This window comes from Syntrophales bacterium (assembly GCA_023229765.1).
Lineage (GTDB): Bacteria > Desulfobacterota > Syntrophia > Syntrophales > UBA5619 > DYTH01.
Window position 1 is genome coordinate 1 of the sequence record JALNYO010000002.1, and the last position, 57671, is coordinate 57671.

General features: G+C 53.3%; 46 protein-coding genes (1 of these 46 running past the window's edge). 21 read left to right on the forward strand and 25 right to left on the reverse strand.

Features of this window, described 5'->3' with window-relative positions; genetic code table 11:
• Positions 1-31: 31 nt before the first annotated feature.
• Positions 32-2170 carry a PAS domain S-box protein gene (locus M0P74_01995; protein ID MCK9362363.1) on the reverse strand — a complete coding sequence of 713 codons (2139 nt, stop codon included), beginning with the start codon at positions 2168-2170 and terminating at the stop codon, positions 32-34.
• Positions 2171-2760: 590 nt separating this feature from the next.
• Between M0P74_01995 and M0P74_02000 the strand changes: the two genes are divergently transcribed.
• The gene (locus tag M0P74_02000; GenBank protein MCK9362364.1) at positions 2761-4875 is read left to right on the forward strand and encodes a S41 family peptidase; all 2115 of its coding nucleotides are present in this window, start codon (positions 2761-2763) and stop codon (positions 4873-4875) included.
• A 103-nt stretch (positions 4876-4978) separates the two neighbouring features.
• Here the strand turns inward: M0P74_02000 and M0P74_02005 are convergent, their stop codons facing one another.
• The 10 genes from M0P74_02005 to M0P74_02050 all read right to left on the reverse strand — a co-directional run bounded on the left by M0P74_02005 (position 4979) and on the right by M0P74_02050 (position 17004).
• Complete coding sequence (locus M0P74_02005) at positions 4979-5137, reverse strand: IS3 family transposase (GenBank protein MCK9362365.1); 159 nt, start codon at positions 5135-5137, stop codon at positions 4979-4981.
• A 498-nt stretch (positions 5138-5635) separates the two neighbouring features.
• Entirely contained in the window at positions 5636-5899 is a 264-nt protein-coding gene (locus tag M0P74_02010; protein ID MCK9362366.1) for a hypothetical protein, read from the reverse strand.
• 4 nt (positions 5900-5903) lie between these two features.
• Complete coding sequence (locus M0P74_02015) at positions 5904-7055, reverse strand: pyridoxal phosphate-dependent aminotransferase (protein MCK9362367.1); 1152 nt, start codon at positions 7053-7055, stop codon at positions 5904-5906.
• Positions 7056-7216: 161 nt separating this feature from the next.
• Positions 7217-8173, reverse strand: a complete 957-nt coding sequence (locus M0P74_02020) for an ArsA family ATPase (GenBank protein ID MCK9362368.1) — start codon at positions 8171-8173, stop codon at positions 7217-7219.
• 25 nt (positions 8174-8198) lie between these two features.
• Positions 8199-9320: an ABC transporter permease gene (locus M0P74_02025; protein ID MCK9362369.1), complete on the reverse strand. Its 1122-nt coding sequence runs from the start codon at positions 9318-9320 to the stop codon at positions 8199-8201.
• A 2-nt stretch (positions 9321-9322) separates the two neighbouring features.
• Positions 9323-10456, reverse strand: coding sequence for an ABC transporter permease (locus M0P74_02030; protein ID MCK9362370.1), 1134 nt, complete (start codon positions 10454-10456; stop codon positions 9323-9325).
• Positions 10457-10723: 267 nt separating this feature from the next.
• On the reverse strand, positions 10724-11491 hold the full coding sequence (locus M0P74_02035) for an ABC transporter ATP-binding protein (GenBank protein ID MCK9362371.1): 768 nt from the start codon (positions 11489-11491) through the stop codon (positions 10724-10726).
• Complete coding sequence (locus tag M0P74_02040) at positions 11488-12291, reverse strand: ATP-binding cassette domain-containing protein (protein MCK9362372.1); 804 nt, start codon at positions 12289-12291, stop codon at positions 11488-11490. Before M0P74_02040 ends, M0P74_02035 begins: the two co-directional genes overlap by 4 nt.
• Entirely contained in the window at positions 12275-13399 is a 1125-nt protein-coding gene (locus M0P74_02045) for an efflux RND transporter periplasmic adaptor subunit (protein ID MCK9362373.1), read from the reverse strand. The genes M0P74_02040 and M0P74_02045 overlap by 17 nt, the downstream gene beginning before the upstream one ends.
• Before the next feature lie 410 nt (positions 13400-13809).
• Entirely contained in the window at positions 13810-17004 is a 3195-nt protein-coding gene (locus M0P74_02050) for a sigma 54-interacting transcriptional regulator (protein ID MCK9362374.1), read from the reverse strand.
• Positions 17005-17304: 300 nt separating this feature from the next.
• Between M0P74_02050 and M0P74_02055 the strand changes: the two genes are divergently transcribed.
• The 9 genes from M0P74_02055 to M0P74_02095 all read left to right on the forward strand — a co-directional run bounded on the left by M0P74_02055 (position 17305) and on the right by M0P74_02095 (position 27583).
• Positions 17305-18321, forward strand: coding sequence for a D-2-hydroxyacid dehydrogenase (locus tag M0P74_02055; protein MCK9362375.1), 1017 nt, complete (start codon positions 17305-17307; stop codon positions 18319-18321).
• A gap of 87 nt (positions 18322-18408) precedes the next feature.
• Positions 18409-21084, forward strand: coding sequence for a molybdopterin-dependent oxidoreductase (locus M0P74_02060; protein MCK9362376.1), 2676 nt, complete (start codon positions 18409-18411; stop codon positions 21082-21084).
• A gap of 19 nt (positions 21085-21103) precedes the next feature.
• A complete protein-coding gene (locus M0P74_02065; protein MCK9362377.1) occupies positions 21104-21739 on the forward strand; it encodes a 4Fe-4S dicluster domain-containing protein in 636 nt (211 codons plus the stop codon).
• A 121-nt stretch (positions 21740-21860) separates the two neighbouring features.
• Positions 21861-22766 carry a polysulfide reductase NrfD gene (gene nrfD, locus M0P74_02070; protein ID MCK9362378.1) on the forward strand — a complete coding sequence of 302 codons (906 nt, stop codon included), beginning with the start codon at positions 21861-21863 and terminating at the stop codon, positions 22764-22766.
• A 114-nt stretch (positions 22767-22880) separates the two neighbouring features.
• Positions 22881-24074: a M24 family metallopeptidase gene (locus tag M0P74_02075; protein ID MCK9362379.1), complete on the forward strand. Its 1194-nt coding sequence runs from the start codon at positions 22881-22883 to the stop codon at positions 24072-24074.
• Between the two features lie 183 nt (positions 24075-24257).
• Positions 24258-25244 carry a tripartite tricarboxylate transporter substrate binding protein gene (locus M0P74_02080; GenBank protein ID MCK9362380.1) on the forward strand — a complete coding sequence of 329 codons (987 nt, stop codon included), beginning with the start codon at positions 24258-24260 and terminating at the stop codon, positions 25242-25244.
• Complete coding sequence (locus M0P74_02085) at positions 25241-25693, forward strand: tripartite tricarboxylate transporter TctB family protein (GenBank protein ID MCK9362381.1); 453 nt, start codon at positions 25241-25243, stop codon at positions 25691-25693. Before M0P74_02080 ends, M0P74_02085 begins: the two co-directional genes overlap by 4 nt.
• 11 nt (positions 25694-25704) lie before the next feature.
• Positions 25705-27216 carry a tripartite tricarboxylate transporter permease gene (locus M0P74_02090; GenBank protein MCK9362382.1) on the forward strand — a complete coding sequence of 504 codons (1512 nt, stop codon included), beginning with the start codon at positions 25705-25707 and terminating at the stop codon, positions 27214-27216.
• Positions 27217-27424: 208 nt separating this feature from the next.
• The gene (locus tag M0P74_02095) at positions 27425-27583 is read left to right on the forward strand and encodes a hypothetical protein (protein ID MCK9362383.1); all 159 of its coding nucleotides are present in this window, start codon (positions 27425-27427) and stop codon (positions 27581-27583) included.
• A gap of 169 nt (positions 27584-27752) precedes the next feature.
• Here M0P74_02095 and M0P74_02100 read toward each other — a convergent pair whose 3' ends face one another.
• A complete protein-coding gene (locus M0P74_02100; GenBank protein ID MCK9362384.1) occupies positions 27753-28028 on the reverse strand; it encodes a hypothetical protein in 276 nt (91 codons plus the stop codon).
• A 119-nt stretch (positions 28029-28147) separates the two neighbouring features.
• Positions 28148-29062 (reverse strand): cation diffusion facilitator family transporter, encoded by a 915-nt coding sequence (locus tag M0P74_02105; GenBank protein ID MCK9362385.1) that lies wholly within the window; start codon positions 29060-29062, stop codon positions 28148-28150.
• A gap of 611 nt (positions 29063-29673) precedes the next feature.
• On the opposite strand from M0P74_02105, the gene M0P74_02110 reads away from it, so the two are divergent.
• The 7 genes from M0P74_02110 to M0P74_02140 all read left to right on the forward strand — a co-directional run bounded on the left by M0P74_02110 (position 29674) and on the right by M0P74_02140 (position 36464).
• Entirely contained in the window at positions 29674-29931 is a 258-nt protein-coding gene (locus M0P74_02110; GenBank protein MCK9362386.1) for a hypothetical protein, read from the forward strand.
• Positions 29909-30199, forward strand: a complete 291-nt coding sequence (locus tag M0P74_02115) for a type II toxin-antitoxin system HicA family toxin (GenBank protein ID MCK9362387.1) — start codon at positions 29909-29911, stop codon at positions 30197-30199. The genes M0P74_02110 and M0P74_02115 overlap by 23 nt, the downstream gene beginning before the upstream one ends.
• Positions 30196-30525 carry a type II toxin-antitoxin system HicB family antitoxin gene (locus M0P74_02120; protein MCK9362388.1) on the forward strand — a complete coding sequence of 110 codons (330 nt, stop codon included), beginning with the start codon at positions 30196-30198 and terminating at the stop codon, positions 30523-30525. Before M0P74_02115 ends, M0P74_02120 begins: the two co-directional genes overlap by 4 nt.
• A 326-nt stretch (positions 30526-30851) precedes the next feature.
• A complete protein-coding gene (ileS, locus tag M0P74_02125; protein ID MCK9362389.1) occupies positions 30852-33641 on the forward strand; it encodes an isoleucine--tRNA ligase in 2790 nt (929 codons plus the stop codon).
• A 261-nt stretch (positions 33642-33902) separates the two neighbouring features.
• Positions 33903-34397, forward strand: coding sequence for a signal peptidase II (gene lspA, locus M0P74_02130; protein ID MCK9362390.1), 495 nt, complete (start codon positions 33903-33905; stop codon positions 34395-34397).
• 15 nt (positions 34398-34412) lie between these two features.
• Positions 34413-35786, forward strand: coding sequence for a TrkH family potassium uptake protein (locus M0P74_02135; GenBank protein ID MCK9362391.1), 1374 nt, complete (start codon positions 34413-34415; stop codon positions 35784-35786).
• A 27-nt stretch (positions 35787-35813) separates the two neighbouring features.
• Entirely contained in the window at positions 35814-36464 is a 651-nt protein-coding gene (locus tag M0P74_02140; protein MCK9362392.1) for a TrkA family potassium uptake protein, read from the forward strand.
• 116 nt (positions 36465-36580) lie between these two features.
• On the opposite strand, the gene M0P74_02145 is transcribed toward M0P74_02140, so the two are convergent.
• The 5 genes from M0P74_02145 to M0P74_02165 all read right to left on the reverse strand — a co-directional run bounded on the left by M0P74_02145 (position 36581) and on the right by M0P74_02165 (position 45150).
• Positions 36581-38212, reverse strand: a complete 1632-nt coding sequence (locus M0P74_02145) for a methyl-accepting chemotaxis protein (GenBank protein MCK9362393.1) — start codon at positions 38210-38212, stop codon at positions 36581-36583.
• Positions 38213-38408: 196 nt separating this feature from the next.
• Complete coding sequence (locus M0P74_02150) at positions 38409-40022, reverse strand: methyl-accepting chemotaxis protein (protein ID MCK9362394.1); 1614 nt, start codon at positions 40020-40022, stop codon at positions 38409-38411.
• Between the two features lie 193 nt (positions 40023-40215).
• Positions 40216-41832 carry a D-aminoacylase gene (locus M0P74_02155; GenBank protein MCK9362395.1) on the reverse strand — a complete coding sequence of 539 codons (1617 nt, stop codon included), beginning with the start codon at positions 41830-41832 and terminating at the stop codon, positions 40216-40218.
• A 195-nt stretch (positions 41833-42027) separates the two neighbouring features.
• Positions 42028-43035 carry a hypothetical protein gene (locus M0P74_02160; protein MCK9362396.1) on the reverse strand — a complete coding sequence of 336 codons (1008 nt, stop codon included), beginning with the start codon at positions 43033-43035 and terminating at the stop codon, positions 42028-42030.
• A gap of 36 nt (positions 43036-43071) precedes the next feature.
• Positions 43072-45150, reverse strand: a complete 2079-nt coding sequence (locus M0P74_02165; GenBank protein MCK9362397.1) for an acetate--CoA ligase family protein — start codon at positions 45148-45150, stop codon at positions 43072-43074.
• A 372-nt stretch (positions 45151-45522) separates the two neighbouring features.
• Between M0P74_02165 and M0P74_02170 the strand changes: the two genes are divergently transcribed.
• From M0P74_02170 to M0P74_02185, 4 genes are all read left to right on the forward strand, one after another.
• Positions 45523-46026, forward strand: a complete 504-nt coding sequence (locus tag M0P74_02170; protein MCK9362398.1) for a glycine/betaine/sarcosine/D-proline family reductase selenoprotein B — start codon at positions 45523-45525, stop codon at positions 46024-46026.
• Between the two features lie 18 nt (positions 46027-46044).
• Positions 46045-46401: a hypothetical protein gene (locus tag M0P74_02175; protein ID MCK9362399.1), complete on the forward strand. Its 357-nt coding sequence runs from the start codon at positions 46045-46047 to the stop codon at positions 46399-46401.
• 14 nt (positions 46402-46415) lie between these two features.
• Positions 46416-47855 carry an AAA family ATPase gene (locus M0P74_02180; protein MCK9362400.1) on the forward strand — a complete coding sequence of 480 codons (1440 nt, stop codon included), beginning with the start codon at positions 46416-46418 and terminating at the stop codon, positions 47853-47855.
• 288 nt (positions 47856-48143) lie between these two features.
• Positions 48144-49361 carry an MFS transporter gene (locus tag M0P74_02185; GenBank protein ID MCK9362401.1) on the forward strand — a complete coding sequence of 406 codons (1218 nt, stop codon included), beginning with the start codon at positions 48144-48146 and terminating at the stop codon, positions 49359-49361.
• 11 nt (positions 49362-49372) lie between these two features.
• Here M0P74_02185 and M0P74_02190 read toward each other — a convergent pair whose 3' ends face one another.
• The 7 genes from M0P74_02190 to M0P74_02220 all read right to left on the reverse strand — a co-directional run.
• Positions 49373-50677 (reverse strand): glycerate kinase, encoded by a 1305-nt coding sequence (locus tag M0P74_02190; protein ID MCK9362402.1) that lies wholly within the window; start codon positions 50675-50677, stop codon positions 49373-49375.
• A gap of 66 nt (positions 50678-50743) precedes the next feature.
• Positions 50744-51001, reverse strand: a complete 258-nt coding sequence (locus M0P74_02195) for a hypothetical protein (protein ID MCK9362403.1) — start codon at positions 50999-51001, stop codon at positions 50744-50746.
• Between the two features lie 2 nt (positions 51002-51003).
• Positions 51004-52452: a 4-hydroxyphenylacetate 3-hydroxylase family protein gene (locus M0P74_02200; protein ID MCK9362404.1), complete on the reverse strand. Its 1449-nt coding sequence runs from the start codon at positions 52450-52452 to the stop codon at positions 51004-51006.
• A gap of 215 nt (positions 52453-52667) precedes the next feature.
• Positions 52668-53654 carry an inorganic phosphate transporter gene (locus tag M0P74_02205; protein ID MCK9362405.1) on the reverse strand — a complete coding sequence of 329 codons (987 nt, stop codon included), beginning with the start codon at positions 53652-53654 and terminating at the stop codon, positions 52668-52670.
• Between the two features lie 2 nt (positions 53655-53656).
• Positions 53657-54286, reverse strand: coding sequence for a DUF47 family protein (locus M0P74_02210; GenBank protein MCK9362406.1), 630 nt, complete (start codon positions 54284-54286; stop codon positions 53657-53659).
• A gap of 123 nt (positions 54287-54409) precedes the next feature.
• Positions 54410-56143, reverse strand: a complete 1734-nt coding sequence (gene ade / locus M0P74_02215; protein ID MCK9362407.1) for an adenine deaminase — start codon at positions 56141-56143, stop codon at positions 54410-54412.
• 24 nt (positions 56144-56167) lie between these two features.
• Positions 56168-57671 carry the 3' portion of a DEAD/DEAH box helicase gene (locus M0P74_02220; protein ID MCK9362408.1) on the reverse strand. 191 nt of this gene lie beyond the right edge of the window, so the window shows 1504 of its 1695 coding nt (coding positions 192-1695); the start codon falls outside the window, past its right edge; the stop codon is at positions 56168-56170.

The window sequence follows — 57671 nt, forward strand, 5'->3', positions numbered from 1 at the left end:
CGCCCATTCTTCAATCAGCAGACGATCCTTCTCAGAGCACTGTGGAATGTGATAACCTTTGGGCATATTTTTTACCTCCTGCCCAAAAGTATATCATGTAACTATTAATTATGCAAGTAAGCACTAGCGTACGGAATTCCTCTTCACTCTTCCGCAGCGCCTCCTCCGCCTTCTTGGTCTCGGTGATGTCAGTATTGAAGCCATACCAGGTTATGCTGCCATCAGCCAACTTCTCGGGTGTTGATTTTCCTAATATCCACCTGATTGATTGACCCGGAATTTGTACTCTATATTCCAATGCCCAGATCGTCAGATGTTTGGCTGAGTATTCAATGGAGCCAACAACTTTATCTAAATCCTCGGGCAATATTACTCTGGCAATTGGAGAAAAATCCTCGCGTATATCTTCTGGTGAACATCCAAAAATATCTTTGACAGCTTCTGTGGTGAACGGCACGCAGAATGTTCCGTCAGGCCTCTTCGTAAACTGATACATCATTCCGGGCGCCCAGGAAGTAAGTTTCTTTAATTGGATGTCACGTTCCCGCAGCTTCTCCTCCATCTTCTTGCGCTCGGTGATGTCCTCCGAAATCCCAAGGAGAAACTCGGGTTCTCCTTTCTCGTCCAGGAGCGGCACCTTTTTTGTGTGCATGGTGCGCTCTCCCTTGGTGCGGGTCTGCAGCGATTCTTCCGGGATATCCAAAACCTCCTTTCCGTTTAGAACATCCCGATCCTTCTTCGTAAAGTGGTCGGCCTGTTCCTTTGGAAAGAAATCGTAATCGCTCTTCCCCAGCAGGTCGTCCCTGGAATAACCCAACAGATCCTCTCCCGCCCGGTTGAACCGGATGAACCGGAGATCTCTGGCATCCTTGAGGAAGATCATATTCGGAATATTCTCGATGATCGAATCAAGAAAGATGTTCGTTTGCTTCAACTTTTTCTCGGCCACCCTGCGGTCAGTAATGTCGCAGACCACACTTACGACACCGGTCCGGCGGCCTAAGTCATCGAGAATTTCTGTTACCGTATTCTCGGTGGGAAAGACGCTTCCGTCTTTTCGTCTCATTTGAAATTCGGTACGAAACACTCCATTTGCGTCCAGAGCAGGAAAGAGTTCCTGACCAAAAAGGTCGTACGATAATTTATCCACATGCAAGACATCGGTGCTGCAACCAATCAAGTCTTTCTCTCCAAAGCCGAAGATAACCTCTGTCGCGTGGTTGCAAGCAATGATCTTCCGGGTGTGTGGATCTACTATAAAAATGGCTTCGTCCATGCTGGCAAATGTTTTATCCAGTAATGTCTTGGCCTTGTTAAGTGCTTCTTCTGCCCGCCTGCGCTCGGTGATGTCATGGGATACAGAGATTATGCCCACAGGCTTCTTTGCCTCATCCCGCATAAAGGACAGATGGTTCTCCATAAAAACGATGGAGCCGTCTTTTTTATATTGTTCCAGCTCCACGATGCGGATTCTGTCGGGATCTGCCGTACCACTGGCTTCCAATTTCATCTCTTCTTCAAAAACCTTGGCGCTGATCTGCAAGGATTCAGGCGTCATGACCTGTTCTAAGGTCTGCGCCACGGCCTCTTCTGCCGTGTATCCCCGCATACGCATGATGGAAGGGCTGACATAGGTAAAACGCAGGTTCATATCCATGACCGTTATAACATCCGCCATGTTATCCAACACCCAACGGTACCTCTCTTCGCTCTTCCTGAGGGCCTCCTCCGCTCGCCTTTGGGCCGTTACGTCTAACAATATTCCGTGTGCACCCTTAAACACGCCGTCTTCGATGACGGGCCTGGTTTTCGTTTGCGCCCATCTGAGTTCTCCTGATTTATTGAGGACTCTATAATCAGATGGTTTTTCTGTCCCTTTGCTGAGTTCGGAAAACCATTCCGTCATAAGATTAAGGTCATCTTTGTATGCAAGATCGATAAAGCTCTTTCCGACAATTTCAGTCGAGTCAAATCCCAGCATATCCCGGACAGCCGGACTGATATAAAGGACCATACCCTGACTGTCCAATTCATAGATGACATCCCTAAGGTTTTCTACAAGACTCCGGTATTTCTCTGGGCTTTCTGATTCTTTCAGCGCGGCATTTTGCAGGCGCAATTCCGTCAGTTCATCAACGAGCTGCTTCTTGGTCTTATTATCATCTTTCATAATGTCACCCATACCTATGCCTCAACCCGAATTGATAAGAATTGGCTTTGCCGTGAGATGAACAGTAAAAGCAAACTTTATGCCAATCACCGAATGAAATCATGATCATGGAATAAGCATTTAAAAGCAATCGATTAGGCGAATCAGGGGTACGACAGAAAAACATGAAATGATCCGCTTATCCTCAATATTTGATGGAACCTCATCATATTGAGGGATACCTTGAAGGGAGGCGGGGAGTCTACTTTGTGTTCTTTTGTCTCTGGCCGGACTATCCAGAGCTTATTGAATGCTGTTTGAAATAAAGCCTTAACGTCAAAAACATCGGACGGTCACTTACAGGAAGTTAAGCCAACCCTCGATCATCCGCCCAATAATGCCACCTGTGATCCGGGATTCATTGATATGCCCAGATACCGAAAATCTCAACTTGTATTTGCAATATTCACCTCCAACCGCATGCAATTTTCCTTTTCCCTTGACAGAATCCCTCCGTCCTTCTATCGTCACAGCCACGTGATTTCTCAACAAGAGCAATTAAAGATAGACAGCCGTACCCCGGTGCGGCGGGAAGAACAAAGAGCATGAGCATGTGCGATAGAAGAGTCGAAAACATCACCGGAGTCCCCCGGGGGGATAATCCCCGTAGCCGCAGAGCGGCGTTCGGCAGCAAGGATTGGTTCTTATTCAGGAGGCTGCTGCTTCTGATCCTGCTTCTGATCCTGCTGTTGCCCGTTTCCTCAATGGCCGAAAGCCTTACCTGCAGACGACTGCCCATGCTGATGGAAGGGTTCCTGGCCAATCACTACGCAATGAAGAACCTGACAGGGGAGATCAGCGCTCACGCCGTTGACCAGATGATCAAGGGGCTCGATCCCTCCAAGACGCTGTTGTACGAGTCTGATGTTGAAAGGCTTAAGCCGGTTCTGCAAAGCATGTTTGCAAGCATACAATCGGGCAACTGCCTTGCGCTGCAGCAGGTGCACGATGTGCTGGTTGAGCGGGTGCGGGAGAACGAGGCAATTGTCAAAAAGATTCTGGGGCCGGACTACCGACTCGACGAGACCGTTGAGCTGAACATCAACGTTAACAAGCGCCTCTATGTGAAGACGACGGCGGAAAGGCTGGGGCTCCTGAGAAAGGTCGTGCAATTTCAGATCGAAAACGCCCTGCTGGCAGGCGTTGACTTGGCGGAGGCCAGGAAGCAGCAGATTCACCGCTACGAGCTGCAGACGATGCGGGTCGTCGAACACAATCCCGAGAAACTCATTACGAACCTCGCTGAAGCCTTTGCCCGAGCCCTCGATCCGCACACGAGCTACCTGTCCCCCGAAAACTTAGCAGACCTCCAGATTCAGATTCAGCTTTCCCTGGAAGGGATCGGAGCCCTCCTCAGCAGCGACAACGGATTTACCGTCATTGAGGAGTTGATTCCCGGGGGAGGGGCCGAGCACTCGGGCCTACTTAAACCGAAGGACAAAATCATCGCCGTGGCCCAAAGAGGGGAAAAGCCCGTTGGTGTCATCGACATGGACCTGCGCGAAGTTATCAAGATGATTCGCGGCAAGAAAGGCACGCAGGTCACGCTGACCATCCTGCGGCAGGCGGAAAAGACGGACCGCTTCGACGCTACAATCACGCGCGACAAGATCGACATCAAGGAGCAGGAGGCCAGGATTACCTACGAGACACGGACAGTGGACGGCAGACCATACCGCTTCGGCGTGATCGATCTTCCTTCCTTCTACGGCGATGAAAAGGAAAATAAGTCCTGTTACGAGGACGTGAAGAACCTTCTCGTGGAGGCTATGCGGCAGCGTGTCGATGGAATCGTGCTGGACCTGTCACGAAACTCGGGGGGCCTGCTCAGGGAGGCGGTGCGCCTTGCCGGTCTTTTTATTGGCAAGGGCGGAATCGTGGCGACCCAAGACAGTCGCGAGCAAGTGACTATTCTTGCCACTGGTTCGTCCGCATCAAGAACGAAAGTCGACAAGCGCATCGTGATTACGCTCCCGGCAGAAGATCACCGCGCAGTCTACACAGGCCCCCTAGTTGTCCTGACGAGCCGCTTGAGCGCATCGGCCAGCGAGATCGTGGCGGGCGCTCTCAAAGACTACCATCGCGCTGTGATCGTCGGGTCGGACCATACCTTCGGCAAGGGGTCCGTGCAGGAACTGACATCCCTGCCCTGGGATCTGGGTGGCATGAAAGTCACCACGAGGCTGTACTTTCTGCCCGGCGGCCAGTCTACGCAGAAGGTGGGCGTAGAAGCGGATGTCCAGCTACCGATGTGGTTCATTCTCGAAGATATTGGTGAAAAGGAACTGGATTATCCGCTTCCGGTCCAGGCGATCACACCCTTCCTTGCCGTGCCGGGAAATGCTGCGCCACTCTGGAAACCTCTAGTGCAACCCATACTTGCGGAGCTGGCAGCAAGGTCCAAGGCCCGGGTCGCCAAAGACGCGAAGTTCACCGAAATCATCAAGAACAACAAAGAGGCCGCCGGCAAGAAGGGCGTTGTCCGGCTTGCCGACTTGCGCAAGGAGATGGAGAAGGACGTCGGCGGCAAGAAAAAGGAGACGCCTGCCGAGCTTAAGAAGGAAGCCCGGGATCAGTATGCTCCCTTCGTGAACGAGAGCATCAACGTTCTACTTGATATGGTGACGCTGGGGTCATCCCTGCGCATTTCAAACCACATTCAATGATCTGGTCCGATCAGCCGCCCTACACCTTTGTATTTGAAGTGTTCTGCGCTCGCAACAAAAGTAGATCCAAGGAGGAAGTACGCTTTAGTCGGATGAACCTTATTTAAATATCTACACAATAAAGCGTCTCAATAACCATCCGCCGCCTCAGACGGCGCATCCTGTCATGACCCACTTTATAGCCTTTGGCCCACAGTCCGTTGCGAATCTTCCGGCTTCCGTAGAACGGATATTCCAGATGGATCTCGTCGATCTTCCGCATAAGTTCCATCTCCTTAGGGCTAAGCGGCGCTGGAGTGTAGCAGACGAAATATCTGTTAGATCCAGAAGATTGCAATGTTTTGTCACCGGAAATTTCTCCTCCTTAGATGGCAATATCATTTGCTCACCTTTACCACCCACCGGCCGCTCTTGGCTGGGCCAATTCGATCGATGACGCCATTGCTCTTTAGTTTTGCCAGATTCTTTTCGATTTTTCTCTGTGAAATACCGACCTGCGATGCCAGTTGTTTTGCCGATATTTGAGGATTGTTCTTTAATAAATTCAAAAGAGGTAATTGCAAAACGCCCCATTCTTGTCATTCCCGATAGAGACATTATGAACATTAAGCTTCGCTTTCGGGAATGACAAATGGTTTTGCAATTGCCTCAATGGCATAAATTAAAGCTTTCCTCCGGGCCCAGAATTTTGCCGGCGTGCCAGTGGTTCGTTCGCCGGGGGAGAATCTTGAAAATGTCTAAAACCGAAAAGGCCATAATATTAATCGGCCGGAACCTTCATCCAGATCCGGTAGAGTTTCTCTTCGCCCTCCTCGAAACACCTGTAACCAGTGGGGTCTGCCTCTTCGACCAGCACCTCTCCCAGTTCCCGGCACTGTTCCAGCCAGTTCCGGAAATGGGTGCCGCCCCCCAGATAGACCATTCGCCATTTTACCCCGCGCTCGTCCACCCGTTCCTGAAGAAGCTTTTCCTCAGCCCTAATTTCCTTAACGGTTTTCAGGTTTATCTGATTTTTTGCGTGCATATTTTTAAGACTGCTCCCGCAGGTATTTCTGGAGCCGGTCCATTCCTGCGCGGATGTTCTCCAGAGAGTTCGCGTAGGAGAAGCGCAAATAACCCTCGCAGTTTTCACCGAAATCGATTCCGGGGGCGACACCGACGTGGGCCCGCTTCAAGATATCAAAGGCCATCTTGTAGGAGTCATTGGAATATTTCTTTATGTTTCCGAGAATATAGAAGGCGCCGGTCGGCGCCACATTTATCCCGAGCCCCATCTCGGAGAGTCTGTCGGTTATGTATTTTCGCCGTTGATCGTATATTTCCCGCATCCGGCTTACCTCCTGCCCTGCCTCGCGCAAGGCGGCAACCCCGGCCCATTGGACAAAGGCGTTGGCGGAGATGAAGAGATTCTGGATGATTTTCTGCATTGGCCGCACATAAGCCGGCGGGACAATCAGATAGCCGAGCCGCCACCCGGTCATCGCGTAGGCCTTCGAGAAGCCGTTCAAAACGAACGCATTATCGGTAAATTCCAGGATGCTGCGCTCCTTGCCCTCATAAACGAGACCGTGATAGATCTCATCAGAGATTACCGGAATGCCGAGGGCGGCGATCTCGGTCATCCGTTTTTCGCAGAGGATGTTGCCCGTCGGATTGGAAGGGGAGTTGATCATTATCAGGCGGGTTTTGTCTGTCATTTTTCCCCGGATCGCGTCGGCTGACAGTTGAAAGCCGTCTTCTTCGTAAACCGGCACATTGACGGGCGAGCCGCCGAAGAAACTGATCATGTTCGGATAGCAGGGATAATGCGGGTCAGAGATGATGACCTCGTTTCCCTTTTCCAGGAGGGCCGAGAAAAGCACCATCATTGCCGGCGAGGTGCCGGAGGCGACCAGCACCTGGTCGGGTGAAATGGCAACCCCGTATCTTTCCAGGTAATGTTCGCAGATAGCCTCTCTGAGTTCAAGCAGCCCCAGGCTATGGGTGTAGTGGGTCTGCCCGTCGCGCATCGCGCGCATCCCCGCCTCTTTTATGCAGTCCGGCGTGTCGAAATCGGGTTCGCCGACTTCGAGATGAATGATGTCCGTCCCGTTTCTCTCCAGCTTCTGCGCTTCCTCAAGCACATCCATAACGATGAACGGAGGGATGTCCTGTGCCCTTTTTGCGATTGTGCTTAACATAGCCTCTAAACCCCCGATCTTTCTTGTAAAGTTTGTTCTCTGACTGTCTCAGTATAGAAGAGGAAGCCAATTGCAAAACCCCCAATTCTGTCATTCCCGCGACTCTTCTGAGCGGGAAAACGAAGTTTAATGTTCATAATCCAGCGTCTAACTGCTTAAAATCATGGATGCCCGACAGAAGCATTCGGGCATGACAAAACGTTTTGCAATTGGCTCGAGGGAATGTCTAATTTTTTTGCCAGCGCCAGCAGCTCTTCCGGATTGGTCAAATCACCGGTCAATTCTTTAACCTGGATAATCGGCAAGCTGGCGCGCGAGGCCAGATTCTCCCACCAGCGCTGCTGGGCTCGCAACTTCTTTTTCAGAAAATCGGAACCTTCGCAGATCTCTTCAGCAAGAAGCTTGTTCATGATGTAGCCATTGACATTGATGCCGAAATCCGCCAGCGCCGCGGCGATCAACAGCGCCTGTTCTACCGGCAGGCGCTCCGGGTTCGCAACGATCCAGGCGGATGTCTCGTTTTTGAGCATCGTGATTACATCCTGCGTCAATTGCCGCCATTGGCCGATCAGCTCCAGTGGATCGGCGTCTTTGAACAGCCCCTTGAACTTCAGGTAAATCTTCTGCGCGTCGGTAAGATGTGCGTAGAACAGCTTTTGCAGCTCCAGCAGCTTCAGCGTGGTCGAAGTCGGGGCCGCATCCCAGATAATAATGTCGTATTTTCCGGACTGCTGAACGTCCAGCAGATAGGAGAGCATGAATTCCTCGTCGATGCCGGGCGCCCCTTCGATATAGTCGAGGATATCCCTCTCCACCGGCAAAAACGCGGAGAGGACGGTAAAGATGTCGTCGGCGAATTTTTCATGCCAGAGTTTAAGCACCGCCTGGCGGGAAAGCTCGACGACATCCAGATTTGGCGCCACCGTTACAGCCTGCTCTTTGAAATCACGGCCGAATATCTCTCCCAAAGACCCGGCTGGGTCGGTGGAAAGAAGCAGCGTGCGTCTGTTTTGCGCGTAACCTAGGGCGCAGGCGGTCGAAAGGGTTGTTTTTCCGACCCCTCCCTTGCCGGTGAAAAGCTGGATGGATGTTCTTGTTTTGGGGGCTTGAAGGTTCATCTTATTGTATCTCCTCTTGATAATTTTATTCGAGACGTTTGTGGAAGCGTTGGATTGCGCCGGCAAAAACGACTATGCCGAGCGTGGCGAGCGCGGCGTACTGCTCCCACAGAACGTCTATTCCCACCCCTTTCAGGAAGACGCCGCGGATGATCACCAGAAAATAGCGCAGCGGGTTAAGATATGTCAGCCATTGAACGACAATCGGCATATTCGAGATCGGAAAAACAAACCCGGAGAGCATGAAAAACGGCAGCAGAAAGAAAAAGGTCGTCATCATTGCCTGCTGCTGCGTTTTCGAGACCGTCGAGATGAAAAGCCCGATTCCCAGCGTGCTTAACAGAAAGAGGCAGGCCGCCCCGAAGAGGTCCACAACGCTGCCGGCAAGGGGGATGTCAAACCAGAAAATGGCGAGCGGCGTTATCACAACCGCCTGCCCCAGCGCGATGACGATATAAGGGATAGTTTTGCCGATGATCAGTTCGAGCGGCTTGATCGGGGTGACGATCAGCTGCTCCATCGTGCCGACCTCCTTTTCCCGGATAATGGCGATCGAGGTGAGCAGCATCGAGATCAGCATGATGATGAAGGCGAGGATGCCGGGGACGAAGAATTTCTGGCTGTCCGTGTTGGGGTTGTACCAGGTGCGGATGCGGGCGTCTATCCGGCCGTAGGAAAGATCGCGGTTGTAGAGTTCGTGGATCAGTCCGGCGTTGAATCGGTCGACAACCGTTGACAGATAAGCGAGCCGGACGGCGGCCATGTTGCTCATCCCGCCATCCGCCAGTACCTGGATATTGGCGGTTTTTCCCCGGCGGATCAAGCTGCTGAAGTCGGGGGGAATCCGGATTCCGAGGTCGGCTTTGCCATCCAGAAACAGCTTTTCCATATCTATTACAGAGGCGGGGATGCTGGTAATTGTGAAGACGCCGCCGGCCGTCAGGGAGTCGAGCAAGAGGCGGCTCTCCCTTGTTTGCGCCTCGTCAATCAGGGAGACGCGGATATTTCTTATATCGTAATTAACCACATAGCCGAAAACCAGAAGCTGGATAAGCGGCGTCATGACGATGATCGAGCGGACCGTCCTGTCGCGGAAAAGCTGAATGAATTCCTTGCGGACCATTTCCCGGATGCGAAGCCAGCCCATCGTCAGAACCCCTCTTTCCTTAAAACGAGATAATTGAGCAGCGCCAGCACAAAAGACATGGCAAGCAGAACCAGCAGGTCGGGCCAGAGGTGGGCAAAGCCAAGGTTTTTCAGATAGATGCCGGAGAGAATGTCGATGTAATAGGTAGCCGGGACGATCTTTGTAACCGCCTGCAGAATTACCGGCATGTTGGTTACCGGAAAAACAAAATTGGAAAGGAGGATGGACGGCAGGTAGGTAATCAGGATTGCCGTCTGATTCGCCGTCATCTGCGATTTTGTCACCGATGAGATCAAGAGCCCCAGAGTGAGCGCGACGGTGATGTAGAGCGAAGAGGCGAGAATCATCAGCCAGAAGCTCGCCTTCATGACGATCCCGAAGAGCATCTGCCCCATCAGCACCGCGATCAGGACGTCCGTCAAGGCGATAAGAAAGTAGGGGGCGGCCTTGCCGAGGAGAAATTCGCCTGCCCCGATCGGCAGTGAGCGGATCGTTTCCATTGTCCCGTTTTCATATTCCCGGGCAATGACCAGCGAGGTTAAGAGGGCCGCGACGATAATGACGATGATCGCGATGATGCCGGGGATGATGAAGTTGCGGCTTTCCATCTCCTCGTTGAACCAGACGCGGATCTGAGGATTGACGGGGGGGTTGATCTTTTGCATCCCGCGCCGGTCGAGAAAAGCGGCGAGCAGGTTGCCGTTGTAGCGGGCGATAAAGCCGCTGATGTATGAGTTTGATATCCCCGCGAAATTGGGGTCGCTGCCGTCGAGAATCACCTGCATGGTGGTCTTTCTGTCCGCCCGGAGGTCGGCAGTCCAGCCGACGGGGATGACTATGGCCAAACGCGCCCGGCCGTGGTCGAGGGCATTGATCACCGCGCTCATGCTGTCCGGAGATTCAACTATCTGAAAATAGGGGCTTGCCTCAAGGCTTCTGATAAAATCGCGGCTCAGATCGGTTTTTTCGCGATCGACAACGATCGTTTCGATATTGTTCACGTCGAGGCTGAGCGCGTAACCGAACAGCAGTATCAAGAGCAACGGGATCGCGAAGGCCAGATAGAGGCTGCGGAAATCCCGGAGCAGATGATAAAACTCCTTGCGGGCGATCGCTGTGATGTTTTTTGTCTTCATATTACGGTTTACGGTTTACGGTTTCCAGTTTCCAGTTTACGGTTTCCGGTTTCCAGTTTCCGGTTTCCAGTTGGCTTTTTGTTAGATGCTTTACTTTTCAAGTCAAAACAAAACCTCATGTTCATAATTCATGTGCCGACAGCCCCGCCTCAATATCTTCAAACCGTTCCATATTTATTGTTTTTAACCGTCAACCGTCAACTGTCAACCGTCAACAGTCAACCGTCAACAGTCAACCGTCAACCGTTAACCGTTAACCGTCAACTGTCAACCGTCAACCTGTGGTTTATTCAGCTTTATAAACGCGTCGTTGAGATCTGCATCCGGTTTTTCCGGGCAGGCGCCGCGGACGATCTCGGCCGGACTGCCCGAGGCGACGATACGTCCCTCGTTGATCAGGACAATGCGGTCGCAGTTGCCGGCCTCGTCCATGTAGTGGGTCGTCACGAAAACGGTGATTCCCTCGGCGGCGAGCTGGCGGATGAAGTCCCAGAAATGGCGTCGGGAAAGCGGATCGACGCCGGAGGTCGGCTCGTCGAGAAAGAGAATCCTGGGGCGGTGGAGCAGCGAGCAGCCGAGGGCGAGCCGCTGACGCAAGCCCGGCGGGAGTTCTCTGGTCAGCCGGTTACGCTCTGCGGTGAGCTGCGTCATTTCAAGAACCCAGGAAATCCGCTGCTCCCATTGCTTTTCGGGCACGCTGTAGATGCCAAGATAGAAACGGATGTTCTCAAATGGGGTCAGATCTTCGTAGAGGGAGAATTTCTGCGACATGTAGCCGATCGCGTGTTTGATTTCTTCCGTCTGTGTCACGATGTCATAGCCGGCAACGGTTGCTTTTCCCGAGGTTGGCGCGAGCAGCCCGCAGAGCATGCGGATGGTCGTCGATTTTCCCGAACCGTTCGCCCCGAGGAAGCCGAATATCTCGCCATTGTAAACGGAAAAAGATATCCCAGCGACGGCGGTGAACTCGCCGAAGCGCTTTTCCAGCCCTTCCACGATAATCGCCGCTTTGCCGTTATCAACGGAGGTTGTCATTGCGGCATTTTCTCCACGTTGAACGCGTTTTGGGCAAGGTCGAGGTCCACCTCCCTGATTTTAGCGATGATCGCCTCTTCGAGGTTGGGGAAACCGCGGCGGATTTCCGCCGGCGCCGCCGTTTGCAGAAGCTTACCCCGATGCATTAGCCCTATCCTGTCGCACCTTTCGCCCTCATCGAGATAGGCAGTGGAAACGAGGATCGTCATCCCTTTGGCCCGCATCCTGCCGAGAATTTCCCAGAATTCCTGACGGGAGACCGGATCGACGCCGTTGGTCGGCTCATCAAGGATCAACAGCCGCGGTTCGTGAACGAGCACGCAGGCAAGCCCCAGTTTCTGCTTCATGCCGCCGGAGAGCTTTCCCGCCGGCCGGTCGGTGAAGGGCAGCAGGTTCGAAAAGCCGAGGTAAAGCGCCTTGCGCGCCTTCCTCTCCGCGCCATAAATCCCAAAGATATCCAGAAAAAAATCGATATTCTCTTCGACGGTCAGATCCTGGTAAAGCCCGAAGCGCTGCGGCATGTAGCCGATGAGATTCTTTATTTTTGCCCGGTCGGAGACGGTATCGAGGCCGTCGATCGTGATGCTGCCGGCCGCCGGTTTGAGCATAGTTGCCGCCATCCGCAGCAGCGTCGATTTTCCCGCGCCGTCGGAACCCACCAGACCGAAGATGCCCCCGCTTTCGAGCTCCAGCGATACGTCCTGCACTGCCGCCGTCGCCGCGAAGCGGTACGAGACATGTCTGGCGGAGAACAGGGACGATAAATAGGGCTCTGTCCCTATTTTAGCGCAGGCGGGCATCGGCGGGCATCCCTGATTTCAATTCCAGGTGGGGATTGGGGATAGAGATCTTTACCAGGTAAACGAGTTTCACCCGCTCCTTCTTGGTCTGGATGATTTTCGGGGTGAATTCACCCTCCGGGGAGATGAAAGTTACCGTTCCCGCGAAGGTTTTGCCGGGGAACGTGTCGATGACGACAGCGGCCTTCTGCCCCGGCTTCACCTTGCCGATCTCGGTTTCGTCAACGAAGATCTTCAAATCCACCCTCGACAGATCGGCGAGAGTCAGCGCTTCCTCGCCGGGAGAAACCACCTCGCCCGGCTCCACGCTTCTGCTGGTGACGATGCCCGGTCCGGGCGCCTTCAATTTCGCGTATTCGAGCTGAATCTGCACCTGCGCGAGGGCGGCCTGGGCGGCTTGGGCTGTTGCTGCTGCCGCCTCAATCTCCTTTTGCGCGGCCTTTATCCGCGGCAGGTTGCTTTTTGCCTGATTCAAGGCGGCTCTGCCCTCTTCCAGCCTCGCCTCGGCGGCGCGGATCGTTTCGGCGCGGCTTCCTTCGCGGGCAAGATCGTACGTCTCTTTACTGCGTTCGTATTCCGAAAGCGTTGTTTCGTAGCGCAGGCGGACGGCATCCCGTTCCTTTTCCGAGATCGTTCCCTTCGCAAACAGGGCGTCATAGCGGGCAAGGTTCTTCTTCGCGTCGGCAAGGACGAGGCCCGCGCTCTGCATGGCCTGTTTCGCCCGCTCGATATCCTGTTTTCTGGCGCCGGCCCTGATTTCGTCAAGCTGCGCCTTCAGCGCTTGCACCCCCGCTTCGGCGCGGGCGATTTCGGCGGGGATCGTCGTCTGATAAACCCTCAAAATTGCCTCTGCCTGCTCTCTTCCCTTCAGCGCTTTTTCCCGGGTGGCCTTTGCCTGTTCAAGACGGGTGATAAACTCCGCCGGCTCCAGTTCGGCCAGAACGTTATCCTTGGCGACGGTCTCCCCCTCGCGCACCGCTACCCGGAGTAACCGTCCTCCCGTCTGAAAGGATAGGTGGGTCTGAGTCGCCTCAATGGTTCCGGAGTAGAACAGCTCCCCGTCCCGCCCTTTTTTCTGGCCGTAATAGACGAAGACAGCCGCTCCCAAAAACAGCAGCAGAAAAATAACAATGGCCCGTTTTTTATGAACATTAAACTTCGTTTTCAGTTTGACGCCTCCTGTCCAAAGAGATTATTGTTATTCAATATATGGAGGTAATTGCAAAACTCCCCATTCTTGTCATTCCCGCAACGATTCTGAGCGGGAAAGCGGAGCTTAATGTTCATAAAACGAAGTTTAATGTTCATAATCTGGTTCTAACTGCTTGAAAAACCATATTATGAACATTAAGCTTCGCTTTCCCGATAGAGACATTATGAACATTAAGCTTCGCTTTCGGGAATGACAAATGGTTTTGCAATTGCCTCTATGGTATGACTATATCAGCATCCGCATCAGGCTTAAAGAGATTTGATACCGGACATCGGGCAGCGAGGATTTTTGCTTCAGCATGGGAACTAATCTCCAAACTCGGCCGGCAACGGTTTTTTGATGCCTAATTTTTTCATGCGAAAGAGCAGGGTTGTTGGCTTTACCATCAGGATTGAAGAAGCACTCTTTGGACCGCTCAGTTTCCAATTTACACTGTGCAGTACCTTTTCGATGTAGTTCCTCTCCATATCCGCCAGCGACACCAAGGGGGAATTCACTGTGCCATTGCTGCTGCCTGACGGGTAGGTGAATCCGGAAAAACTGATACTGCCATCCTTTGAGAAAATGATTGCCCTTTCAACGAGATGTTCCAGTTCCCGTACGTTTCCAGGCCATTGGTAGCCCATGAGTTTATTCAGCTCTTCAGGGATAAGTGGATCGATATTCCGGCTCATCTTTTTACTATACTTTTCAATAAAATGATTTACGAGAGCCTTGACGTCTGACTTACGTTCTCTCAAGGAGGGAACATGAATGGGGAACACATTAAGGCGATAGAAAAGATCCTGCCGGAAAGTTCCTTTACTGACTTCCTCAAACAGGTTTTTATTGGTTGCCGCTACGACCCTGAAATCGAGGCGGATGGTTTTGTTGCTTCCAAGCCTTTCAACGGTGCTCTCTTCCAGAACTCTTAGCAGATTGACCTGTATGTTGAGAGGAAGGTCTCCTATCTCATCGAGAAATATGGTGCCGCCGTCGGCGAGTTCGAACCTGCCTTTGTGTAATTCGTTTGCTCCGGTGAAAGCCCCCTTTTCATGGCCGAAGAGCTCGCTGACAATCAGTTCTGGCGGGAGCGTTGCGATGTTTACAGTGATGAAAGGTCCATCCTTCCGACTGCTGCTTTTATGAATGGCCTTTGCCACCAACTCTTTCCCTACCCCTGTCTCTCCCAGAATTAGAACTAAGCTGTCCGTTGGCGCTACCTGTTGTATCTGGCCCAGCACAGACATGATTCCTGCCGACGTACCGATGATGGTTTGTAAAGGGTTGGCCAAACCCATTTCACGTTTATAGAAAATAGTTTCGTTTTCAAATCGATTTTTCATTTCCTTTATCTTTTCATATTCATTGATATTGGAAAGACCCACAGCGATCTGACTGCAAAGAAGCCTCATGTAGTGGGAATAGTTTTCAGGAAAGGACCCCTGGCCGAGAAGGTTATCGAGATAGAGGTATCCTTGTAAATTATCTCCCATCTTAACGGGCATGCAGACCATGGAATTAATGCCTACGGCAAGGAGGTCTCCGTCGGAGATAACATCATTATCCATTTTGCCGGGCATTATCAGCTCATCGCTTTTCCGGGCGGCTTCGGCAACAACATTCCTGATTGTTTTTGACTGCTCTGTTTCGAGCAGCAGAGAAGCGAAATTTTTGCTGGCGACAAGTGTTTCTCCAGCGATAGGATCAAAAATAAAGAAGGCGCTTCGCATAGCCATAGTGAAATCCATGGCCATAGAGAGCACCTTTTCGAGAAAAGCTTTCATGTCCCTGACGGTTCCCAGAGACTCGTTGACGCTGATCATTCTCTTTATCATAAGATCAAAGTTTTGCTCGGGGGGCATACTCGCAAGCAAGTCTTGGGGAAACAGATTCCGGTCAATCTTCGAAAAGAGTGTCCATGCCTTTTTGAGATAGGATTGGGCGAGTTTTGACTGTCCTCTTTTCAGATGTATATTTCCCAAGGCAATCCTGGTCCTTGCAAGTTCAATTTCAGCGCCGGCCATTTTAAGGTATTTCTCGCTGTTTTTCAGGTCAGCCAGCGCATTGTTTACAGGTTGTTGGCTTCTTTCCATATCACGGAGCGCCTTATAACGGAGGGCTACCCCCTTCATGTATATGTCATCCCACTGAAGTATCCTTTCGATTTCCGAATCGTAAGTCCATTCGTCATGGATGAAACCCCGTTTCTCAAGAGCGTCGAGATACTCGAAGTTCCAGGCGCTGTTCTGATGCATCCATCCGACATAGCGAGAATGTTCCACGGCTTTCTTGAGATATTCAAAGGAACGTTCATAATTCCCCTGCAAAATGAGGATATAGCCCTTGCACATCTCAACTCGCATCAGAATGTAAGGACCCAAAATATCGTCAGAAAAAGATGATATCCGGTTTACATAGAACTCAGCTTCAGATATTTTTCTAAGTTCAAAGAGGGAATGCATGCTTAGGAGATCGGCATATATGGAAACATGCTGCAGATTGAGGAGATTTGCCTTGCCCCTTACCGCTTCTATCATACCCATGCCCCGGGCGACATGTCCGCACCTCACGTAACATATTCCCACCCGGGCGCCAGCCTTTAAAATGGCCGCATTGTCGCCGAATTCCTCCAGGTTTTCTACCACCTGTTCATAGCGGCGAACGACCTCTGCGAACCTTCCTTTCCAGTGGAGAAACTCACTCATGAGGAGCGTTGCCTCCTTGAACATCCGGGGGTCGTCTATTCCCTGGGCAAGCCTTTGGGAATCCTTTATATAGCTGAAGGCCTTCCGATGCTGGCCCCCTGCCTGCATAACATGGCCAAGAATAAGTTCAATCTTTGCAAGGTATTCCCATTTTTCGTATTTTCGGGCAATCTGCTGCGCCCTGCTCAAAAGGGTCACCTGATCCTGCAATGGCATGAGATGCTTTGTGGTCACTATCTTTCCCAGCACGCTGTCAAGATAATCTTTTACATTTGCGATAGAGAGCGATTTTTCCGGGGAGTTTTTGAGGAAGTAGTCGTAATAAACACCTGCCAGTTCGTAGTCTCTTGAATCAAAAATGATATCGGCAGCGTTCTTTACAATATCCTTATCCTTATCCTTATCACTGTTGCCCAGCGTTATGTAAAGCGCTGCCAGGACGAGTGTTTTTTCCTTTCCTTCTGAAAGAATATCGTTGTAAAATTCAATCAGTCGCCTTAACGCCTGAGTCTTCTCTTCTTCCGATACAGAACAATCAAGCAGTATGTCCGGAATGATTCTATTGAGAAAATAGATGCCTTTCCCAAACTCCTCCTTTTCATAAACTACTCCTCTCTTTATGGCCTCTTCCATCACATTCAGGATCTTTACGGTAGACGCTCCGGAAAGGGAGCTTAGTTGGTCGATCGAAACCGGTGAGCTGGCATGTGCCAGATAGAGGATGATCTCTTTTGCGCTTTTATCAAAGCTCTGCCAAACGCTTATTTGTTTTCCTGCTAATCTGCTATTTTTAGCTATTTGTAGCGCCCTCATTTTTATTGACCTCCCCAAACGGGCTGTTTTTTAGAAGCAATGAATGAAATTGTCAACGTATGTTTTTCAATATGTTGAAAAATATTCAGCATACTGAGATCAGATTTAGATATGACAAACGAAGAAGTTAATGTTTATCATGTAAAGTCGAACACTTATATAAATGGCACAGCCATTGCTCTATGATGGCGACCATATTGATTATAAGTTCTGGCTAAGGATCATCATGATTAGTGAATGCCTTTGGCATAGGATTATTATCTGGTTTAAGAGCAATACCATAGAAAGGAGGATATAAGGATGCGCGAATCAAAAGTAAATGTATTATCATTCCTTCCCGCTTTAGGTTTTCCTGTGCCGGAAGAAGTTTTCCAGAAGATAGGCAAGGTTAGTCCCAGAATAAATTCTGTGAATGCCAGCACCTTATCCGATTCTGCATCAAACGGAGACTCAAAAGCTCAAAAGAAGCTGGACGTCCTTATGGCTGAGGCTGAAGTCATCTTTGGCTTCCCTCTCCCCGGGGGAGGAATTCCGTTAAAGAATATCACCGTCAGCGCTCCCAAATTGAAGTGGGTGCAGTGCGCCATGTCCGGGGTGGATGCGTTTGGTTTCCCGGAATTCAAAAATAGCGATATTTTGCTGACCAACTCCAGCGGCATGCATGGAGTCCAGGTAGGCGAGACCGCCTTGATGCACATAATCAACATGGCTAAAAATGGTCCAAAAGTTTACCGCGGTATGGCGGCGCACAAGTGGGACCCATTTATCCCCATCATCCTGGAAAAGAAAACAGTCGGCCTGATCGGTCTCGGCCCCATCGGGAAATATATCGCCAAATTATGCAAAAGCTTTGGAATGAGAGTAATTGCGGTAGAGGTCAACCCAAAGGTCAAATGCCGCTATTGCGATACTATCTTTCCCGGCAATAAAATGCTTGAAGTTCTCGGCCAGGCTGATTTCGTTGTTGACTGCCTGCCTCTAATACCTCCAACCGCCAAAATATTCGGTCTCAGGCAGTTCGAAGCCATGAAACCAACAGCGTTTTTTATTAACATAGGACGTGGCGGCACTGTTGACCATGACGCACTATTTAAAGCTCTCCAGAGCAAAGAAATTGCCGGGGCTGGCCTGGATGCTCTGGATACTGAACCGTTGCCCTCGACCAGCAAACTTTGGGAGCTTCCCAATGTTACCGTTACCCCGCACATCGGCGGGAGGAGAGAGGACTACAATATATTGGCCATTGACTTGTTTGTTAAGAACCTGAACCGTTATGTTAACAGGAAGAAACTGTTGAACATTATCAGTAAGATTTGATTTTTTATTTGATGAGACATTGCTTGCGTCTCTTCTTAAGATGTCGGCGGGTATCCGGGTAAAAGTAAGCTGTGAGGTGATTTTGTAATGAATATTATCGAGAAAGACAGAAAACGCTATAGGGAGTTCTTCGGAAAAAGGGATGCGCAAAAGGATTACTGGGTTCACACTATTTGCTCCGGATGTTATGGTGAATGTGCGGTAAGGGTAAGAGTGCTTGATGGCAAGCCTGTTGCAGTTGAGGGGGTGCCGGAGAGCGACCGCGGCGCCAGGGGCGGAATTTGCGCGAAGGGCGTGACTTCGCTTATGGATTTGTATAGCCCCGACAGAATTCTCTATCCCTTAAAGAGGACGAATCCCAGGAAAGGGCTTCACGAAGACCCGGGTTGGCAGAGGATCTCCTGGGAAGAAGCAATGGATATAGTTGTTGAAAAACTTAAGGACGTTCGTCAGAAGGACCCCAGGGAAGCCTTCTTCGGCATGACCCCCGGCCCGACGGGTGGTACGAGGGCGACGATAAACTTCTTGCGCTTAATGACGGCTTGCGGCGGGACCCATGTCTCCGGCGGTCCCAGCGTCATGTGCGGCGCAAGCGCGCATCACGTAGGAGCTTTGCATTATGCCGCCTGGGATATAATTCCTGACTATGATTATTGTAATTATGTGCTTCGGTGCGGTGGCAATGAAGGATGGGGGGGCGGTCGCAACGGCAGCGCCACCATCAGGCAGGGGGCGCAAGCGCGGGAGAGGGGTATGAAAATGAAAGTCATGGACCCCCAAGGTTTTACAGTTGCCTCCAAAGGAGAAGAATGGATTCCCATTTTACCGGCAACCGACATAGCGGTCTTTTTGGTGATAGCCAATCTGATTGTGAACGAGATAGGCGTTTACGATGTGGACTACATACGGCACAAAACCAACGGACCATATCTGACAGGTCCCGACCGCCTTTTCGTAAGGGACAGTAGAGAAAACAAGCCTCTCCTCTTCGATGAAGCGGACGGCAAGGTAAAAGCCTATGATGACCCCAGCCTGACCAGACCGGCATTAGATGGGAAATATACCGTTGAGGGAGTCGAGTGCCAACCTGTTTTTGCCCTTATAAAAGAACACTTGAAACAATATAAACCAGAATGGGCTTCTGAGGTAAGCACTGTCCCTGCCAACACCATAAGACGTTTGGCGAGAGAACTTGTGGAAGAGGCGAAGATAGGAAGCACCATTAAAATCAAGGGTGTGGAAGTTCCTTACCGGCCAGCCTGCGTGGTTGGGTACAAAGGACTGCAAACCCATCAGAATTCTCATCACCAGTACAGTGCGATGCACTTTATAAACGCCTTGCTCGGCAACCAGGATGTTTGCGGAGGCATTCTCGGGTCAGGCACAGCAAGAAGTCTTGGGTATCCGGAGACGGGGGGGTTCACCTTTTCTCCATACGGAGGTTTTGAGGGAATGCTGACGTGCGGAGCTTGGGTTATCGGATGGTCGGTATGGCCGCCCCGCAAGTCTGGCGGTCCCGGGACCAAAATGAACTTTATGGATGTTCTCACTCACTCAGGATCAAACATTTATCCCTTGGGCGAGGATTGGGAAGAATTGTGGCGGAATGCCGGAGGAACGTTTTTCCCGAAATTTTACATGGTTTATGGTGCAAATATAGTAATGAACATGGTCAGACCTGAAGCGGCGGAAAAATTTCTCAAAAAAATTCCCTTTATGGCTGCCTTTCAACCATTTCACAACGAAACCACCGAGGGATTCTGCGACATCGTTTTACCTGAGTCTCATTATCTCGAAACCCTTGACCTTGCGGCTTCATTTGGCGTTACCTATAACTATCCTATAGGAATGGATAAATGGAGTTTTCATGTCCGTATGCCTGTTGTCGAGCCCAAAGGCGAGACAAGGAACCTGATGGACGTTATGCACGATCTTGCCGATAGGGTAGGGGTAAGAGATGAATACAATAAGCAACTGGATGAGCTTTACACCTTCCGGAATGCGAGACAGGCCGGAAAGAACATCGAAATACCGCATATTCTTGGGCCGGGAGACAGGCCCGCAAACATAGAGTTTATGGATAAAGCGCTGAAGTATCACTTTGGCGCCGAGCGGGGGCTGGAGTGGTTCAGGGACAATGATTTTATGACCTGGGACAAAAAGCCCGAAGAAGCTTATTGGCGCTGGTTTGTTAATGCCCGCATCCCTCTCTACTATGAGACGATTGAGGCGGATTGTGAGGAAACGATCAGAAAGTCTGAGAAAATCGGGTTCCGTTTTGACCGGGAGTATTTTACAGGAATGACAACATACCAACCATCGGTGATTTACACCGAAGTGCCTTCCGGTTCTGAATATGACCTCTTTGTTATCTCACAAAGGGATTCGTTGATGACCTACCGATTTTCGGCGCAAAATCCTTTCATCAATGACGCTGCTTCGAGAAACCCTTATACCTACAATGTTGTCCTGAACTCGAAAACGGGAAAGAAAAAAGGAATAAAGGAAGGCGATCGGGTCACTCTGGAAAATCGTTGGGGAGACAAAGTAACGGGAACGGTCAAGCTTTCCGAACTGGTCCATCCGCAGGTATTGGCGGCGGTGGGATTAGGCGGTTGGGCCAAAGGTAGGCCCATTGCTATGGGCAAAGGAATAAACCCGAATGCGCTTCTCAGGCAGGATCAGAAGCGCTTTGATCCCCTGTCCGGCGCATCTGAACCAGCCGTAAGAGTAAAGGTTTACAAAGAAGAGAGAGTGGGGTGAGATGATCATGAGATGGGGTATGATAATAAATTTGGCAAAATGCGTGGGCTGCAATAGTTGTGTCGTCAAATGCGCTCAGGAGCATTTTCTGCCTTCCGGGGTTTTGTGGGGGAAATTGCTCATTGGTGAAAGCGGTTCCTTCCCGACGGCAATAAAACACGTGTATCCGGTTCTCTGCAATCACTGCAAAGAGCCAAAGTGCGCTGAAGTCTGCCCGACAGGGGCAACGCAGAAACGCGAGGATGGGGTAATCTATATTGATGCCGATCAGTGTGTGGGTTGCCGCGCCTGCGTAATGGCCTGTCCTTATCAGGTACGCACTTTCCATGCAAAACGGAAGGAACATTATCCGGGCCAGGGGTTTACCGAATTCGAGGAGATGGGACAGAAACTCTATCCTCTTGAGCTTGGGACAGTTGTAAAATGCAATTTCTGCATGGAGAGAATCGATAGCGGTCTTAAGCGCGGATTGAAACCGGGCGTCGATCGGGATGCAACTCCGGCATGTGTCATCACGTGCCCTGCACATGCGCGGTACTTTGGCGATCTCGACGACGAGAACAGTGAAATTTCCGCATTAATGCGGAAGTGGCGTCCGGCCCAGTTGCATGCCGAATTCGGCACGGACCCGTCGGTATATTACGTAACAGGCTGAGGCTTTTGTAAGCAGCATTACGGCAACATCAGAGGTTCAGAGGAACTGGCTTTCGGAAGTTCCTCTTTGAGAGACCGCCCCACAGGGCGAGAGTCGCAACTGACTGAATAAGGAGAAAAGAATGATCCAGAGCAGGCTCTATGAATTTATGGTTTCCTATACTCCACAGACAGAGTGGATCGATAAAGGCGGAGTAAAACTTTGGCTTGCGTTCTTCTTTATCGAGCTGGGAGCCGGGATGTTTTTTATCGCTTCATTATTCGACAACATTGTGGCCATGACCGTCGGATGGATTTTTTGTGAGGTGCTGGGCGGAGGGCTTCACCTGCTCTATCTTGGCAAACCCTTTCGCTTCTGGAGGATGGCGTTATCTTCGGGTTGGAAGACCTCGTGGATTTCCCGGGGGATCATGTTCGTCAGTTTGTTCTTTGTACTTGGGGCCATACACATAATTTTGCTCAAATCGGGAGTCCGCGTCACCGGTTTCCTGATAGCGGCGGATATATTCGCTTTTCTAACCGTTATCTACGGCGGATTCGCGATGAACTATGTTAATGGCATCTCACTGTGGAACACAGCTCTTCTGCCGGTCCTATACGGAGTAAGCGGCCTCTGGGGAGGGGCGGAGTTGACATTGGGTATTGCCCTGACTACCGGAGCTGTTGAGATAGGCCCCGCCATAGAGGAATGGATTCGCATATTGCTCGTAGGGTACCTGTTTTTAATCCCTGTATATCTTATCAGCGTGAGGTACACGTCCAAGCTGGGTCAAGTTACGATCAGGCATATGGTATTCGGGAAATGGTCGCCGATTTTTTGGGGTGTGGTTGTTGCGCTGGGAATGGTTATCCCCACCATTTCGGTTATCGTTAGCTTGGCGGTCGGCATCGAAGGCGGCAGCATGGCATTGCTTTATGCCGCAGTTCTTTCCGGATTAATCGGCGATCTTGCGATGCGCTACCTTTTATTGAAGTGCGGACTATACAGTCCGCTTGTTCCAACCCGCGATTATAGCGAAAATAAATAGCCGTTGGTAACAGGGTTTGACGGATTTTGAGTCACTCTGAAAAAGGGAAACAACATTACAGAGATTGTCTGGGGGAATATTTATTTTTCTAAGGTATTGAAAGGAGAAGACTAAATGGCATATGATCAGAAAGAAATAATGACGATGTCGGCATCCGACGGAGAACTCCAAAGGCGGTGGAAGGCTGTGCGGGCTGAGATGGAAGCGCAGAAGATCGATGTGCTTGTCATGCAGAACCAGAACCAATGGCTGGGTGGTTATGTCCAGTGGTTTACCGAAATACCTGCGCGTAATTCCTATCCGATTACCGTCATCTTTCCTTTGAATGACTTGATGACCACCATCACGAGCGGCGGCAGGCCGCCGAGTGATTTCGGCCCGCCCGCATGGACTTTACGAGGAGTAGGCTCAAGGCTTACCGCGCCATACTTTCCGAGTCTTGCTTACAGCGGCGCCTATGATGCGGAGTTGGCCGTTTCGGCAATAAAGGCGCGGAAGGATGGCACTGTCGGACTTGTAAATACAGCTCAGATGACGGGCATGTTTTATGGATACCTGTTAAAGAATCTTCCCGGTGTCAAATTTGTCGATGCTACGGACTTGGTAGATGGAATCAAGGCAGTAAAGAGTGAAGAAGAGATTGGGTTCCTTATGAAGACGATTGCCATTCAGGATGCTGCGCTTGAGTATGCCCTGACAGTGATAAAACCCGGCAGGAGAGATTTCGAGATCATTGGCGACATCGTCCACAAGGTCAACTCTTTGGGAAGCGAGGAACAACTGATCATCGGCGGCTCAGCGCCATACGGAGTGCCAGCTGTTCCACAAAAGCGCCATTTTCAAAACAGAATGGTGCGAGAGGGCGATCAGTTCACGCTGATGATTGAAGTAAATGGTCCGGGCGGAATGTACGGAGAAATGGGTCGTTGTTTTTTTGTGGGCGATGTGCCGAATGACCTCTACGATGCGCACGAGCTTCTAAAGGAAACACAGCTAAACACGGTAAAGCTCCTGAAACCGGGCGCGGCTCCCAAGGACATCTGGGATGCGAATAATGAATTCCTTGTGAGCAAGGGCATGCCGACGGAAACAAGACTCTATTCGCACGGTCAGGGCTATGATCTTGTCGAACGACCTGCCATCAGAGACGATGAACCCATGAAGCTGAAGTCGAACATGAATATCGTGGTACATCCAACTGTTGCTTCGAATAGATATTGGCTCTCAATATGGGACAACTGGCTGATTGGGCCTGATGGTCCTGGCGAGCGTCTCCACAAGACTCCTCAAACAATTTTTTCTGTATAGGCTGATTGTGCTGAGGGGTATGCGGAAACGGTTGAAATGCAACTACACATTGGGGAGGCGGCCATAGTCCGATGACCTTGTCTTTCTAATTACCTGAATGGGCTGTCAAGGGCGTGCTTGATAACAGGAAGCAAATCGCACGCAAGGCATTAACTTTATCTATTAAAAAAAGGGAGGCGTATTATGGGAGCACAAAAGCACAAAGCGTGGTTGGGGGCTATAGCTCTGGGGTTTCTGATGTTGACAATGACGGCAAGCTCTTCATGGAGCCAGTCGGCTTTTCCGACAAAGCCGATCAATATCCTCGTAAGTTATGCGGCGGGCGGAGTGGTGGATACGACGACAAGGGCGCTTTGCGTCGAAGCGGAAAAAATCCTGGGTCAGCCCCTTATCATTACCAATAACGGGGCTGCCGGGGCCACAGTTGCAGCCGGCATCGTTGCGAAGGAAAAGCCGGACGGATATCACCTCCTTTCGACCGCGTCGGCCCCTTTCACGAGGATCCCCCACATCAGACATGTGCAGTTCGACCGCAATGATTTTATTCCGATCATGCAGCACGCGAGAACGGCGAGCGGCCTCGTGGTGCTTGCCGATTCACCATTCAAGACGGTCAAAGACCTTGTTGAATTCGCGCGGAAAAATCCTGGGAAGGTGACATACAGTACGCTGGGGATAGGCTCCGCTATGCACATGTCCATGTTGTATATCGCCAAACAGGAAGGTATTACATGGACCCACGTGCCTTATAACGGAAGTATGCCAACTGTGACCGCGCTTCTTGGCGGTCATGTGACCGCTGCGTCCTCGAGCACGGAATGGAAGCCATTCGTCCAGGAAGGGCGGTTACGGCTCCTTGCGACTCACGATCTCAAACGAAACAGGAATTTCCCCAACGTACCGACACTGAAGGAGCTCGGCTACGATTTCTACAATGATTCTACATTCTTAATCCTTGCCCCGAAAGGTACGCCTACGGACATTGTCAAAAAACTCGAAGACGCATTCCATAAAGCATATAATAGTCAGGCGTATCAGGATACACTGACAAGGATTGATCACACGCCTGCCTACCTGAACTCGGAAGATACGAGGGAATTCCTGGATGCGGCATACAAGCTTAATGGCAAATGGGTAAACGATCTGAAGATACCAAAGGAGAAAAAATGAATGATGACGTGATAGGGAACCTTTTCTGGTTTTTTATTGGTGTTGTCGTTTCTGTAGCCTCATTTAATCTCGGGATCGGCAGCTTCAGTGAACCGGGCATGGGGTTCATGCCATTCGGTGCTGCAGTCCTCCTCAGCATTCTCGCTCTCATCTCCTTTTTGCAGACTGCAGCAAAAAGGAATAAGGCTCACAGCCCTTCCATGTTTCGCGTGATTGGCTCGAGGAAGGTGTTTTTCGTTTTTGCAGGCCTTGTGATCTATGCTCAGGCGATCCCACTTGCGGGTTACAACATCAGTACGTTTTTGCTGATGACATTCCTCTTCTGGATCGTTGAACCACAGAAGATCGGGAAGGTGGCTATTTGGGCATTGCTTGCGACGGTGATTACCTATTATGTCTTTTCCAAGTGGCTGAATTGTCAGTTTCCCATAGGACCCTTGGGATTTTAAGGATTTGAATTATGGAAGTAATAACTAATCTTTATCTCGGTTTTCAGATCGCCTTGACGCCTGTCAACCTGCTTTTCTGCTGTATCGGCGTTGTGATCGGCACACTTGTCGGTGTCCTGCCGGGCATCGGGCCCGTAGGGGCCATGGCACTTCTCTTGCCGGCAACTTTTGGCGTTCCAATCCATTCGAGTCTCATCATGCTTGCTGGTATTTACTACGGGGCCATGTATGGCGGATCGACCACGTCCATTCTTGTCAACATTCCCGGCGAGGCCGCCTCCGTTGTGACCTGTATCGATGGGTACCAGATGGCAAGACACGGCCGGGCAGGAACTGCACTGGGCATATCGGCCATAGGTTCCTTTTTCGGGGGCACCATTTCCATAATCGGTTTGATGCTGATCGCGCAGCCGCTGGCTAATGTGGCTCTCGGATTTGGACCCCCGGAATATTTTTCCCTCATGTGCGCGGGACTCATTATCCTTACCTACCTGACGCAGGGTTCGATGGTCAAGGCGCTGATGATGGCACTTGTGGGCATAATCCTTGGCACTATTGGCCTCGACATGATGGTAGGGCTTCCCCGCTTCACTTTCGGCGTCAATCAGCTGACCGATGGTATCGGCATTACACCCCTTGTTATGGGGCTTTTCGGGGTGTCCGAGGTTTTCATGAACATCGAGACAGAGATAAAGAGGGAAGTCTTTAAAACAGAAATCAAACACATCTGGCCATCACTTGCTGACTATGCCCAGTCAAAATGGGCCATAATGCGAGGGTCGGTGTTCGGTTTTTTTCTGGGCATCCTGCCAGGCGGCGGCGCAATACTCGCCTCTTTTCTGTCATATGCTATGGAGAAAAAACTTGCGAAGGAACCAGAGCGTTTTGGAAAGGGGGCAATTGAGGGTGTGGCCGGACCGGAGACAGCGAACAATGCCGCGGCAGGAGGGTCCATGATCCCCCTGCTCGCTCTTGGCATCCCTTCCAATATTGTCATGGCCATGCTCTTCTCTGCCTTTATCATTCATGGGGTGCAACCGGGCCCAATGCTCATGAGGAACAGCCCGGATATATTCTGGAGCCTCATCGCGAGTATGTATGTGGGAAACGTTCTGCTGGTGCTGCTCAACTTGCCCCTCATCGGGCTCTGGGTCAAGTTGCTCAAGATACCCTATCGGATCCTCATGCCGATGATTCTGCTTTTCTGCCTCATCGGCGCATACAGCGTCAACAGTTCCATCTTCGACGTGTCGTTGATGATCTTCTTCGGCGCTGTAGGTTATCTGATGCGAAAATTTGGCTATGAATCATCCCCGCTTGTCCTCGCCTTCGTCATGGGTCCGCTCTTGGAACAGAACCTGCGTCAATCGCTCCTCATATCAGACGGCAGTTTTACCATCTTTGTTACCAGGCCCATATCCGGTGTGACATTGGTGATCGTGCTCTTTTTGCTGCTCTCAAACCTGCTTCCCTTCATGAAGAAAAGAAGAAAAAAGGTACAGGAGGTTCTCAAGGAAGAGTGAGCTGACATATCCGCTAGTCCAACCCTCAGGCAGCGTGCGAACAAGGCTTTTGAGCAAATGGTCAAGGAAGAGTCTGCGAGACTGATTCGCAAGACGGTTATGGATTTTCTGTTCTGATTGATCGCCCGTCGGGGACAGAAGGGAAAATAGGTTGTGATGATAATCCAGACAGAAATGCCCGGAGCCGGAGGCAAGCGCCGCGGAGTTCATGAATGTTGCCATTGACTTGATCGAGACGGGCGCGCAGATTCGCACCGGCCTCGACCCGGAAGGAGTGTCTATAAGCACTCTTGCCGAGACGATCCGCGAACAGGGCATTCTCCAGCCGCTGACGGTTGCCCGGAGAGGCTTCTTGAGGCTTTTGTAGTCACTCTGGCTACAATCGTTAATTTCACTGGAAAATCGGTAAGTTCACTCAAAAGAGTTTTTGGATTTCCGAGGCTTCCGGGGGAGCCTTCAGGAGGCCCTGCGGACGGGGCAAATCGGGGTTTCCCAAGGCTATCTTTTTGCCGATTATCTGGACAATCCGGAGCTGCTCAATTGTCAGAGGGGCTGACATCGATGTCCAAGGGTACCAACTCGCCCTTGCTGGTGGATACCGTGCCTATCTCAGCAGCCGTCTTGCGAATCAATTTCGCCGACTCTTCTTTGACAATTTGATTAAACGCCCCATTCACGACATCCAAGCGCTGTCTGAGAGTCGGACAGGCGGAACATTGACCGATGCCTATGTTGCAACCGAAAAACGGAACATCCCGAAACGCCTCAATCGCGTCGTAGTCGGGCTTTCCCATGCACAACAATCCAATCATCGATTTTACAATATCCCCGTGCGGAATCCTGGGCTCTTGGCATCCCTGCCTCATCGACAGGCCCCCAAAAAGTAGCCTGTCCCCTTTTCGTTTTCAGTTTGACGCCTCCTGTGTTTTTCTCAAAGCCTGCTTATTTCCCCGTGCTCCTCCATACTCGGATGGACATGGATCATGATGTCGCCGACGCGGGGAAATCGCTCGAAAATCAGTTTTCGCACCTGGTTCCCGATTCCGTGAGATTCTTGAACCGTCAGTTGCGGATTCATATCCAGCTTCAGATCGACAATCAGATTTTGCCCGGAGCGCCTGATCCGCACCTCGTTGACGCAATCGACGCCGGGAACGCAGGCGGCCGCATCTGTTATAGCCTTGATGATTCCTTCCGGGGGCTGCCCGTCCATCAGGTCGTTCGAGGCGCTTCTGAGTGTCTGCCAGCCGATATGAAAGATGAAAAGCGCGGTAAGACCGGCTGCGATCGGGTCGAGCAATGCAACGCCGAGATATGCCCCGCCGACGCCAACAAGGGTCGCAATCGAGGTGAGAGCATCCTTGCGATGGTCCGTCGCGATCGCTTCGAGCGTCGGGCTCTCAGTTTTTTTGGCGATGCGCCTTGTATAGCGAAACAGGGTTTCCTTGATGACAATGGTGATAACGGCAGCAGCAACGGCGATTAAGCCCGGCTTTCCGTAATCTTTTTCGACGATCGTGGTGATTGCCCCGTAGAGAATGCCGCCGCCGGTGGATAGAATCACCAGCGAAATGAAGAAGGCGGCGATGCTCTCCGCCTTGCCGTGGCCGTAGGGGTGGTCATCGTCAAAGGGTTTGCTGCCGATCTTCAGCGCCGCCATCCCGGCGATCATGGCCAGCATGTCGGTCGCGCTTTCCAGCCCGTCGGCAAACACCGCCTCGGAATGGCCGAAATGGCCGGACAGCAGCTTTACGACCATCAGGATTACATTGATCCAGAGACCGATAGTTATGGCCCTTCCGGCTATGCTGAAAGCCATCTGTCTTTTTACATTTTCTGATTCCATCACTTTCTCCACGAGCCAATTGCAAAACTCCCCATTCTTGTCATTCCCGCAACGATTCTGAGCGGGAATCTGGTTCTAACTGCTTGAAAAACCATATTCCCGATAGAGACATTCGGGAAAGACAAATCGTTTTGCAATTGGCTCCATCAAAAACTTTTTCCCTTTACCATGTTTCCCTGTCGGGGGCCATATCAACTTGGAAGATTTTTCAGCCCTGCACCAAACAAAATACATGGCGAACGGGGTTTTGACAGTAGGGGCACGGCATGCCGTGCCCCTACTTCGGTTTCGCGGCTATACGAAGCACTCATGCCGGCACGCCGCTGAACCGGCTTCTCCTGATGCCGCGCCCGCTGACTTTTCCGCAATTGACGCATATCAGCAAGGCCTTATCTCAGATATACCTTGACGAAACGTCACGTATTTGCTTAATTGCTTGCGCACGTAGCGCTCAAGATTATAAGAACTCCGGAAAATGTACTTACAAAAATCGTAAATTCCTTGACCCTTGACGTATCCAAAAGACTGAAAGGGGAGGGGATGTTGATTTGCCCTACAATACCGCCTGCGCACTTTTTACTAAGCCCTTAAACCTGAACGGGGGTCATGCCGTGGGAGAACAAATTCTTCTGGAGAGGTTTTTCTGGTTTCATCAGGAAGCGAGAAACCAGAGATTTCCTAATGCTTCGACGCTGGCCCATCGTTTCGAATGTTCCGTTCGGACGGCCCAGCGAGATATCGACTACTTCCGCTGCCGTCTTCACGCGATTTTCCGGGGCAGCAATGCCCCGGCCTCATTGAAGCCGTCAGGCGGCTGTAGCCTCCTCGGCGGTCAGGGGAATTTTCTTGACAAGTGGCACTATTTTTAATATCACTACAGCTATGAACAGCGCGCATAGAAAAACCCTGTCCGCGATTTTTGCCGAGCCGCCACCGCGAACCTTGGAATGGCGCCGGATTGAATCACTGCTTATCGCGGCAGGCTGTGAAATGATCGAAGGGGCAGGGTCAAGGGTGGGCTTTAAGCGCGGAGGCCTGCGCGCTGACTTCCATCGTCCCCATCCGGGCAAGGAGGCTAAGCCATACCAAGTACGCGCTGCCCGTGAATTTTTTGAACAACTGGAGGTGAAACCATGAGCAAACCCATGATGCATAAAGGCTATTCCGCCCGGATCGAATATAGCGACGAAGACGGCTGCTTTATTGGTCGCGTGTCCGGAATCCGCGATATTATTACTTTTCATGGGGAATCGGTGCAGGATATCCGCCAAGCCTTCGAGGAGGCGGTTAATTTCTATCTGGAAAGCTGCGCCGAGCGAGGCGAAACACCCAATAAGCCCTTTACGGGTCGTCTCATGGTGCGACTCTCGCCGGAGCTGCACAGCGCTATTGCAATGGCAGCCAAGCGCAACCATAAGAGCATCAACGCCTGGATCGCTGAAGCATGCAGCAACTGTACGTAGGAGTGTAAGCAAAATCAGGCAGTCTTTTTTTTCCAGAAGATTCATGTCTTAAGGGTCTGCGACAAAAATGTGGGTATCATAATACTTGCAGAAACTTATCCCCCCTTTGGAAAAGGGGGGCAGGGGGGATTCATAATAAAAGCAAGGGGATATTTATTCTCCATCAAATCTCCCCCAACCCCTCTTTGCTAAAGAGGGGTGAAAAACTGCTCTACCCATAAATTTGTCGCACACCCATGTCTTAAAACCACCTTGAAAGGGTACGGGATATATGGTAGCCTGCCGCACTTTTAAGAAAGAATACTTGTGTTAAGGAGCGCTTTTAGATGGATTACAAGGATACACTGAATCTTCCGCATACCGATTTCCCGATGAAGGCCAATCTCGCCAAACGTGAGCCGGAAATGCTTTCCCGCTGGGACGGGATGCATATCTATGACCTGATACGCCAGACATCCAAAGGTAGAAAGCCTTACATACTTCACGACGGGCCGCCCTATGCCAACGGCAGCATCCATCTCGGAACGGCGCTCAACAAGATCATCAAGGACGTGCTGGTGAAGTCTAAAAACATGGCCGGCTTTGACAGCGTCTATGTCCCCGGCTGGGATTGCCACGGCCTGCCCATTGAGCACCAGGTTGACAAGGAATTGGGCGAAAAGAAAGGAACCCTCTCCCAGACGGAAAAGAGGCGCTTCTGCCGCCAGTACGCCGAACGTTACGTTGATATCCAGCGGGAACAGTTCAAGCGGCTCGGGGTTTTCGGGGAGTGGGACAACCCCTACCTGACGATGGCCTACGATTACGAGGCGGCGACCGTAGCGGAGCTGGGGAGGCTCTATCTGGGCGGCGGCGTCTATAAAGGCAAAAAGCCCGTTTACTGGTGCGCCTCCTGCAAAACGGCGCTGGCCGAGGCCGAGGTTGAGTATCAGGATCACAGCACCCCGTCGATCTACGTGAAATTCCCCGCCGTTTCCGACGTGTCCGCCCGGTTGCCGAAGCTTGCCGGCGAGCAGGTTTCGGTCGTCATCTGGACGACGACCCCGTGGACGATCCCGGCCAACCTCGCCGTTGCGCTCCATGCCGATTTTATCTACGTTGCCCTCAAGATCAGGGGAGAGGTTTTGATTTTTGCCAGGGAACTCCTCGACAACTGTCTGAGCGCCTTCGGTCTTAGCGGTGAACCCTATGAAATTCTCGACGAATTTTCCGGATCTGCCTTGGAGGGGCTCAAGTTCCGCCATCCGATTATCGACAGGGAGAGCCTCCTGATCATCGCCCCGTTTGTCACCCTCGACACCGGAACCGGCTGCGTGCATATCGCCCCCGGCCACGGTCAGGAGGATTATGAGATCGGGATGAAATATGGTCTGGAGAACTACGCTCCCGTTGATGATGACGGTAAATTCACCAAGGATGTCAAGGACTTTTCCGGTCAGTTTGTCTTTTCCGCAAACGACGCGGTGATCGAAAAGCTCAAAGGCGCGGGCGCGCTCTTGGGTCGGGTGGATATCAAGCACACCTATCCCCACTGCTGGCGTTGCAAGAACCCGATCATTTTCCGCTCCACGGAACAGTGGTTTGTCTCGATGGAGAAAAACGACCTGCGGAAAAAGACGCTGCAGGCGATCGACAACGTCAAATGGATTCCGTCGTGGGGGCGGGACCGCATCTACGGGATGATCGAAAACCGGCCCGACTGGTGCATCTCCCGCCAGCGGCTCTGGGGCGTGCCGATTACCGTATTTACCTGCAAGACTTGCGGGGAGCAGTTGCTGAATCAGCCGATCATCGATAATCTGGTTTCGCTTGTCCGCGAACAGGGGGCCGATGTCTGGTTTGAACGCGAGGCCAGGGAGCTGCTGCCGGCTGGATGCGTCTGCCCTAAATGCGGCGGCGACGACTTCAAAAAGGAAACCGACATCCTCGATGTCTGGTTCGATTCCGGCGTCAGCCATGCCGCCGTCCTTGAAGGGCGGGATTATCTCCGCTCGCCTGCGGACATGTATCTCGAAGGCAACGATCAGCACCGAGGCTGGTTTCACTCCTCGCTTTTGGAGTCGGTGGCCTCCCGGGGACGCGCCCCGTACCTCAATGTCCTGACGCACGGTTTTGTCGTGGACGGCGACGGAAAGAAGATGTCGAAATCGGTGGGAAACGTCACCGACCCGCAGAAGATCATCGACGGCTACGGGGCGGAAATCCTCCGGCTCTGGGTTGCCTCGGCGGACTACACCGAAGACATCCGGGTCTCCGAGGAGATTCTGAAACGCCTCGTCGAAGCCTACCGGCGAATTCGCAACACGGGCCGCTTTATCCTTGGCAATATCTCGGATTTCCATCCGGAGACAGACTCTGTGCCGTATGAAGACATGGAGGAGATGGACCGCTGGATTCTGCACCGGCTGCAGGAGGTGATCCGCCGGGTCCGCGAAGCGTACGAGCTCTACCAGTACCATCAGGTCTATACGACGCTGTACAATTTCTGCACCGTTGATCTCTCCTCGCTGTATCTGGACGTACTGAAGGACCGTCTTTATACGTCAAAGACGGCATCCCGCCCGCGCCGCTCCGGACAGACGGCGATGCACGAGATTCTGGAGGCGATGGCAAAACTTCTGGCGCCGATTCTGACCTTTACGGCGGAAGAAATCTGGCTGGCCCTGCCGGAACGGGCAGGCAAGCCGGAGAGCATCCATCTTACCGTTTTTCCGGAAGTGGACAGCGTGAAACTTCAACCGGAACTGGGCGAAAAATGGAAGAAACTCATCGCCGTAAAAAGCGAGGTTGCCCGGGCCATCGAGACGGCGCGCCAGAACAAGGTTGTCGGCCACTCTTTGGACGCCGCGGTCCTGATTGCCGCGCCGGATGACATTCGCCCGCTGCTTCAGGAAAATGCCGAGGATTTGCGTGCATTTCTGATTGTCTCGGCGGTTGCCGTCGTTGAAGCCGCTGCAATTGAAAATGGCTATCAGAGTCCGGAAATTCCCGGGCTTGTCGTAGGCGTGAGTCGGGCGAAAGGCGTCAAGTGCGAACGCTGCTGGAACTACAGCGAGACGGTGGGCGAAAGCGCCGACCATCCGACGCTCTGCACGAGGTGCGTGAAGAATCTGTAAAAAACGGTAACTATTGAATACTTAACCAAGCTTGTCATCCCCGAGTGTTTCTATCGGGGATACGGTTTTAAAACCGGTACCATATTCCCGATTACACCCTCGGGAATGACAGATTTTATTATCATGTTGAATGGTTAAAAAAACATATCATTCGGGGATCTTTTGCCAGAGTTGGTTCATGAGGGGCGGGTTTAAAACCCGTCCGTACTTCCATCATTTGTTGCGCCCACGCCGGGCGGAAGTGTCCACAGGGGGTAATTTTTGAACAAAAAAAACGGAATTTTTCTGGCGATAGCGATTCTGGTGGTTCTCCTCGATCAGGCGACAAAGGCATGGATTGTAGCGGCGATGCGTCTCCATGACTCTTATGCCGTAATAAACGGTTTCTTTAACATCACATCAGTAAGAAATCCCGGCGCCGCGTTCGGGTTTCTGGCCGGCGCCCCGCCGTTTTTCCGCACAGTGTTTTTTATTGCCATCACCATCGGGGCGATTCTGCTGATTCTCTATTATCTGCGGGTCAGCCTGATCGACGATTATCCCCTGATCATTTCTCTGGCGCTGATTTTTGCCGGGGCTGCCGGCAATCTGATCGACCGGGTTCGCTTTGGAGAGGTTATTGATTTTCTTGATGTTTACCTGGGGAACTACCACTGGCCGGCATTCAATGTCGCCGATTCGGCGATTACCGTCGGCGCGTTTGTCATGATTGTCGCCATGCTCCGGAGACGAAAAGGGCAAAATGATGCACAATGAACGAACGGGGCAGTCATGAAGGTTTTTTTGCAGATCAAAAGAACCATTTCCCGACGGATGACGCCTCCCCGGATATTCCTGCTCGGATTTGCCGCCCTGATTCTGATTGGGGCGATTCTTCTCTGGCTGCCCTTTGCGGCGGAAAAAGAACGTCTGAGTTTTTTAGACGCGCTCTTTTCGTCGGCTTCCGCGGTCTGCGTGACGGGGCTGGCCGTGATCGATATCGGCAGAGACCTTTCCTTCGCGGGTCAGATAGTTACGCTCTTTCTTTTTCAGATCGGCGGCTTGGGGATAATAACCTTTTCCGTGGTCATCTTCGGGCTTTTGGGACGGGGCGTATCTTTTCGAGAGCGGGAACTAATTCAGAGCGCCTTCTTCTATGCCCCCCGCCGTGATTTTGTCTCAATAATCAGAAAAGTCCTGAAATTTACCTTTATTGCCGAGGCTGCCGGGGCGGTTATTTTGTTTATTCGCTTCCTTTTTGATTTCCCCCCCGCGACCGCCCTTTACCATGCCATCTACAATGCCGTTTCCGCCTTCAACAATTGCGGCTATTCGCTTTTTTCCGACAGCCTCATCAGATATCAGGGCGACTGGATTGTCAATTTTACGGTTATGGGGCTGATCATTCTCGGCGGCATAGGGTTCATGGTGCAGCAGGAGATTATCTTATGCTTCCGGGGCAAACTCAAAAGGCTTTCGCTGCATACCAAGCTTGTTCTCTTGACAACGACGGGGCTTATTTTTGCGGGAGCTGTCTTTTTTTATCTGTTTGAGGCCCACAATGCCCTCAATGGCGTTTCCGGGCCGGCCGCTTTTCTTATTTCCCTTTTTCAATCCGTCACCCCGCGCACCGCTGGTTTCAGCACTGTGGCGATCGACCGTTTGACTAACGAAACGGTTCTGTTAATGATAATTTTGATGTTCATTGGCGCTTCCCCCGGTTCGACCGGCGGCGGAATCAAGACAACCAGTTTCACGCTGATGGTGCTGATGATCTGGAACCGCATGAGGGGGCGCTTCAATGTCAGCGTCTTCAACCGGCAGATTCCCCGGGAGATTATGGGGCGCACCATTTCGATCGTTTTTGCCGCCTTTTTATTGATTGGCCTGGTCACCTCGATTATGCTGTTCTTTGGAGGAAACAATGCATTGCCGCCAGAGGCGCTGCGCCACCTTTTTATCGAGTACATATTTGAGACAGTTTCCGCGTTCGGAACGGTTGGCCTTTCTATGGGAATTACTCCGGAAATGAGCAATATTCAGAAGGCAGCCATTATTGTAATAATGTTTGCGGGCCGGGTGGGGCCGCTGACGCTGGCCTTTTCCTGGTATGCCGAGGGGAAAAATGAAATCGAGTATGCTGAAGAATCCGTTATGGTCGGTTAGACCGGCAAAAGAGGGGAGGGGTTAGCGATGCAGCAGCGGGTGGTTGTGATCGGTCTGGGTATCTTCGGTTTCAATATCGTGAAGGAGTTGTATGCAGGCGGTTTAGAGGTTATCGCCATCGACAAGGACAAACAGGCTGTGCAGGCGGCAAGGGACTGCTCGACGAAGGCGATTGTCGCCGACGGGACAAATCGGGAGGTGATGGAGCAAATCGGTATCCAGGAGGACGACGTCGTCATCGTTTCGTTCGGCGAGGATCTTGCGGCATCGACGCTAACGACGCTGCACCTCCGGCAGATGAAAATCCGGACGATCATCGTCAAGGCCCCGAACGAGGAACACAAGCTGATTCTGGAAAAGGTCGGGGCGACGGAGGTGATGATTCCGGAGCGGGAGATTGCCCACAAGGTCGCCAGAAGCCTCATCTCGCCGAATGTTCTGGAATATCTTCCCCTTTCGGACGATTACGTGATCTCCGAGGTGGCCCCGCCGAACGACTTTATGGGGAAAAGCCTCGCCCAGTTGCAACTTCGTTCGCGCTACCATGTCGAGGTGATCGCCATCAAGGATGTGCTTTCCGACAAGCTAACCATGATCCCGAAGGCGGACTTCATCCTCAAGGACGGCGATGTGCTGGTTGTGGTCGGCAAGGAGGAGGAGATCAGGAAGATAAAGTAACTGATCAGTTTCTGCTTCCCCAGATTCAATATCTAAACTCAGTCAACAGCCGCGCTCGCCGTTTTCCGCAAACGGAGGGCAGCCTCCCTGCGGAGTGCAAGGATGCTGCGGAGTGATTAAAAATCCTTGAATTCATCATGATCATCAAGCGGGATCACCTGCTCGGGAGTGACGATCCTGCCCCCGGATGCGGCCTTTGCCCTGGGGTTTGGTTTGGCAACAAGCGATTTCATACCCTTCCCCTTTGCAATGGTCGGGGAGTGTGTTGGCCGGCGCGCCGTATCTATATGCCCGGAAGAGGCGCCGCCGTCTTCGGCATTGCTTCCCCGAACGACCGTTATCATGTCGCCGACATACCCCTTCATCTGCAACGCCTGGGCGCTAAGTTCCTCGGAGGCCGACGCCGACTCCTCGGCATTGGCGGCGTTCCGCTGAATCACTTTATCCATCTCGGCAATCGCCTTGCTGATCTGGGAAATCCCCTGCGCCTGCTCGCTTGAAGCGGCGGCAATCTCTCCGACCAGTTCGCCTACCTTCTTCGCCCCGCCCAGCACCCGGTCGAACGCCATGTTAGTTTTGGCGACAATCTCCGAGCCGTTTTTGATCCGCTTGATCGACTCGTCGATCAGATTCTCCGTGTTTTTGGCCGCCTCCGCCGACCGCAGCGCCAGGTTTCTCACCTCGTCGGCGACCACGGCAAAGCCTGCTCCCGCTTCCCCGGCGCGGGCCGCCTCGACCGCAGCGTTCAAAGCCAGGAGGTTCGTCTGAAAAGCGATCTCGTCGATCGTCTTGATGATCTTCGCCATGTCTTCGCTTCCCGTGGTGATCTGCTGCATCGCCCCGGTCAGCTCCTGCATGGCGCCATTCGCTTCATTAACGACCCGGCCGGTCTCCGCCATTAACGTATTGGCCTGGTTGGCGTTTTCGGCGTTCTGCGAGGTCATCGACGAGAGCTCCTCAATCGAGGCCGACGTCTCCTCAAGCGAGGATGCCTGCTCCGACGCCCCTTCCGCAAGGGACTGACTCGCCGCCGACACCTGGGAGGCTGCCGATGCAACCTGGTTCGAACCATCCGCAAGGCCTAGCGCCACCCGATTCAGGGGAGCGGCGATGAAGCGGGAAAGATATAATCCCATAAACATGGAAACAACGGCCCCCAAAATGGTCAGAAAAACCATAATCGTTGTACTGATGTTCGCTGTGGTTGAGTTTTTATTGGAGCGTTTTTTCGCCCCGTCTATCCTGTCGCTGACTAAACTGTTGATCGCGCCTTCAATCTGGCCGGAGATAACCGCTCCCTCCTTCCGAAGGAGGGCCAGCGCCTCGCCGGATTGTCCCTCTTTTGCGAGTTCGATTGCCTTTGCCCGAATGGGAGGATAATTTTTCAGTCCTTCTTTCAGAATATTGAACTTGTTCCTGATATCCTTATCGGTTATTGATTTTTCGAAGATATTCAAATGATCGGCGATGCTTCGATCCAGCTTTTCAATCCTGGCTATATACTCGCTGGCGTCTTTATAGTTGTAAGACTCTATCATGATCTCGCCAAGTTCAACCCTTGCCCGCTGATAAGCGGTAGAAATCTCGGCGATATCCCCCAGCGGCTTGGTGTTTAATTCGTACAGTTGCCTGTCCAGATTATTGGTATTTCTGATCTGGATAATCCCGAAAATCCCAACAACGGTGGCAATCAAGCTCACCATGATAAACCCGCCCAACAGCTTTGTGGCAATGCTAATGTTTCTCATTATTTCTCCCTTTCTAACGTTGCGCTGTGATTTCCGCCGCCAGTATTATTCAGGGGTGTTACTAATTGATATTTATAAAAGATATCATTTATGTTGATGCCTTAAAATTATTATGCACATAATTAAGCAAGCGAGGCGTTCATCTGATACGTTCAGAGGTACTCATAAACTATTTTTGATTATAGTCAAGTTTTTACTAAAAATCATGAAATTCGTCGCGATCATCCATCGGGATAATCTGCTCGGGACGGACAATCCTGGCGCCGGATGCTGTTATTTTCCCCTTCTTTCTGCGGGCGGGGAGCGACTTTGCTGCATGTCCGTTCGTTGGGGAATTCAGGGCAGGTCTCTGCTGACGCGTCAACGGCCGATGCCCGGAAGGAGCGCTGAATCCTGTGGCATTGTTTCCTCGAACAACGGTTATCATGTCGCCGACATACCCCTTCATCTGCAGAGCTTGGGCGCTCAGTTCCTCGGAAGCCGCCGCCGATTCTTCGGCATTGGCGGCGTTCTGCTGAACCACCTTGTCCATCTCGGCGATTGCCTTGCTAATCTGGGCAATCCCCTGTGCCTGCTCGTTTGACGCTGCGGCGATCTCACTCACCAGCCCGCCGACCTGCTTCGCACCGTTTAGCACCCGGTCGAACGCCTCGTTTGTTTTAGTGACAATCTCCGAACCGTTTTTGATCCGCTTGATCGACTCGTCAATCATATCCTCCGTATTCTTAGCCGCTTCCGCCGACCGCAACGCCAGGTTTCTTACCTCATCGGCGACCACGGCAAAGCCTGCCCCCGCTTCTCCGGCGCGGGCCGCCTCGACCGCAGCGTTCAAAGCCAGCAGGTTCGTCTGAAAAGCGATCTCGTCGATCGTCTTGATGATCTTCGCCATGTCCTCGCTTCCTGTGGTGATCTGCTGCATCGCCCCGGTCAGCTCCTGCATGGAGCGATTTGCCTCATTCACCACCCGGCCAGTCTCTAAAGTTACGCTATTGGCCTGATTGGCGTTTTCGGCATTCTGAGATGTCATTGACGAGAGCTCCTCAAGTGAGGCCGATGTCTCTTCCAGTGCCGATGCCTGCTCAGACGAGCCCTCCGCGAGGGCCTGACTCGCCGCTAACACCTGCGCCGACGCCGATGCCACCTGGCTTCCGCCATCCGAGAGCCCCTTGATAACCCGGTTCAGCGGCGCAGTGATGGATTTTATAAGAAAAATACTCAGAACGGCAACTATGAGCAGTCCGAGCAAACTGATGATAACAAATTGACCGGTAATGTCGCTGGTAATTTCATCATAGCGCGTATTAGGCACCCCCACGTATAATATCCCGATAATCTCCCCTGCGGCATTCTTGATCGGTTCGTAAGCAGTCTGATTCCAAATCCCTACTACTTCGGCCTTGCCGACATAGACCCGCCCGCCGGTAAGGGTTTCATCGATGACTTTCTGAGAGGCCTTCGTTCCCACAGCTCGTTCGCCGGAGGGCTTTTTCACGTTTGTGGCGACGCGGGTATCACCCTGAAAGATGGTTACCGTGTCGCCTGTCAACTCGCCGATGGTGTCAATAATCCCGAAATTGCCGTTCATCAGGGTGTCGCCCTTAAACAGCTTCCCTTCCCTGATCGACCAGGCGCCCGGATGTTTTTCGTTCAGGAGAGCTCGTCCCATTGCCAGATCGCCGGCAAGTTTTTCATGGGCGGTCTTGATGATTCTGGTTTTGAAGACGTATATAGTTGATACGCCGATAGAGACGATAATCAGCGCAAAAATAAGCACGAACAGGACAATCTTCATTTTCAAATTGAATTTCATGTTGCTATTTCCTTTCGCTGTTAATAATGGAATTAGTAATTATGGCTGAACCCGGCAACTCCTCAATGAACTGAATAGCTGTGAAACGTTCGACTAACAGAGAGGCTTATACCTGCTTTACCTTGTATTTTCAACCATCGTTTTTGAAATTTTGAAGTTATAAGGAGGAATCCTTTATCATCGGAAAAAACGCTTAATTTAAAGACCCATGCTTTTTCCTGGCCCCATGCTTTTTCAATACCAGGCCTGCCAAAACACCGGTTAATTTGCCATCGCGCGCGGCAATTTGTCCGTTTACCGTCACCATCCGGATGCCTGTCGGGTACTGATGAGGATTGGCGAAGGTTGACCGGGCGGCGATTTTCAACGGATCAAACAGCGCCAGATCGGCGATATATCCGGAGCGGATGATGCCCCGGTCGGTCAGGCCAAGGCGGTGGGAGGGCAGGCCGGTCATCTTGTAAATGGCCTTTTCCAGCGAAAGCAGTCCTCTTTCCCGAACGCCGGTTTCCAGAACCAGGGGGAAGGTTCCATACGAGCGGGGGTGCGTCATTCCCTCGGCATTGGCGGCGGAAAGCGCCAAGCCGTCCGAACCAACGGCAACGAAGTCGCTTTTCATGATGGACTCGACGTCGGCGGGAGAAAGCGAGAAAAAAGCGGCGTGGGTGGAGATGTCCTCCTGGAGGATGCGCAGCGCCGCCGCCTCCGGCGCCAGATTCCATAAAGCGGCCGCATCGGCAAGGGTTTTCCCCGACAAAAAACGGAGTTTTGCGGAAGCGATTCCGGTAAACATGATTGTTGCGGCATCTCCGCGCGTGACGATCAGCTCTTTTATTGCCTCTGCAAGCTTCGGAATCAGCTTCGCGTCAGCAAGGCGTTTGCCGGTTTCCTGAGCGCCGCCGGCGAGCGCCCAGCCGGGCAGCAGTACGGAGAGGGTGGTCTCTGTGGCCTCATAGGGGTACTGATCGGCGCCGATGTCAATGCCTTGCCGTCTGGCCCCCGCTATCCTGTTCAGGGTTTCTCGGGCCTGGCCCCAATTCGCCTTTCCCAGCGCTTTCAGGTGGGAAACCTCGATGGCTGCGCCCGATTTTCTGCCGATTTCGATAGCTTCATCAATTGCGGCAAACAGGGTTGTCCCTTCGCCCCGGATGTGGCTCGCGTAAAGCGCGCACTTCCGGGCGAGAACCACTGCCAGTTCGATCAACTCCTCTGCGCTGGCGAAGCTGCCGGGCGGGTAGATCAGGCCTGTGGACATTCCCCACGCCCCTTGAGCGAGCATTTCTTCCAGGAGACGTTTCATCTCTCCCATTTCCTGCCGCTCCGGCGGGCGATTTTCCATTCCCATAACCGCAATCCGCAACGCCCCGTGTCCGACCAGCGGCGCCAGGTTCACGCCGATGCCGACTTTTTCGAGCTTATCGGCAAAACCCGCCAGATCGCTCCACTTGATTCCGCCTTGGGGAAAAACGAACTCATGCATGGCGAGATACTCTTCGAGTATTCCCCTGCGATTCTCGGCGACAGGGAAAAAACCCAGGCCGCAATTGCCGGTCACGTCGAGGGTTACTCCCTGCAGCAGCTTGCTTTCGGCAAAAGGATTCTCGAAGATATTGGCGTCGGTGTGGCTGTGAATATCGATAAAGCCCGGCGCCAGGACAAGGCCGGCGCCCGCGACGACGACTGAGGCAGCGCCGCACAATTCGGGGGCTATTTCCGCAATGCGGTCCCCGGCGACAGCGACGTCCGCTTCATACGGCGCCCCGCCGGTTCCGTCCGCAACCGTGACTTTTTTAAACAGGATATCGTACATGGATGTTGATCGCTTTTACTCAAAAATGCGTACATAAATTGCGGTGCGGGCACACCCGCCATGCCGCACAAAACACCTAACATATTTATAAACCCCCATGCCCGGGGGGCTCAACGAAGCATGAAAATCCCCCCTTGCCCCCCTTTGGCAAAGGGGGGATGGGGGGATTTTCATATAAACCAAAGGACGGCGGATTTACCGAGGGGCGAGCCAGGAAGAAATCACGCCGGCATCGAGCATGGTGCGCAGGCCGGCCGACGCCTTGACAATCCTTTTGACGGCGTTTACGGCCATTGCGCAGGTTGCCGTGTCTCCGGGGAGCCCGCCCTTGACCGTCACATCCAAGGGCGGCTCCCCGTCGATGAAGGTGCGGTCCTGCGGATTGGGGTGGCCGAAATAGGCCTGAAGATGGAGCGTGATGACGGCGTTTCCGGCGTGATATCCCTGACAGAGCTGATCGACGCCGCAGACCCGGCCGGGGGCAATCTCAATGAACTGGCTTCGGAGCGTCTTCGTCGCCATCACGGGATAGACGCGCTCCTCGATCCTGTCGAGCGCAATACCCAGCGCGGCGGCGATCAGTTGCACGGATTCGGAGAACCCGACATGACGAATGGTCAGCTCCGCAACCTTCTTTTCGAACTCGGCGAGGTCGAGCCCCGCGCCGATTTTCTGCTGGAAGGGGAGCCGTCGGAGCGAGGCGTCCTGAAAACGCTCGATCAGTACCGAGTTAACCAGGCTGCAGGCGCCGCTTATGAAAACAGGCAGGATATCCATCGCAAAGCCAGGATTGACGCCGGTGCCCAGAACGGCCAGCCCTTTTTCTTTCGCCTTTTCGTCGATCAGGCGCGACTCTTCGGGGCAGTTTTGAAAAGGGTAGGAGAGCTGTTCGCAGGTCGAAACGACATGCCAGCCCGCCTCGATGCAGGCGATAATCTGCGGCGTGATCCGTTTCAGCCAGGAACCGGTGCAGACGATTGCCACCCCTGGGACGGCTGCCGAATGCAGTGCCTCTTCGATGGTGGGCTTTACCGTTACGCCCAGCGGGGGCAGTCCCAGAATCTCTCCCAAATCCCGGTTATTGTACCCGGGGGCGATGTCGGCGGCCGCCGCGAGCCGCAAATTGGGCCGCTGGGACGCGATTTTCGCAATGAGCTGGCCTACGGGGCCAAGGCCGATAATGGCAACGGGGATCTGGTTCATTGATTTTCCTCCATTTTTTGTTTCAGCTTCTAAAAATTACAGCAGCACGACAGTTGCATCGACCGCAACGGCGCCATCCGGGCCATAGATCAGCGGGTTGATGTCAATTTCGCTGATTTGGGGGAAGGCGAGGCCGATCTCGCCCAGGCGGACGATAATGCGGGCGAGCTCTTCCCGATCTACCGGCGCTGAACCCCGAAAGCCGTCCAGCAGTTTCTGTCCGCGGATGCCGGCGATCATCGCCAGCGCCATTTGCAGCGTCAGCGGGGCGACGGCAAAAACGGCATCCTCGTATAATTCCGCAGAGATGCCCCCGATGCCGCACATAACGCATGCCCCGAGCTGGGGATCGCGCAGGAGCCCCAGAATGAGTTCCACCTTGCCGGGTATCTGCTTTTGGAGCAGAACCTTGCCCCGATTTTCCATCTTTCGGTGAAGTTCTTCGAATTTTTCCCGGGCGGATTTTTCATCGGCGATGCCGAGGCGCACCAGATCGAGTTCGGTCTTGTGGATGGCGCCGGGCAGCAGACCCTTCATGACAACCGGAAAACCAAATTCCGCCGCCATCCTTTCGGCCTGCGGCGCCGAATTAACGACCGCCTCCTCGACGGTCGGGATACCGCAGGCCGCCAGCAGTTGTTTCGAGAGATGCTCGTCAAGCGTCCCGGTTTCTGAGGTCATGATTTTTTCTATTTCTGGGAGAATATTTACCGGTGAGACCTCCGGCGCTCCTTCGGGCAGGCGACGTTTGCGGATGGCCGCCCTCAGGCATTCGGCCGCCCGGCCGATCTCGGTAAAAACCGGAATTCCAGCGGAAAGCGCTTCCTTTTGGGTTTTTAAAACCAAATCCTGTTTTCCGACCAGCCAGGCGACAAGCGGTTTGCCGTGTTTTTTGATCAGGGCGGCAAAGGATGACAGATTGGACAGCATCCGGATATTCCCGGCGGACAGATGCAGAAAGACCGCGTCCACCCCCGGATCGGCAAGGACAGCGGACAGGGCGAGGCCCTGAACGTCAACGTCCGAGCCGAGATGACTTTCAATAGCCGGCCACAAATCGACCGGGTTGGAAACGGGCATCCAGGACGGAAACAGTTTTTCCAGCTCCCGTTTTGTTTCCGGGGAAAAGTCCGCAAGGGCAAGTCCCTGTTCTTCAACAAAGTCAGTGGAAACGATCCCCGCCCCGCCGCTGAAGGTGAGAATGGCCGTTCTTTTACCCCCCGCGGCAGGTTCCGTCAAGGACAGGGAGCGACAGATATCGGCCATTTGCCGGAAGTCTGTTGCCTCTATAACCCCCGCCTGTCTCATCAGGCCGGAGACGATCCGGCGGTTTCCGGCAAGCGAGGCGGTGTGGCTCATCGCCGCTTCGGCCCCCTTTTTGCTTTTTCCCCCTTTGAGGACGACAATCGGTTTTGCACAGCGGCGCGCCAACTCCAGGAAGCGCCTGCCGTCGGCAAAGGATTCAAGATACATCCCGATTACGTCCGTCTGGGGGTCGTCCATGAAATATTCAAGGATATCGCACTCATTTATGTCAACCTTATTCCCCAGCGAACATACTTTGGCAATACCGGTCAGGGCATGGGTCATGATATCCACCAGAAAAACCGCGGAGAGCATGCCGCTCTGCACAACAAGGGAGACGCGGCCGGGAATCAGCAGGCCTTGCTGCTGCCATTCCGGTACCATGAAGGAAAAGATGTTGCTGCCTGCAACATCCACGAGACCCATGCAGTTCGGCCCCCAGATGCGAATCCCCGTGCGGGCCGCAATCTCCAGCAGCTCTGTCTGAAATTTCGCCCCCGCGGGACCTGTTTCGGCGAACCCCCCCGATTCAATCATTACGCCGGGTATCCCGTTTGCGGCGCATTCCGCCACCGCCTCCGGCACCTGGGAGGCCGGCACGAAGACTATCGCGAGATCGGCTTTGCCGGGAACATCCGTAACCGACGGATAGCAGGCCAGGCCTTCAATCTCCGTGTAACGCGGATTGACCGGGTAGATTGGGCCTTTGTACCCCATCTGCAGATTCTTCACGATGGCGTTTCCGCCCTTTATCGGGTTGGAGGTTGCGCCGACGACGATTACCCCTTCCGGGGTAAAAAAGTTTTTCATTATTTCTCCTGCACAATTATCTTTTTGGCATCTTCAATAACAAGCTTACCGCGCCCGCCTTCTACAGCAAACCCCTCAACGATGCAATGCTTTTCTACTTTGGCTTGACTGGGAAAAGACAGGAAACACAAAGGGCAAGTCTGAAAAAGCCAAAGACTAAAGTTCGCGGGCTGAATCTATCGTAGTTGTAATAATTAATCGATATAAGACGATTATTGTGATATAAAAATATATGGAATCAGCAGGATGGAGAGCAAGCAGGAGTCAAAAATATTATGAAGAAACTTTATTCCTGAGACGAACCGGAGCACATTCAGATTTATTAAAAAGTAGTCACAGAAAAACAAATCTTTACCTTTTCAGGAGGATTTCATGGATGATCTTAGGCCGTACCGTTCTTTCGTCAGTTACATAGATCGCAGCCGGGAGTACTACGCCGCCCAGGGCTACACCAGGCCGTACGCCTGGGCCCATCACGAAGAAGTCCCTTTTGCCCCGCTGCAAAAACCGCTCTCCGAATGCCGTGTGGGATTGGTGACAACAGCAGGCAGAACGTCGGCGGAGGGGCTGATCGGGGCCGGAGGGCTAATGCGTGGCTCCTACGCGGAGCCGGTGAACCCGCCGCCGAAAAATCTATTCACCAACGATCTGTTTTGGGACAAGAATGCGACCCATACTGAGGATGTTGACAGCTTTCTGCCAATAAACCGCCTTGCTGAGCAGGCCGAAGAAGGCAGAATCGGGTCGGCTTCGCCCCGCTTCTACGGAGTCCCCACCGATTACAGCCAGAATCGAACAGCGCAGGATGTCGCCCCCCGGATACTCGAGTGGTGCCGGGAGGATGGCCTCGACGCCGTGATTCTAATGGCGCTTTGACCGGTTTGCCACCAGACCGTGAGTCTGGTAGCAAGGCACTTGGAGGCGAATGGCCTCCCCACGGTGGTCATGGGCTGCGCGCGGGACGTTGTTGAAGAGTGCGGCGTTGCCCGCTTAATGTTCACCGATTTTCCGCTGGGAAATCCCTGTGGAAAACCCTGGGACAAAGAGATGCAGCGCTCAATCGTCGGAAGCGCGCTCGATCTGCTGGAGCGGGCCTGGATGCCGCGCACCACTATCCAGACGCCGTTTCACTGGGAAAACGAAACATGGCGCGACGCCTTCATGCGGGTGGACGACAGCAACCGCGAGACGCTTGCCCGAGCAGGCGAGGAGCGTCGCCGCCTTCAGGCCGAAATCAAGAAATTACGGTGACTGAGGGAAAATCCATGATTGAATCCCAAACCCTGCCGCCGATGATTGCCGCCCTGCTGAAAAGGGCGCGCCAGGAACACGGCGCCGGGAAGGTGGAGCTGCTGGAAACCCATATATCATGGGTGCTTCTGGCTGGCGACTATGCCTACAAAATCAAGAAGCCGGTAACACTCCCTTTTGTGGACTACAGCAGCCTCAAGGCGCGCCGCGCCTTCTGCGAGGCGGAACTGATGCTAAACCGCCGCTATGCGCCCGACATCTACCTGGGGCTGGAACCTATAGGTGGGTCGGCGGAAGCGCCGATTCTTGGAGAAATGCCGGCCATCGAGTGGGCCGTAAAGATGCGCCGCTTCGACGAGAAATGGCGCATGGACCACGTCTGCGCCCGGGGCGAGCTGACACCGGCCATAGTTTTCGACTTGGTGCAGACCGTGGCGGCCTTTCATGAAGCCGCACTAAAAGCGCCGCCGGGAAGCCGTTTTGGCGAGGCAGATCAGGTGCTGGCGCCGGCGCTGGAAAACTTCGAGGAACTGCGCCCTCTGCTCCCGGCAGAAGAAGCGTTGCTATCGAATCTGGAAAGATGGACAAGAATTGAATTCGAAAGATGCCAGACAAGCTTCGCCGCCCGCAAGAGAGCCGGGCACATCCGTGAGTGCCACGGCGACCTGCATTTGGGCAACATTGTCCTCCTTGACGGCAGAGCCGTCCCCTTCGACTGCATAGAATTCAACGAAGATTTGCGCTGGATCGATCAGGCAAGCGAGCTGGCCTTCACCTACGAGGATCTGCTCGACCACGGCCAGCCCGGTCTTGCCAACTGGCTTATCAGCGAATGGCTGGCGGCAACCGGCGACTTCGAAGCCTTGGGGGTGCTGCCCTTTTACGCAGTTTACCGCGCCCTGGTGCGGGCCAAAGTGGCGGCGCTCGGCGGCAATGTTGCCGAGGCGTGTGAATATCTGGCGATGGCGACTCGCCTTTCTACTCGCCCACATCCAACCTTGTCCATCACCTACGGCCTCTCCGGTTCCGGCAAAACCACCCTCTCATCCGCACTCCTGCTGGACGATAAGACAGCCAATACGGTGCGCATCCGTTCCGATGTCGAAAGAAAGCGCCTGTTCGGTCTGGCGCTCGAGAACGCCGGCGGCAACATCTACACAGAAGAAGCGACAAACAGAACCTACCGCCGTCTTGAAAAACTGGCCGAAGACACGCTGAGCGCCGGTTGGTCGGTAATCGTTGATGCGGCCTTCCTGCGGCGAATTCAAAGGGAACAATTTCGCAATTTGGCCGGTCGCCTGAACCTGTCTTTTAAAATCCTCGCCTGCGAGGCGCCCCCGGACGAGCTTTGCCGTCGCCTGCGTGCGCGCCAAAATGACGCCTCCGACGCAACGGTGGCCGTGCTGGAGCAACAGTTAAAATTTGCAGAGGCGCTGACGGAAGAAGAAATATAGGGACACTTCCCACCAAAAATCATTCCCCATGATCTGGCGCACCCATTTCCCCTGGAATGATCTCAATTAATGACCTGAGGGCTTTATTGACAAGCATCGCCTATTGACGGGTGAGGTATAAGCAGAACGGGCTTCTAATTAAAATGAAAATGAATTTATATTTTTTACCGGCAGGCGCCCGAAAGACCGCCCCGGGGATTTCCTTAAGTTTTATGACGGGCAAATCATGACAGCGGCGGCTTTCCAAATTTGCTGTTGCTTTTAGCCGGATATTCTGTAAAAGGAGCCATGAAAATTCTACGACAGACTGGCACAGGCGAATGGAGCGAGGGAAAAGACGGCGGGAATGCTGCCGTTTATGCCATTGTCCTGTCGCAGTTCTGTTTTGCCGTCGGCATGAACATCGTAATCTCCTTCATGCCCTTTTACATATTGGACATCAGCAAATACAGCCCCACCCGAACGATGGTCTGGATTGGGCTGATCATGGGGCTAAACTCCTTTGTTATGGCCGCCGTCGCCCCTTTCTGGGGAAGCCTGACCGCCAAATACAGTCCCAAGCTATTGTACGAAAGGGTTTTCTTAATAAGCGGCGTCATTACTCTGTTGATGGGCTTTACGCAAAGCCTGCCGTTGATTTTGGCGCTCCGGATCATCCAGGGCGTCTTGGGCGGCGCCTCCACTATCGGCCTTTTTATGGTATCACGGCTTTCCCTCCGGGAAAAACTGGCCGGCAACCTTAGCTTGTTTCAAAATTCGATCACCGCCGGCCAACTGCTCGCTCCTCCGGTGGGCGCCTACGTTGTCGTGCACATGGGCTACGCGGCTCCGTTTATCCTCTCTGCGGCTTTAATTGCTGTAAGCCTGCTGCTCTGCCATTTATACGTTTCCGGGATTGCCCCGAAACAAGAAGAAATTGAAAGTAAAACTTCATATAATAAGCAAGTCATCTTCGGATGGGTGTTGAGCTTCATCGCCACTGTCAACCTGACGTTTCTGCCATCCATTCTTCCCAACGTCCTGGCGGGATTTTCGCTGAAGGGCAATGACGCCCTCAAAGCTGCCGGGTTTATAATGATGGGATATACTGCAACCGCGATTTTGGGGAATTACCTGATCAGCAACCTGACGCCGCTGGCGAAGATCAAAAAAACAATCGTCGCGGCCTGCCTCTTCTCGGCTTTTTCACAAATAATCATGTACTTCGCCCCTGGGGTCTTCTCCTTTGCAGCGGTGCGGATGCTCCAGACAGGGGCGATCGCCGCCGTCATCTCGCTGGTTATGGCTGAATTTGCAGGGGGAGGAGGCGGGGCAAAAATCGGCTTCCTGAATTCCGCCCGTTTTGCCGGAAACGGCGCCGGTCCGCTGCTGGCCACCTTTGTGCTGGCCCGGGCAAACCTTTTGACCCTCTATATTGTCATCTCCCTGTCAACGGTTGGTTCGGTGCTGGCGTTCCTGTTCACGGAGCGGCAGGTCGGCCGCACAACGGCAACTAAAAATTCCTGATTAGTTTTCCCTCATCCGCTTATCAGCAGCGCCGAAATATCCATCACGTTTGTGCCGGTGGGACCGGTCATGATCAGGTCCCCCGTCTGTGCGAAGAAATGGTAGGAGTCGTTGTTTGACAGATACTTTTCGATGTTGAGATTGAGGCTTTGCGCCTTTTCCCAGCTTGCGCGGTCGCAGATCGCCCCGGCGGCATCAGAATGTCCGTCGATCCCGTCCGTGCCGAGGCTGAAAAACACAAAACGGGGATTTTCCCTAATCTCATTCAGCACGGCAAGCGCCATCTCCTGATTGCGCCCTCCCTTCCCGTCGCCTTGGAGAGTCACCGTCGTCTCCCCACCGAAAAGCAGCAGCACTGGCGGGGTAAAGGGCTGGTCCGTTGCCGCAATCTCCTCGCCGATGGCAACTATCGCCCGGGCTGCCTCCCTCGCCTCTCCGCGCAGACGGGAAGTCATGATATGGGCGGGAATGCCCAGTCTCGCGGCATTCTCCTTCGCCTTCCGGAGGGCTTTCATGTTGCTGTCGATGATGAAGTGCTTTATCCGCGGGTTTTCGCTTTGCGGCGTATCCTCCAACGGTCTGGACAACCCCCGCTCAACAACCGTTCTGACGGCAGCCGGCGCCCCTTCCCAGAGGCGGTATTTTTTCAGGATCGCCTGCGCGTCGGCAAAGGTGGAACGATCAAAATACAAAGGCCCCGATCCGATCGCCTCGAGATCGTCGCCGATCACATCCGAAACCACCAGGACAACTCCGCGCGCCCTTGTCAAGCGGCCCAGCCGTCCACCCTTGACAAGCGAGAGGTGCTTGCGAACGATGTTGATCTCTTCGATCGGAACGCCGCCCGCCAAGAGTCCCTTCGTCAGCAACTGCATATCCGCAAGCGAAATCGGGGAAACCGGTTTTTCGATAAGGGCGGAGCTGCCCCCGGATAACACATAGATAAAAAAATCTTCCGCTGCAAGCGCCGCCATTTTTTCCATCAGCATTTCCGCCGCGCGTACGCTCTTTTTGGTCAGCACCGGATGTGAGCTCTCAAACACCTCAACGCCGTCGAGCAAGGCGGGATAGTTCGAGACAACAAAACCCTCCGCAAGCTTTTCTCCCAGCAACTCTTTTACCGCCCGCGCCGTCTCCACGGCGGCTTTCCCGCTGCCGAACAGATGCACCCCGCGCTCTTTTGGGATAACAAAAATTTCCCCTTCGATGCTCAGAACCCCCTGTTCAAATTTCAATTTCTCGCGCACCATGTTGGCCGGCAGTGTTGCTGCAATAGTCTCTCTTACAATTGCCGTCATTATTTCTCTGCCGATCATACTTCTCCTCCCCTTCCGGTTCCCGGTCGCTACCATTTGCGAACCGCACCATTAAAATATCGCCGCTTAGCGGCCATCCCTCGTTATCTTTATTTGTTCCACAGCAGAGTCAGCATCTTTGGGACTCGTTAGATACAGTTTCGGCAAGGCTGACTCCACCTTGGCGCAGGAGGTGGAACATCCACAGACAATCAGGATTTCTTCCGCATCTTCACTGTCAGCGGCAATAAACTCAGCCTTTTCGGCGAGCCGTTCCCGGAGGTCATCGACCAGCGCAACGCGGTCGTACTGGGCGCGGCAACCGCCGCAGTACTTAAGGCCCACTTTTATTTTTCTTTCTCGATCCCGCACAGGTACTTCGCTTTCTTCTGCTTCTGCTTCAGATTGATCAGCCGGGAAATCATGATCCGCTGGGCCTGGGGGGAGCCGGCGCCGTGCATGGATTCCGTCAGGTACCCGACAGCCGCCGTTCCCAGGGTGATGTTTTCGATAAGCCGCAGTATTCTCAGACGGTGCTCGGTGGGAACATCTTGTTTTGTTTTCAGATATTTGTCCACCCATTTGCCCACCACCGGCGAGTGGAGATCCTGAGCGGAGGGACAGGTTACCATCAGGCCGCCCGCGATGTCCTGGGAAAGTCTCGCTATTTCGTAAGGGAAACGCGTGACATTCTGCTTGTGGACGTTGGCCAGCAGAACATCGACGAGATATGTGCCAGACGGCTCTTTGTGCCCCTCCGCTGCGCAGGCAATGCAGCCGCAGAAAAGCGTTTCGTTCAAGTGATTCATCTCGACGATCTTGTCCTTTACATGGGAGGCCTTTTCCACGCCGTTGTACTCGGCAATGGTCTGGGTCGCCCCGATCAGCACATCGCCGACTCCTACCTTGCACGCGTAGCTCTGGCGATGGTAAGCGGCGAAATTTTCCACGAGCTGGGTGGTGAATTCATACTCCTTGTACATGAACACCCGCTCCCAGGGGACAAAAACCCTGTCGAAGACGACCAGCGCCTCGTGGCCTCCATAATGCATGTTGCCCCGATCGAAGGTCATCCCCTCGAGCTTGCGGGTATCGCAGGACTGCCGCCCCATGATATAAGTGATACCGGCGGTGTCGCTGGGAAGCGCAAACGATACGGCATAATCCCTGTCTTCCTCCCGCATGGTGAGGGTGGGCATCACGATGATCTCGTGGGAGTTTACCGCGCCGGTCTGGTGGGTCTTGGCGCCGCTCACCACGATGCCGTCTTTCCTCTCTTCCACGACATGCAGGAACATATCCAGATCGGGCTGCTGCGAGGGGGCGAGCGCGCGGTCGCCCTTGGGGTCGGTCATTGCGCCGGTGCAGACCAGGTCGTTTTCCTGAACGTACTCCAGATACGCCAGGAAGCGTTTGTTGTAGGCAGTGCCATACCTCGCGTCGAGCGCGTAGGTGGTGATCGACAGGGCGTTCAGGGTATCCATGCCGACGCAGCGCTGAAAACAGCAGGCGGTGAGCGACCCCAAAAGACGCCCCATCTTGCTTTTTTTCACCAGGTCTTCGACGCTCTGGTGGATGTGGGTGAACCGGTTGATCCGGTTGCCGGTGAGGTGGGAAGTGGCCGTCATGATGTCTTCGCATTCGGGTTTGAGGGCGCTTTCGTAGGTGGCGGCGACGGCGTTCATAGACGGCCGGATGATGGGATCATCAACGGGGTTTTCGACCTTCTTGCCGAACATGTAAACGTTCAACTTCAGTTTTCTGAGACTCTCCTCGTATTGACTTGCATTCATCATTTTGCCCATATTATCCTCCCTGCGCTGATTTATGAGTGATTATCGATGAAGATATTCGTTACGCAACAGTTTATTCAAGATTATCGTCAACCGGAGATAAAATTTCAGACCAGCGAATGTTCTTACGCGCGCCGTTTTCCAATTTGCACCATAACCAGTTATTCATCGGCGCGGAAGGTCTTGCGAGGGCGAACAGCGCCCGGTGAAAAAGGACTTCAGAAACGGGAGCTGATGGCGTATGTCGCAGCCGAGATCAGGGCGGCGCAGGGGATCGTTAAAAGCCACGCCCAGAGGATTTGGCCCGCCACTCCCCAGCGCACGGCGGTTAAGCGGCGCAGGGAGCCCACCCCCATAATCGAGCCGGTGATCGTATGCGTGGTGCTCACCGGAATGCCGAGGCTCGAAGCGAGAAAAAGACTGACCGCCGCGCCGGATTCGGCGCAAAAACCGTCAACTGGCTTCAGCTTGGCGACCTTCTGCCCCATGGTCTTGACTATCCGCCAGCCGCCGGACATAGTGCCGAGGGCTATGGCCCCGTGACAGGAAAGGACGACCCAGAGGGGGATATAAAACTTGTCTCCCAGCATCCCGGCGCTGAAGAGCAGACCGGCGATAATTCCCATGGTTTTCTGGGCGTCGTTGCCGCCGTGCCCTAAACTGTACAACGCCGCCGAAAGAAGCTGTCCTTTCCGGAAGATATGATCAACCTGGGAAGGCGCCTTCCTCCGGAAAATCCAGTGGACGGCGCTGCCAAAAACAAGGCCCAGAATAAGGCCAAGAAAGGGAGAGATAAAGATAAAGGCAACGGTTGTAAGAATCCCCTTCCACAAAAGAGCGCTTGTGCCCGATTTTACCAGCGCCGCGCCGATCATACCCCCCATGAGGGCGTGGGAAGAACTCGTCGGCAGCCCCACGCGCCAGGTAATGAGATCCCAGGCGCAGGCGCCGATGAGGGTGGCGAAGATAATATGGGAATCCATAATGGCGATATCGACAATTCCCTTGCCGATCGTCCCGGCGACATGCAAACCGAAGAAAAGGAAGGCGACGAAATTAAAAAAGGCGGCCCACATAACAGCCTGCCGCGGTGTCAGAACTCGCGTCGAAACAATCGTGGCGATTGAGTTTGCGGAATCATGAAATCCGTTTAGAAAATCAAATCCCAGCGCCAGGGCGATCAGAAGCAGAAGACTCCAATCCATTATCACCCCTGTTTAATCAGAATGGAGGCGGCAATATTTGCCACATCCTCGCACTTGTCCAGCACAGTTTCCGCTTCCATGTAAATGTCTTTCCATTTGATGACATGCATGGGATCGCTGGCATTCTCGAAAAGTTTGCTGAGAACCTCATCCCGTAACTGGTCGCCGAGATTCTCCAGCCGGTTTACCTCGATGCAGCAGGTTGAAATCTTGGTTGACTGCTTCAAATCCCGCAGGCCTCGCACCGCGTTGGCAAGGTTGTCAACCGACCTCTCGATCAGCTCGGCAAATCTCATCAGATCTTCACTTTTTACGTCGTTGAGCTTGTAGAGAAGCATACGGTTGGTCATAGCCTGGATCAGATCAATCACGCTGTCAAATTCATGGGCCAGCGAGTAGATGTCTTCACGGTCAAAAGGGGTGACAAAAGTCCGGTTCAGGCGGTCGATGATTTCATGCGTTACCTCATCGCAGTTCTCTTCGATGCAGTGCATCTTCTCGATTGCCTGATGGTCAAAGGTTCCGGCCGTAGCAAAATTACTGAAACAACGGGCAGCATCTATGGCATGGGCGGCCATCTGATCGAACAGACCGAAAAACAGGTATTCTTTGGGAAGCAGGCTGAATTTCATCTATTTTCACCTAATTTTAATAAAGGCTAAAGTAAAAGGGCAAAGACTCCTTCCTCTTTCCGCGGCCCTGTATAGATGATTTTTCTTCGTGAGGCAAGAACAAAATCATCTTGTTTTTTCCCATCAGGCGTCTGCAAAAATCGCAACGTGACGAAAGAGATTCACGTCAACAAGTCCCCGGTCGGTCAAGCGGAGTTCCGGGATAACCGGCAGGGCAAGGAAGGAAAGGGCCATAAACGGCTCGGGAAGCCCCGACCCCAGTTCGTGGGCCGCGCGGCGCAGCTCCTGCCAGCTTGCGGCAACCTCGGCAAGCGGAGCATTTGCCATAAGCCCGGCTATCGGCAGCGCCAGACTGGCCAGAACCTGCCCCTGGCAGACGGCAGTCATGCCGCCATTCATTTTTTCTATCGCCTTGACGGCCGCGAACATCTCTTCGTCGTCGCAGCCGACAACGATTATGTTGTGGGAATCATGGGCAACCGATGAGGCAAGCGCCCCTCTTTTCAGGCCAAAGCCGCTGACAAAGCCGATTCCGATATTGCCCGTGCGCTGATGCCTTTCAAAGACGGCCAGCTTGAGGATATCCCGGTCGACATCGGAAACGACTGTCCTGCCTGCAATTTTCGGAGCGACGGTTAGCTGTTTTGTCAATATCTGCTCCGGAACCAGACCGATCACCCTGATTTTGCCCTCTGCCTCCGGAACGGCAAGGGCGCCCGGTGCAAACGGCCGGATATTTATCCGGCCCATCTTCCCCGGCTGAGCCTTAGCGGCCGTCGCTGTTGTTTCGACCGGCAATCCCCCCTGAGCAAATACGATCCGTCCTTCCTTGATGACGCTGCGAATGCAAAGGGGCGCAAGCGACGAAAGGATCAGCAGATCGGCTTTGTATCCCGGGGCAACGGCGCCGACGTCGCGCCTGCCGAAGTAACGGGCCGTGTTGCAGGTAACCATCCGAATCGCAGAAACAGGATCCAGCCCCTCTTCCACCGCCAGGTTGACAAGGTGGTCGAGGTGACCCTGCGCGAGCAGATCATGGGGATGCAGATCATCGGTAGCAAGGGAAAAATGGCAAATGTTATCTTTATTTACGAGGGGCAGCAGGGTCTTGAGATTCTTCGCCAGCGTCCCCTGACGGATCATGATGTGCATCCCCAGCCGCAGTTTCTCGCGCGCCTCGGCAAGATCGCTGCACTCGTGATCGGAGTGGATGCCGGCGGCTATGTAGGCGTTCAGGTCCCGGCCGGAAAGAAGCGGGGCATGGCCGTCGCAGACGGCGCCGCTAAAGGCAATCAATTTTTCCAGCGCCTCATTGTCCCCATTTATGACCCCCGGATAATTCATCATCTCGGCCAGGCCAAGCACCCGCTTATGCCGACGCAACGTTTGCAGAGCGGCGACAGAAAGAACGGCCCCGGACGTCTCCAGGCCGGTCGCCGGGACGCAGGAGGGAAGCATGAAATAGATATCGACGGGAAGACGCCGCGCGGCATCCATCAGGAACCGTATCCCCTCAATTCCCATAACATTGGCTATTTCATGGGGATCGGCCATAATCGCCGTCGTCCCATGTTTTATAACGGCCTTCGCCAGCTCCTGCGGGGAAAGCATCGTGCTTTCCAGATGCATGTGGGCGTCGATAAATCCCGGCGCGATATAACAGCCGGTTGCGTCAATCACCCGGGCGCCTTCGTAGCTGCCAACACCGGCGATGATGCCGTCATACAACGCGACATCGGCAGTTATGATCTCGCCGGAAAATACATTGACAACCCGCCCCCCTTTCAGAACGAGTTCCGGTTCTTTAAGTCCACGAGCCACGCCAATCAGATTTTTCAACCGTTCGCGCTTTCTCATCGCACCCCGTATCGTTTATCCGGCCTAAGCCCTGGCCATCGTAAATGACTGTTTGCGGATCGAGTAGCGGCCCGCGTTCGCCAGCACCTTGCCGACAAACTGCTCGGGCACATCTACCAGCGTATGATCGTACTGGATGTAAATCTTGCCGAGTTGCGAGCCGGGGATATCGGCCTGATAGGAAAGCGCGCCCACCACATCCGCCGGGCGGATGCCGTGCGTCTTGCCGATGTTCATCGAAAGGCTCACCATCCCCGCTTCCCGGGAAACCTTTTTGTCTTCCCGCGGCAGCGTTGTCCGCGACCCGCTCCGGGAATCCGCATGGTCGGCCGGGCGCTCTCGCCGCAACGGGGTTCTCCGGCCAGGCCTGTCGGCGCCGGAGCGCTCCCGGGAAATTTCAATAACTTCCGCAACCGGAGCCACCGGACGCATCTTTTCATCGGCCCGGGCAATCTTGATGGCAACCGCGGCCAAATCAAACACGTCGGCGCCTTCCGCCACGAGCTTCTCGACAATCATGCGTTCCTGCTTGCAGCGGCCGCGCTTCAGCCAGAACAACAATTTTTCAACAAGCTCACCCTGGCGGCGGGCCATAATTTCTTCGACGCCGGGCAATGTTGATTTTATCAGCGTCTGATGGATAAAAGCCTCCACATTGTGCAGTCGGCGCTTCTCCGCGGGCGTTACCAGCGTAATGGCAATGCCCGTGTGGCCGGCGCGGCCCGTGCGACCGACTCGATGGATATAAATCTCGGGATCTTCGGACAAATCGTAGTTAAAAACATGGGAAATGCCTTCAATATCAAGCCCGCGCGCGGCAACGTCAGTCGCCACCAGCACCTTGATCTGGCCGGCGCGGAAGCGGTTCAGCGTGCTCTCGCGGGATTCCTGGCTCAAATCGCCGTTCAGGGCCTCGGAGGCAAACCCGCGATTGGTCAGCTCCGCCGCCAGATCGCGAGTCCCAAGTTTCGTGCGGGCAAAAATCAGGGCGGAGGTTATCTCTTCCACCTCAAAAAGGCGGGTGAGCGCGGCGGTCTTGTCGGAGTGATTCACCATGTAATAGCGCTGCTCGATGGCGGCAACCGTCATCTGTTCGCGCCCGATCGTCACCGCTTGCGGCTCGCGCATGTACTTCTTGGCAAGCTTGCGGATAGGGGCAGGCAAAGTAGCCGAGAACAAAGACGTCTGGCGTTCAGCCGGCATGGCGGACAGCAGGGCCTCGATATCTTCAATAAATCCCATCGAAAGCATTTCATCGGCTTCATCGAGAACGACGGTACGGACCTCGCTCAGGTTAAGGGCGCCGCGATTGAGAAGATCCAAAAGTCGGCCGGGCGTCCCGACGACAACATCAACACCACGTTTTAATTGGCTTAACTGACGCTCATAAGAGGCGCCGCCGTAAATAGCAACAACCCGCACCTTGCAGAACTGCCCGAGACCGGTCATGGCCTCTGCCACCTGCAGGGCCAGTTCGCGGGTCGGCGCCACAACAAGGGCCTGCGGGAGGCGACTGCCTGTCTGTAAA

Bases quoted from the DNA above. Each gene is read 5' to 3' on its own strand.
- M0P74_02170 (MCK9362398.1), top strand. From the start codon at position 45,523: ATGGATGATCTTAGGCCGTACCGTTCTTTCGTCAGTTACATAGATCGC.
- ileS (MCK9362389.1), top strand. From the start codon at position 30,852: ATGGATTACAAGGATACACTGAATCTTCCGCATACCGATTTCCCGATG.
- M0P74_02100 (MCK9362384.1), bottom strand. From the start codon at position 28,028: ATGATTGGATTGTTGTGCATGGGAAAGCCCGACTACGACGCGATTGAG.
- M0P74_02030 (MCK9362370.1), bottom strand. From the start codon at position 10,456: ATGAAGACAAAAAACATCACAGCGATCGCCCGCAAGGAGTTTTATCAT.
- M0P74_02080 (MCK9362380.1), top strand. From the start codon at position 24,258: ATGGGAGCACAAAAGCACAAAGCGTGGTTGGGGGCTATAGCTCTGGGG.
- M0P74_02180 (MCK9362400.1), top strand. From the start codon at position 46,416: ATGATTGAATCCCAAACCCTGCCGCCGATGATTGCCGCCCTGCTGAAA.
- ade (MCK9362407.1), bottom strand. From the start codon at position 56,143: ATGAGAAAGCGCGAACGGTTGAAAAATCTGATTGGCGTGGCTCGTGGA.
- M0P74_02015 (MCK9362367.1), bottom strand. From the start codon at position 7,055: ATGTTAAGCACAATCGCAAAAAGGGCACAGGACATCCCTCCGTTCATC.
- M0P74_02150 (MCK9362394.1), bottom strand. From the start codon at position 40,022: ATGAAATTCAATTTGAAAATGAAGATTGTCCTGTTCGTGCTTATTTTT.
- M0P74_02095 (MCK9362383.1), top strand. From the start codon at position 27,425: ATGAATGTTGCCATTGACTTGATCGAGACGGGCGCGCAGATTCGCACC.
- M0P74_02160 (MCK9362396.1), bottom strand. From the start codon at position 43,035: ATGAACCAGATCCCCGTTGCCATTATCGGCCTTGGCCCCGTAGGCCAG.
- M0P74_02035 (MCK9362371.1), bottom strand. From the start codon at position 11,491: ATGACAACCTCCGTTGATAACGGCAAAGCGGCGATTATCGTGGAAGGG.
- M0P74_02010 (MCK9362366.1), bottom strand. From the start codon at position 5,899: ATGCACGCAAAAAATCAGATAAACCTGAAAACCGTTAAGGAAATTAGG.
- M0P74_02190 (MCK9362402.1), bottom strand. From the start codon at position 50,677: ATGATCGGCAGAGAAATAATGACGGCAATTGTAAGAGAGACTATTGCA.
- M0P74_02005 (MCK9362365.1), bottom strand. From the start codon at position 5,137: ATGCGGAAGATCGACGAGATCCATCTGGAATATCCGTTCTACGGAAGC.
- M0P74_02185 (MCK9362401.1), top strand. From the start codon at position 48,144: ATGAAAATTCTACGACAGACTGGCACAGGCGAATGGAGCGAGGGAAAA.
- M0P74_02040 (MCK9362372.1), bottom strand. From the start codon at position 12,291: ATGCCCGCCTGCGCTAAAATAGGGACAGAGCCCTATTTATCGTCCCTG.
- M0P74_02055 (MCK9362375.1), top strand. From the start codon at position 17,305: ATGCGCGAATCAAAAGTAAATGTATTATCATTCCTTCCCGCTTTAGGT.
- M0P74_02145 (MCK9362393.1), bottom strand. From the start codon at position 38,212: ATGAGAAACATTAGCATTGCCACAAAGCTGTTGGGCGGGTTTATCATG.
- M0P74_02165 (MCK9362397.1), bottom strand. From the start codon at position 45,150: ATGAAAAACTTTTTTACCCCGGAAGGGGTAATCGTCGTCGGCGCAACC.
- M0P74_02090 (MCK9362382.1), top strand. From the start codon at position 25,705: ATGGAAGTAATAACTAATCTTTATCTCGGTTTTCAGATCGCCTTGACG.
- M0P74_02205 (MCK9362405.1), bottom strand. From the start codon at position 53,654: ATGGATTGGAGTCTTCTGCTTCTGATCGCCCTGGCGCTGGGATTTGAT.
- M0P74_02000 (MCK9362364.1), top strand. From the start codon at position 2,761: ATGTGCGATAGAAGAGTCGAAAACATCACCGGAGTCCCCCGGGGGGAT.
- M0P74_02135 (MCK9362391.1), top strand. From the start codon at position 34,413: ATGAAGGTTTTTTTGCAGATCAAAAGAACCATTTCCCGACGGATGACG.
- M0P74_02155 (MCK9362395.1), bottom strand. From the start codon at position 41,832: ATGTACGATATCCTGTTTAAAAAAGTCACGGTTGCGGACGGAACCGGC.
- M0P74_02200 (MCK9362404.1), bottom strand. From the start codon at position 52,452: ATGATGAATGCAAGTCAATACGAGGAGAGTCTCAGAAAACTGAAGTTG.
- M0P74_02105 (MCK9362385.1), bottom strand. From the start codon at position 29,062: ATGGAATCAGAAAATGTAAAAAGACAGATGGCTTTCAGCATAGCCGGA.
- M0P74_02050 (MCK9362374.1), bottom strand. From the start codon at position 17,004: ATGAGGGCGCTACAAATAGCTAAAAATAGCAGATTAGCAGGAAAACAA.
- M0P74_02060 (MCK9362376.1), top strand. From the start codon at position 18,409: ATGAATATTATCGAGAAAGACAGAAAACGCTATAGGGAGTTCTTCGGA.
- M0P74_02120 (MCK9362388.1), top strand. From the start codon at position 30,196: ATGAGCAAACCCATGATGCATAAAGGCTATTCCGCCCGGATCGAATAT.
- M0P74_02210 (MCK9362406.1), bottom strand. From the start codon at position 54,286: ATGAAATTCAGCCTGCTTCCCAAAGAATACCTGTTTTTCGGTCTGTTC.
- M0P74_02025 (MCK9362369.1), bottom strand. From the start codon at position 9,320: ATGGGCTGGCTTCGCATCCGGGAAATGGTCCGCAAGGAATTCATTCAG.
- nrfD (MCK9362378.1), top strand. From the start codon at position 21,861: ATGATCCAGAGCAGGCTCTATGAATTTATGGTTTCCTATACTCCACAG.
- M0P74_02085 (MCK9362381.1), top strand. From the start codon at position 25,241: ATGAATGATGACGTGATAGGGAACCTTTTCTGGTTTTTTATTGGTGTT.
- M0P74_02140 (MCK9362392.1), top strand. From the start codon at position 35,814: ATGCAGCAGCGGGTGGTTGTGATCGGTCTGGGTATCTTCGGTTTCAAT.
- M0P74_02075 (MCK9362379.1), top strand. From the start codon at position 22,881: ATGGCATATGATCAGAAAGAAATAATGACGATGTCGGCATCCGACGGA.
- M0P74_01995 (MCK9362363.1), bottom strand. From the start codon at position 2,170: ATGAAAGATGATAATAAGACCAAGAAGCAGCTCGTTGATGAACTGACG.
- M0P74_02065 (MCK9362377.1), top strand. From the start codon at position 21,104: ATGATAATAAATTTGGCAAAATGCGTGGGCTGCAATAGTTGTGTCGTC.
- M0P74_02020 (MCK9362368.1), bottom strand. From the start codon at position 8,173: ATGAACCTTCAAGCCCCCAAAACAAGAACATCCATCCAGCTTTTCACC.